The sequence below is a fragment of the Pseudarthrobacter sp. MDT3-1 genome (assembly GCF_054510755.1).
In genome coordinates this window covers 56,784-114,454 of sequence record NZ_JBTNDX010000011.1, presented here as the reverse complement: position 1 = coordinate 114,454, position 57,671 = coordinate 56,784, and the positions used below count along the sequence as shown (strand labels likewise).

Genomic DNA, 57,671 nt, shown 5'->3' with positions numbered 1-57,671 from the left:
CCGCCTCCGCCGCGGTGTGGGGCGCCAGGCTGACCGGCAGGAGGACTCCGGGTCCGTCTCCCTGAACCGTGACGGGGATGGTTGAGCCGTCATGGAGAACTGCCTCAACTGTTTCCGTGCCCATTGGCTGCCTCTTCCTCCGCGGTATTCACAGAGGGCATCCCCGTTCGTTGACACTCCTCTACGGCGGACGTGTACTTAAAATGGCGCCTGTGATTGCAGGGACAAATCACGAAGCGGCCCACGCTTCCGTGCGGCCGCCCTCAACACATGGAGGTCGAAATGGGACAGGCACGCGAGGTCATGGACCGCTTAACCACGGCCATGGCAGCAAAGGACAAGGAAACACTAGCGGGGTGCTACGCCGAGGACGCCGTGGCCTTTACTCCTGATGAAGGCGAGCTCACCGGGCGGGAGGGAATCACCAACTACCTCTTCCATTTCTGGGAAGCGCTGCCGGACGTCACGTATGAGTACGCCGATAAGCATGGGGCCGGGAATGTGGCTATCGATGAGGGTTTCGTCGCCGGAACCAACACCGGGCCGTTGAGCCTGCCTTCCGGCGAAACCCTGCCGGCCACGGGCAAACAGGTCAGGGTCAGAAGCTGCGACATCGCCAGGGTGGAGGGTGGCCAGATCACATCGCACCACTTCTACTTTGACCAGATGGACTTCCTGGGACAGCTCGGGCTGCTTCCGGAATTGTCCAAACACTGATCGGCGCCGGCCCTACTTGAGGATCTCGGCACGGCGCAGCCGGACGATGTCCTCCAGCACGTCGTTGGGGAGGGGATGCGCCGCCGTGAACCGGATGGTCCCTTTGGACAGGGAGTACCCTTCAAGCCGGCCGGCGACGGCGTCAATCACCGCCGGGGAAAACGGGAAGACGGAGAGGTGCTTGCCTGCCCGGACGACGCCCACGAGAGGCTTTCCCTCAAATTTCAGGGCCGGCATCCCGTAGCTCATCCCCTGCTCGGCCTCCGGCACAACGGCCCTTGCAACATCGATCACATGTTGCAGGCAGCCGCGGTCCGGCTCAGGAAGATCGGCCAAGGAATGTCAACGGAGCCCATGGCACCCATTCTATTCCTGAGCGTGACGCGCTATTCCTGAGCGTGGCGCGAGGGGCCGCACCTGCCTTCGCGGCAAGTGCGGCCCCTTCGTGCGCCAATCAGCCCTGCGGCTGGCTACTTGCGCTGGGAGATGTTGAGAATGTTCCCTTCGCTGTCCAGGAACCAGGCGGACTTCCCCCAGTCGTTATCCGCAACGCCGTTCTCCGTCTTCAGGCCGGGGAAATCGTAGTCTTCAAAGACGACCCCGCGGCCCCGCAGTTCCTCCATCTCGGCTTCGAGGTTGTCCGTTTCCCAGCCCATCTGGGTGTTCTTGGCCGTCCCGGCATTCTCCGTCTGGTAAATCAGGAAACCCGTTCCGTTGCCGCCGCTGTAAAACAGGCTGTCGTCCTCCATGGAATCGGACGGTTCCAGCCCCAGCTTGTCCCGATAGAAATCCTTCGCCCTGTTGATGTCCTTCGCAGCGAGAACAGCCATAATGGTTCGATCCTTGAGCATGATGATTTCCTTTGTGCCTTGCTTTCGCGTTGATGGCGATGCTCTCCCCCGGAGGCGGTTCCGGAACCCCGTTGTCCGGTGCCGCGTGGCCGCCCGTTACGCCAAGTGCCGGAGCGGCCACCTGGGACTCTCCTGCGCCGCGCCAGCCATCATCAGCGAGAGGATCCCCGAAGCCTATGTGGCCATTATGGAACTGAAAGGGCACTCGCGGATATAGGGGATTTCTACCGCTTCGAGCGTCCCTCCCGGAGGCCCCACGGATGCCGGGAACAAGTATGGCATCCGGGGCCGCTGTTGTTGCCGCACACTTAGCTAGTGCGTACTTTTGGTGTTGAAGAAGAATTCCTGATCGTTGATCCCTCCAACGGCAGTCCCCTGCCCCTGGCAGCAGACCTGCTGCGCCTCCAGGACCCGGGCGAACCGGCGGACCTTTCCACGCACCCGGCGCTCGCCGTCGAGCTTCACCAGGAACAGCTCGAAGTGATCACCCACCCGCACAGCACCCTGAGCGGACTCTCCGCCGAAATCCTGTCAGGCCGCGCCTACGCGGACTCGCTTGCCCGGAAAGTCGGCGCCAGAATCGCCGCGCTTGCCACGTCCCCGTTGGCAGTGACACCCCATTCCACCAGCAACCCCCGCTATGACGCGCTGCTGGAAAAGTTCGCCCTGACAGCCCGTGAGCAGCTGACCTGCGGATGCCACATCCATGTCTCCGTCGACTCCGATGAGGAAGGCGTCGCAATCCTGGACCGGATCAGGTCCTGGCTGCCGCCGCTGATGGCGTTAAGCTCCAATTCACCGTTCTGGGACGGCGCTGACAGCGGCTATGCAAGCTTCCGCACGCAGGCCTGGAATCGCTGGTCCTCGGCCGGGCCGACGGAAATCTTCGGCTCGGCGCAGGCCTACCACCAGCGCGTGGCGGACCTGGCTGCCACGGGCGTAGTCAACAACCCTGATTTTGACGCCCGCCTCTCCGCCCGCCACCCCACCGTGGAGATCCGGGTCTCCGATGTTTGCCTCGATCCCCGCGACACCGTCCTGATCGCCGCCCTGGTGCGGGGCCTGGTGGAGACCGCTGCCCGGGAATGGAAATCCGGCCAGGAGCCGGACATGGTTCCGGCCATCATCCTGCGCCAGGGGGCCTGGCTGGCCAGCCGGTGGGGAATCCAGGGCGAACTGCTCCACCCGCTGACCCACAAGCCGGAGTCCGCGCGCAATGTCATCGCCGCGCTCCACCACCATGTCCGCGACGCCTTGGTCGAGGCGGGCGATGCAGCCTACGTCGAGGAATCCCTGCACCGGATCTTCGCCAACGGAACCGGCGCCAGGCTGCAGCGGCAGGCCTACGCGCGCCACGGCCGGCTGGCAGACGTGGTGAGCGACGCCGTCGTGGTTACCCACCAGGAACCCGCCATCTACGAGCCGCTCACCCCGGTTAACCTGTCACTTCTGGTCCCCAACCAGGTGGTTTAGCCACCAGACCTGATCGAGCAACCCCGCGCGCCTGGGCCTCGCGTCGGATTCTGCTCAATCATCCACTCCCACCCTGTCGGCAGGGCTGGATTTCCGGGGCGGCCCGCATGCCGCCGTCGAATGATTGAGCAGAATCCGTCGGCCGCAAGTGGGCCGGGAACCGCGGGATAATGGAAGCATGAGCAATCAGGACCCGGATCCCTGGGCGGAATTCGACAGGCTCAAGCCCGCAGTCCCGGACCGTGTGGCCGGCTATCCCGGCGGCGAACCGGTGGGCTTTGGCTTCCGGACGGGTGTGCGCAGCGCCAAAGTGGCCCTCGGCTTCGCCGTGTACGCGCTGGCGCTGGGAACCATGCTGGTCCTCACCGGCGCGGTGGTCTTCATCGCGCAGGGGCAGTGGCTGCTGCTCGGGCTGATGGTGCTGATCGAGGCCGTCTTCGTCTATGGATTCATCCGGCTGGCACGCCAGGCGCGCGACCGCAGAGTCTCCGGCTAGTCGCCCCTCCGGTCAGGCGGGCTTCTGGGCAGGCTGCGGGGCAGGCTTCTGACCGGGCAGTACGGCTAGGACCGCGCGGCGCGGATAGCCCGGGCCCCAGCTGCGCCGGCGGCCAGGATCACCGGGACCAGGCACATCAGGGTGACCACTGTGTTGGGGCGAAACGCCGCGCGGCCGCCGACGGTCCGGTACACACCCAGCGGCAGCACCATTCCGCCGCCACCCCCGCCGGAGGCACCGTCACCGGCTTCGCCGCCTCCCCCGAACCCGAAGGACACCAGTGCAACCGGGATGATTTCTTCCCCGCCCACCTGGACGGCCGGGCCATAGGCCTTGGTGACGCCAATGTTTTTGAAGGTGTCCACGAAGGACGAAAAGGAATCAGACATGACTTCACCATAGGCGCGCGGCGCGGCGATCACCATGGGTGAGCGGCCGACGTCGGGCCTTCCCCAGCGAGCGGCGCATTGCCCGCGACCCCTGCCTGCAATACTTCGGGGATGTCTGCTCCTTCAGCCGCGTTCGCCGAGAACGCCATCCGCCAGCCCGTGCGCGCCCAACACCTGACGAGTCGTTCATCCTCACGGACCAGGACACCATCGCCAGCGTCCGTCGCGCGCACCGGGAGGCTTGCGAGGCATCGCGCGAGGCGACGTCGTTGTTGGAGCTCGACGACGTGCTGCGCGGCAACCGCCGCGGCCCGCTCCCGCTGCATTGGGTGTACCTGCATGTGCTGCGGGAGTTCGCCCAGCATTGCGGGCACGCCGATATTCTGCGCGAGCAGATCCTCAACGGCTGACGCCGGGCAAGCGCCGGCGTCAGCAGCGCCGGGTCAAGCCTTGTTGACCGTCGCGGCGGCCGAGAGGGCGGCCAGCCCGCGCTCGAAGTCGCCGCCGACCATCTTGTCCATGTTCACGATCATGGCGAAAATCTTCGCGAGCCCCTTGTTCTCGCCGGTCATCCGCCACGTGACCTGGGTCCCGCCGTCGGCCGGTGTGAACGTAAACGTGGTGGGATTCACAGCCTTGAACGGCTTTGTGAACTCAAGGCGGACCTTGATACTCCGGGGAGCATCCGACTCGACGATCTCCATGTTTCCGCTGCCTGCTTTGCGGTTGCCGCTCCAGGCATACTTGGCCCCCACACCGGCGTCACTGCCCGAATACGAGCGGTTGAGTTCCCGGTCCACGTTCTCCCAGGGCGACCATTTGGTCCACTCCAGGAAGCTGTTGACCAGCGGAAACACGTGTTCCGCAGGGGCAGGAATAAGGGCGCTGCGAGTGACTTCGTAAGTTGACATGCCGCAATCGTAGGTGGAGGGAGCCGATATTCAGCGAGTCCCGCATGTGGCGTTCACCAAGTGTTCCGGAACCCGATACCTGTCTTGCGTACTGTCGCAGGATCGACGGCCGGAGGTACGGCCGCATCAGTGAAAGAGGCATCGATGACCACCGGAATCCACCAGCCCACCCTCAGCCGGCGGGCCGCGCTGGCCGCCGCCGGAACCCTTGGCGCGCTGGGACTGACAGTGGCCGCAGCAGCCGGAAGCTACGCGGCACCGGGAGCGAAGGCACCCAAGCCCACCCTCGCATTCCGCCCAGACGGCGGCTTCAAAGTGATCCAGTTCAACGACACCCAGGACGACGAGCAAACGGACCGCCGCACCATCGAGCTCATGGACAAGACCCTGGACGCGGAGAAGCCGGACTTCGTGGTGATCAACGGCGATGTGATCAACGGCGGCTGCGACTCTGAGCTGGAGGTCAAGCAGGCACTCAACCACGTGGTCCAGCCCATGGAGCACCGGCAGATCCCCTGGGCCGTCACGTTCGGCAACCACGACGAAGATTCCGTGGCACGGACGGGCATGACCGAGGCCAAAATGCTGCAGTTTCTGCAGACCTACGAATTCAACATGAACGGCGACTCCACGCCGGGGCTCACCGGGACGTCGAACTCGCTGCTGCTCGTGCAGTCGGCCAAGTCCAAGGAGCCGGCCTTCGGCCTGTGGCTCATCGACACCGGCCGATATGCCCCGGACGCCATCAATGGACAGGACTTCGAAGGCTACCCCGACTGGGACTGGGTACGCATGGACCAGGTCACCTGGTACCGCAGCCTGTCCATCGCCACCGAGCAGAAGTACGGCAAGAAGGTCCCCTCCCTCATGTGGGGCCACATTGCGCTCCACGAGCACCGCAACATGTGGTTCGCCAGCCTCGACTCGCGGACGGACGCCGATCACACCCGGGCCCGCACGAAGCACAACATCGTCGGCGAACGGAACGAGGACGAGTGCCCCGGCCCCATCAACTCCGGCCTGTTCAGCGCCTTCCTGGAACGCGGGGATGTGCTCGGCTACTTTGTGGGCCACGATCACGTCAATACCTACGTGGGCAACTACTACGGGGTGCAGCTCGGCTACGCCCCCGGAACCGGATTCGGCGCCTATGGGCTCCCCGGCGCTGAACGGAATCGCCTGCGCGGCGCCCGGGTCTTTGAGCTGGATGAGAACCACCCCGGAATCTACAAGGACACCCGGCTGGTCTTCGCCAAGGACATGGGCATCGACCTGACGGCCAACGACCAGCCGATCGCTCCCCGGCCACTGGACCCGGCCCAGGCCTAGGGACGCTACCGTCGGCGAGGACTGGGTGCCGCTCCGTGTGGCTCCGGCGGGACTGGCGGGCGAGGGGGTGGGGCGGGCTATCCGGCTGTTGGCCGGTTTCTGCCGTCCCATCCCCTGTGCCGCAGGTTGCGGGTGGCCATCAGCGAGGCGCCGATGAACAGCACGCCCAGGACCACGGTGGCGACGCCCACGTAGAACCATCCACCCTGGCCGAAGATCATCAGCGCGACGCCCAGCAGGCACAGGCCTTTAGCGGTGATATCCAGGTACAGCTGCACCTTTGGCGAGTCCATACCTCCACGATAAGCCCGGCGGCGGCATCGCAACCCGTGCACTTTTCCTAGTCCGCAACGCCCGGCTCGGCTGAGCGCAGCCGGCAACTGACCGCTACGCCCGGGCCCGCGGAGCCAAGGCAGTGTTCAGGAACTCCAGGTGCGCCGGCGTGATGGCCACCGCGGCCGCCGCATAATCCGGGTGCTTGCGAAGGTACTTCTTGATGAAAGGGCAGACCGGGACGATGGCGCGGCCCTCGTCAACCGTTTCATTGAGCGCCACCTTGGCGAGCTTGCCCGCAAGTCCCTGGCCGCCGTATTCCTCATTGATCACCGTGTGGTAGAAAATCCGCTGCGGTGAGCCGCCGCCGTCGTACTCCTTGTACACGGCTTTACCAATGACGTTCCCGCCGGTCAGCACTTCGAAGCGCTGGCGCTCCGAGTTGTGGCGGATGGTGACATCGTGCACGGGATCTCCTCGGTTCGGCTTCCTGTACAGCCTAACCTCGGTACCCCCGCCCTTATTTCGTCTCCCGCTAACAGGCAAGGTTGAGCGCGTTCACGGCTGCTTCGGCCATCTCGAGCGACCGCCAGTCTTCGAAACCAACCGGGTCCGGGACGGGTTCACGGGCCACCGCCATGGCCACCTGCCGGGACCCGTCTGCGCTGATAAGCGCGAGTGCCGCGTATCCCCGCACCACGCCGATATGGCCGAAATAGTCATTGTTGGAGCACTCGTCGTACTGCCTGACGAGGCCAAGGCCGAACGTTTCGTACTTTAAATGATGCATCTCCTGCACGCTTTGGAGCGTCAGCAGCGTCCCTTTCTGCAGGGCAGCGAAATAGGTGTTGAGTTCCGGGATGGTGGAAATCATCCCGGTATCGGGGGAACCGTTGTGGAATGGAACTAGAGCCTTGTCCTCCAGCTCGCCGGTCTCCGTCCGGGTGTAGCCGTGGAGCATCCGCTGCGGGCCCGGCTCCTCCCCCGTCATCAGCGTGTCCTGCAGCGCCAAGGGCACCACGTTGTCGTCGTGAATGACCGCTCCGATGTCCTTGCCCCGCAGCTTCTCGACGAGGAGGGCTAACGCCGAATAATTCGTGGCGGAGTAGCTGTACAGGCTGCCCGATCCGCCGGTCCAAGGCATGCCCGCAACGAACGACACACGTTGTTCATGGGTGAAGGGCCCGTCACCTATATGGATGGGCGATACCCAATAGTCGGGCATACCGGACCGGTGGCTGAGGAGGCTGCGAATGGTGATGGGTCCAGGCGGCTTGATGATGTTCTCGAAGTCCGGCAGGTACTTCTGGATAGGGTCATCCAGCTGGACTTTTCCTTCCTCCACCAGCTTCATGACGGACACCGCCACCATGGTGGTGGTGATGTCGCCGATATGGGTCTGGTCGCTCAACTGCACGGGTTCCTGGGTTTCAAGGCTGCGGACGCCTTCGGCCGAGGACCATTCGCCCAGCCTTGACTTCAGCTGGATGATGACGGCCGTCGCTCCCCCTGCGCGCGTGTCCGCGCTGTACTTTTCCAGCACTCCCACAAAAGCCCGCGGCGCCGGGGCAGTGGCGGACGCCGTCGTCGTGGATTGAACAGTCGGGGACTGCTGATCTGGCGGATCCGGGGCGCTGGTGCAGCCTGCGAGCGAGGCCACCAGCGCGGCCGCTGCCACGGCGACCGCAAGGCCGGAGGAGCTGAAACAATGAACGGCTGCCTGCATCCCACGTCCCTTCACGGGGCCGGTCAGCAACTGAACTCCAAAGAGACCGCCAGCTGCCCCGGCACCTTCGATGTTCCTCAGGGCAAAACGGAGTGTCAAGGACGCTGCCGCAGCCCGGTGACGCAGCCGCCCAGGCCTTGTAGTGTCGTGGGCAATGGGCAAGGACTCCCCCTGCCGCCCACCAGCAGCGAACCGGCAACCTAGGAGCGAACATGACTGTTGACGAGAACGAAGCCCAGGTCCTGGACCAGTGGACCCAGCGACTGGCGCAGGCACTGCAGATCCTGGACCTGGAGGTGGATCAGGAACTCCTCCTTGATCTGGCCAGGAAGTCTGCCGGCTCGGTGATCCATGCGGCTGCACCGGTCACCACGTTCCTGGTGGGGTACGCCGCAGGGCTCGCCGCCGGCAACGGCAGCGCCGGATCCAAGGAAAAGTCGACGGCGGCAGTCACCCAGGCGGCCGACGTCGCCTTCCGGCTGTGCGAGGACGGGCACGACGGCGGCCCGGCGGCTGGGGGCTGGGCGGACACCGGTCAGTAGGGGGTTTCGACAGGCTCAACCACCGGCTACGGGCTCCAGCCTGACGATGACTGCCTTCGACGCCGGCGTCTGGCTGCCCTCGGCCACGCTGTCCAGCGGCACCAGCACGTTGGCCTCAGGGTAGTAGGCTGCCGCGCAGCCGGCCGCCGTGGGGTAGGAGACCACCCGGAAGTTCCGCAGCACCCGCTCCACGTTGTCCTGGTACACGCCGTGGATATCCACGTGCTGCCCGTCGCTGAGTCCCAGTTCGGCGAGGTCCCCAGGGCTGACAAACACCACTTCGCGGCCCTTCTTGATGCCCCGGTAGCGGTCGTTGTTGCCATAGATCGTGGTGTTGAACTGGTCGTGCGAGCGCATGCTCTGCAGGATCAGCGTTCCGGCCGGCCGCTCCATATGTTCGAGCTCGTTTACGGTGAGCATGGCCTTGCCCGTCGGGGTGGTGAACGTCCGCGAATCCCGTGGCCCGTTCGGGAGCACAAAACCGCCGTCCTGCCGGATCTTCCGGTTGTAGTCCTCGCAGCCGCTGACCACGTGCGAGATGTGGTCCCGGATGAGGTCGTAGTTCTTCTCGAACCCGGCCCAGTCCGCCTGCACGGAGTCACCCACCACTTTTTGGGCCAGCCTGCTGACGATGGCCACTTCGGACAGCAGGCCAGGCGCCACCGGCTCCACCGTCCCGTGTGAGGCATGCACGGCGCAGACCGTGTCCTCCACGGACACAAACTGCGGACCCGATTCCTGCATGTCAATCTCCGTGCGGCCCATCGTGGGCAGGATCAGCGCCTCGGCGCCGGTGACCGTGTGCGAGCGGTTGAGTTTGGTGGAAATCTGGACCGAGAGCTCGGTGTTCTCCATCGCCGCGAACGCCGCGTGGGTGTCCGAAATGGCTCCCACGAAGTTACCGCCCATGGCCACGAAAACCTTGATGCCGCCGTCGCGCATTTGCCTGATGGTTTCGACGGCGTCGACGCCGTGTTCGCGCGGCGGTTCAAAGCTGAATTCCTTGCCGAGGGCGTCCAAGAATGCCGGCGGCATCTGCTCCCAGATGCCCATGGTGCGGTCGCCCTGGACGTTGCTGTGGCCGCGGATGGGAGAGGCACCGGCGCCGGGCTTGCCGATATTGCCCCGGAGCAGCAGAAGGTTGATGATCTCCTTGATGGTGGCCACACCCTTCTTGTGCTGGGTGATGCCCATGGCCCAGGTGATGATCACCTTCTCCGCCCTGAGATAACGGTCTGCGAGTTCGTCGATATCCTCGGTCCGCAGGCCAGTGGCCGCCAGCACGGCAGCCTCGTCCAGCTGGGAAAGGTGCTCGCGAAGCTCCTCCAGACCTTGGCAGTGTTCGGCGAGGAACGCGTGGTCCAGCACCGTGCCCGGATTCGCAGCTTCGGCGTCCAGGACCCGCTTGGAGACGGCCTGGAGCAGGGCCATGTCCCCGCCGATGCGGACCTGCAGGAACTGGTCGGCGATCTCCGTGCCACGGCCAATGATCCCCTTGACCTTCTGCGGGTTCTTGTAGCGCATCAGGCCCGCTTCCGGCAGCGGATTCACGGCCACAATGCTGGCTCCCGCCTCCTTGGCTTCCTCCAAGGCGGTCAGCATCCGCGGGTGGTTGGTGCCCGGGTTCTGGCCCATCACGATGATCAGGTCCGCCTTGGCGAAGTCATCGTAGGAGATGGTGGCCTTGCCGATGCCGATGGTCTGGCCCATGGCCCAGCCAGAGGACTCGTGGCACATGTTGGAGCAGTCCGGCAGGTTGTTGGTCCCGTAGGCCCGGACAAACAGCTGGTAGAGGAACGCGGCCTCGTTGGAGGTCCGGCCGCTGGTGTAGAAGGCGGTCTGGTCCGGGCTCGACAGCCCTTTAAGCTTCTCGGCGACGATGGTGAACGCCTGCTCCCAGCTGACCGGCCGGTAGTGGTCCTCCCCCGCTGGCTTGTGGACAGGCTCGGTGAGGCGCCCCTGCATCCCCAGCCAGTACTCGGACCGCTGCCGCAGCTCACTGACCGGGTTCTCGGCCCAGAATTCGGAGCCGATCACCACCGGAGTGGCCTCCCAGGTGACAGCCTTGGCGCCGTTTTCGCAGAACTCGAACGTCTTGCGGTGCCCCGGGTCCGGCCACGCGCAGCTCATGCAGTCGAAACCGTCCTTCTGGTTCAGGGCAAGCAGGGTTTTCCCGGTCCTGACCAGGCCCATGTGCTGCACGGCCGGCTCCAACGAGTGGTAGACGCCCGGGACGCCGGCGGCCCACGTCTTGGGGTGGCCGCTGACCTCGATGTCAGCCTCGTTGGCCTCTTCTACGTGCGGGTTCTTGCGTGCCACGTTGCACTCTCCTTGGTTCAAGCTCACATCGGCAGCGCACCGGTTTTCAGCGCGGTGTGACGGTCCCAGTCCACCCTTATTGAGGGGGTCATCCAAGTCAAGCAGGACTAACGGCAAACGCCTAGGTAGGGTGGACTGATGGACGTCCCTCCCTTTGTCTGGACCCTGACCATCGCGGGAATTGTGGGCCTGCTGGCTTTCGATTTCTTCTTCCATGTCCGTAAGGCCCACACCCCCACCCTCAAGGAATCGGCCATCTGGTCCTCCATCTATGTGGGGATCGCCCTCCTCTTTGGCCTGGGCGTGCTGTTGTTCGGCGGCACCACTATGGGCACCGAGTACTTTGCCGGGTACATCACGGAGAAGGCACTGTCCGTGGACAACCTCTTTGTGTTCCTGATCATCATGGCCAGCTTCAAGGTCCCCCGTGCGGACCAGCAGAAGGTGCTGCTCTTCGGCATCGTGTTTTCGCTGATCGCCCGGACGGCGTTCATTTTCCTTGGCGCCGCTTTGATCAACAGCTTCGCGTGGGTGTTCTACATCTTCGGCCTGATCCTGCTGATCACCGCGGGGAACCTGCTCAAGCCGGACAATCACGACGACGACTCCGAAGGTTTGGTGGTCAGGCTCGCCAAAAAGTACCTCCCGGCGTCGGCCCATTACGATGGCGACAAACTCTTCACCCATGAGAACGGCAAGCGCGTCCTCACCCCGATGCTCCTGGTGATGGTTGCCATTGGCGGCACCGACATCCTGTTTGCACTGGACTCCATCCCCGCCATCTTCGGCCTCACGCAGAACGTCTTCATCGTCTTCACGGCCACCGCGTTCTCGCTCATGGGCCTGCGCCAGCTCTTCTTCCTGATCGACGGACTGCTGGACCGGCTGATCTTCCTTGCCTACGGTCTCGCCGCCATCCTCGGCTTCATCGGCGTCAAGCTCATCCTGCATGCCCTGCACGAGAACAACCTGCCGTTCATCAACGACGGCGAGCACGTCAACGTCATCGAAGTCAGCACCGGCGTGTCCCTGACCGTGATCCTGGGCGTCCTGGCGGTCACCGTCCTGGCCTCGATCTTCAGCCCCAAGGGCAAGGCCAAGAACGCGGTTTCCGGCGCCAAACGGCACGCCACCGAATACCTGGACCTCAACTACGAAACGGACATGGCGGAGCGGGACAAGCTCTTCGCCCGGATGGTCCGGGAGGAAGACCAGATCCGCAGCCTGCCGGAGAAGTACAAACGGCTTATCCGCAACGAAACCGAATTCATGGACCTCCTCCGCAAAGCCCACACCGAGCACGACGACGCGCAGGTGCGGGCAGCACAGGACTAGCCGGGGGCCTTATTGTCAGCCCCTCTTGCTAGATTCAAACAAGCGCCAGGGGAACTGCCCTCCGGCCAGGCACGTCAATGGGGAGGCCCCGTGTTTCTGCTCGATCCAGCCAGCGCTGATCCCGGTACTGTTGATCCGCGCCTCGCTGATCCCCGCCCCAGCGCGCCGCAGGACCTGGTGTTTTCCGCCAGCGATCTGGTGGCCGCCAGCGAATGTGAGTACCGCACGCTCCGCATCCTGGACGAGAAACTGGGCCGGTCCCCCAAGGCGCAGTTTCCCGACGACGAAATGCAGCGCCGTGCCGGGGCGCTCGGTGACAAGCACGAGGCCAAGGTCCTGGCCGGCCTGATCGCGCAGTACGGCGCTTGGGACGCCAGCCGCGGGGCCGGGGTGTACTCGATCGAGCGCGGGGAAAACACGCGCGGCGAGCTGCTGGCCAAGCACGCTGAAACGGAACTCGCGCTCCGCGCAGGGGCCGATGTCGTCTTTCAGGCAACTTTTTTCGACGGAGAATTCCTGGGCTACGCCGACTTCATCGTCAACGAGGCAGCCGGCACCGGCAATCCTGGACGCTACGAGGTGTGGGACACCAAGCTGGCACGGCACGCCAAGGTGGGCGCGCTCCTGCAGCTCGCCGCCTACGGCGACCAGCTCATCGGCATGGGTCTGGACCCATCGCCCCGGGTCACGCTGGTGCTGGGCGCCGTGCTGGACAGCGATTACGTCCGCAGCCACCACTCCCTGCCGGACCTGCTGCCGGTCTTCCGCGAGCGCCGCGACCGCTTCCGCACCCTGACCGCCGCCCACCGCGAGGCCGGTTCGGCGGTGCAGTGGCAACAGCCCGGCGTCGCGTTCTGCGGGCGGTGCAACTACTGCGCCGAGCAGGTCCAGTCCCACCGCGACCTCCTGATGGTGGGCGGCATGACCACCCTCCGGCGGAAGAAACTCATCGCCGATCACATCACCACCATCGACGCTCTGGCGGATCTCCCGCTCAGCAAGGCCACCGGCTCGGTGGCCCGGCTCCGCGACCAGGCCAGGATGCAGCTGGGCCGGGACCTTCCGGACGGTTCCCGCACCTTCGCCAAGGACGGCGAGGAGCACACCGTCACGTTCAAGGTGCTGCCGGAGAACGCCCTGGCGGCAATCCCGCGACCCAGCCCCGGAGACATCTTCTTCGACTTCGAGGGCGATCCCCTCTGGCAGGACCCCGCCACCAGCAAGTGGGGGCTGGAGTACCTGTTCGGCGTCATCGAGGCGCCTGTGTTTGACGATGACGCTGCTGACGCCCACGCCGCCGACGAGCCCGTGTTCCGGCCCTTCTGGGCGCATTCACGCAACGAGGAGCGGCAGGCCTTCCTTGACTTCCTCGGCTATGTCGACGAGCGCCGCGCCAGGTATCCGGACATGCACGTCTACCACTACGCCGCCTACGAGAAATCGGCGCTGCGGAACCTGTCCGTCACGCACCTCGCCGGCGAGGACATCGTGGACAACTGGCTCCGCGACGGCCTTCTTGTGGACCTCTATGCCACCGCCCGGCATTCGCTGCGGATCTCCGAGCCCTCCTACTCCATCAAGAAGCTCGAGCCCCTGTACATGGGCAGCAACCTCCGCTCCGGGGACGTCAAGGACGCCGGAGCGTCCGTGGTGGCGTATGCCGGTTACTGCGCCGCCCGGGACGACGGCGACGCCGCCACGGCCGCCCACATCCTGGCATCCATCTCCGACTACAACGAGTACGACTGCCTCTCCACCCTCCGCCTCCGCGACTGGCTGCTGGGTCTGCGCGGGACGTCTGCCTCACTCGCGGCGTCAACCGGAACAGCCGACGACGGCGGGCGGCCGGCGCCGTCGTCGTCCGCCGTTGCTGCCCCGCCACCAATTCCGGAACCCGAACCAACACCGGAGGAACGCCGCCTGCAGGCCTACCTGGCCGGCCTCCCGGACAACCGGCCGTGGACCAACGACGAACGGGCCATCGCCATGGTGGCGGCAGCTACCGGATACCACCGCCGCGAGCGCAAGCAGTTCTGGTGGGAACACTTCGACCGCACCGAGTCCGAGATCGACCACTGGTCTGAGGACCGCAACGTGTTTGTGGTGGATACCGCGGAAATACTGACCGACTGGGAGCTCGCAAAGCCCACGGCCCGGATGCGCACCCGCACGCTGAGGCTGACCGGAGTCATGAGCGAAGGGTCGGAGTTCAAACCCGGGAGCACCTGGTGCCGGCTCTACGATTCCCCGGTCCCTGATGGCCTGGATGATCCGCTGGGAACCCCCACGGGCCGCGGCTTCACCTTTGGCACGCTGGTGACCGCTGTGGAGGACCACCCGCGGGTGGCCGGCCAGACCATGATCACCATCGAAGAGCGGGAAACAGGAAAGGTCCCCGCCTACCCGCATATTCCGGTGGCGCTCACCGAGGACCAGCCCATCCGCACCGCCAGCATCGAAGCCGCCCTGGCCGAGCTGGCCCAGAGTGTCGGCGCCTCGGTCCCCGTCCTTCCGGAACACCCCGGCGTCGACATCCTGTGCAAGGTGCCGCCGCGCTTCCATTCGATGCCGGGTCCCGCCGCCGTCGGCAAGGACGCGGCCGATGCAGCGGACTACGTCACGGCGATCACCGCAACGCTGCTGGACCTCGATCATTCGTACCTTGCCGTGCAGGGCCCTCCCGGGACGGGCAAGACCTACGTCGGCTCGCATGTCATTGCCCGGCTGGTGGACCAGGGCTGGAAGATCGGGGTGGTGGGGCAGTCCCACGCAGTGGTGGAGAACATGCTGTGCACCGCGATCGAAACCGCCGGTGTGGATCCGGCGCGGGTGGCGAAGAAGCTGGCCGCCCCGCATCCCGTGCTGTGGCACCGCACGTCCGACGACGACGTCGCCGCGCTGCTCGCCTCCCCCGGCGGCTGCCTGGTGGGCGGCACCGCCTGGACCATGACAGGCAGGTCCGTCCCCGCTGGATCCTTGGACCTGCTGGTCATTGATGAGGCCGGCCAGTTCTCGCTGGCCAACACCCTGGCCGTGGCCCGCGCGGCCACGCGGCTCCTGCTCCTCGGTGACCCGCAGCAGCTGCCGCAGGTTACGCAGGGCTCGCACCCGGAGCCCGTGGACGAGTCCGCCCTGGGCTGGCTCGCTGCCGGGCACGCCACCCTCCCCGGCGAACTGGGCTACTTCCTGGCGGACAGTTGGCGCATGCACCCGGACCTGTGCCGGGCCGTGTCCGTCCTCAGCTACGACGGAAAACTCGAGGCTGCGCCTGCGGCATCCCTCCGCAGCCTCGCGGAACTGCCGGCCGGGGTGGAAACAGTCTTTGTGGACCACAGCGGGAACACCAAGTCCTCCGCCGAGGAAGCTGCCGAGGTGGTCAGTCAGGCCCAGCGGCACATCGGGCTGAAATGGCTTCCCGGCGACGACAAGCCGGCCAGGCCGCTGAACCCGGAAGACATCCTGGTGGTGGCCGCCTACAACGCCCAGGTCCAGCTGATCCGGCAGGCCCTGCACGACGCCGGGCTGCCGGGTGTCCGGGTGGGCACGGTGGACAAGTTCCAGGGCCAGGAGGCGCCGGTGGTCCTGGTGTCCATGGCCTGCTCCGCAGTTGCCGAGGCTCCCCGCGGGGCCGAATTCCTGCTGAACCGGAACCGGATCAACGTGGCAGTGTCGCGGGGCCAGTGGCGGGCCGTGATCATCCGCTCCCCCGAGCTCACGAATTACATGCCGGCCAAACCGGCGCTGCTTGAGGAACTTGGCGCTTTCATCGGCCTCAGCGCGGGTATCCACAGTGTTCTTACTCACAGCCGCGCAACACTCTGAGAAACCGTGTTCTCACCGCTGAATCAAGGTAAGTTCGTGGCGTGACCTCCCAGAGCAACAGGCTGCCTGTCGGCGCCCTGATAGTCCTTGCCGCCATCGGCTTCACCGCCATCACCACTGAACTCCTTCCCTCCGGTCTGCTGCCCCAGATCAGCGCCGACTTCCGGGTCTCCGAGGCGACCGCCGGGTACCTGACGGCCGGTTATGCGGCCATCATCGTGGTCACCGTGATCCCTTTATCGCTGCTGCTGTCGCGGGTCCCGCGCCACTACCTGCTCATCGCGCTGATCCTGTTCTTCGCGGCCAGCAACGCCTTGGTGGCCATCGTCTCCGATTTCGGCGCGGCCATGGGCTCACGCGTGGTGGGCGGCATCGCGCACGGCCTGCTGTGGTCTGCCATGGCCCCGTTTGTGACGCGGATCGTCCCCGCCCACAAAGTGGGCAAGGCACTGGCCATCGTGTTCAGCGGCAACAGCCTGGGACTGGCCATCGGCGCCCCGGTGGGCACCGCCCTGGGCAACATCGTCGGCTGGCGCGCGGCGTTCCTGGTCCTGGCCGCCTCCGGGGTGGTGCTGGCGCTCCTTGCCGTGTGGCTGCTTCCCCCAGTGCGGCGCATCCCCGATGCTCCGCACCCATCCATCCGCAAGGCGATCGGCCAGCCGGGAGTGAAGACTGTCGCCGTTGGCTGGCCGCTGATGCTTATGGCCCATTTCGCCTTGTTCACCTACATTGCGCCGTTCTTGCGCGAGGTTCGGCTGCCTGACTTCAGCATCCCGCTGTCCATCAGTGTTCTCGGTGTTGCCGGGCTGGTGGGCATCTGGATCGCTGGCATCACCGTGGATTCCCGGCCGCGACGCTGGCTCCTGATCACTGTCGCCGGCGTTGTAGTGTCCGTGGCCTTGCTCCCGCTGGTGGGAAGCGTCCTGCCGGCCTTGGCGCTGCCGGTCACGCTGGTCCTGATGTTGGTCTGGGGCACGGGCATCGGCGCGATGGGGATTTACAACCAGTCGGCCATCCTCCGGGCCGGTGGCGAGTATAGGGACGCCGCCAACGGGCTGACGGTGCTGACCATCCAGATCGGGATCATGATCGGCGCGATGTTCGGCGCCGCCGCCCTCACCATCGCGGGGCCGCTCCTGATCCCGACCGCCGCCGCAATCCCCGCCGTCGTCGCGTTTGTGCTGATCCTTGCCGGACGGCGGCACGCCTATCCGCCGGGGCCGAAAGAACGCCAGGCCACTTTGGCCGAAGCAACGTCCCCATAGTCTCCAGACGGCGCCGAAAGAACGTCACCAACTTCCACATAGCCCGCTCCCGCGCGGGCCTTCTCGGCGGAACCAGTCAGCGGGGCCCTCTCAGCGGGCCCTGAAATCCCGGAACGATCCGTCGGCCGCGGAGATTGACTCCTCCACGCGTTCCACCCGGCCGGGTGCGTTCTCCGACCTCAGCCAGTCCAGGAGCTTTTGGATCTGCTGCTCCGGCCCCTCAGCCACGATGGACACCGAGCCGTCGTCGAGGTTCCTCACCACACCCTTGAGGGCCAGTTCGTCGGCCTTGCCCATCGTCCAGAAACGGAATCCGACCCCCTGCACCACGCCAAAGACGCGGGCAGAGAGCCGGATATCGCCGTTATCCCGGCGCAGATTATCCCGGCCAGGGATGTCCCGGCCTGGGATGTCCCGGCTGGAGTCATCCCGTCGCCCGGAAAACCTCATGGCCGTCAGGACTGCTTAACCAGCGCAGCTTCGACGTTGATCTTGACCTTGTCGCTGACCAGCAGGCCGCCGGCTTCCAGGGCAGCATTCCAGGTCAGGCCAAACTCCTTGCGGCTGATTTCGCACTCCGCGGAGAATCCTGCGCGGGTGGCACCAAAGGGGTCCACGGCTACCCCGGTGAACTCGACCTCCAGCTCCACCGGCTTCGTGATTCCGCGGATGGTGAGATCGCCCGTGAGAGTGTAATCCTCGCCGTCGCCCTCCACCGAGGTGGCCCGGAACGTCATCTCGGGGTACTCCTCCACATCGAAGAAGTCCGCGCCCTTGACGTGTCCGTCGCGGTTGGCGTCGCCGGAATCGAAGCTGGCCGTTTTGACCGTGGCGTGAAGCGAAGCGTCGGCGAGGGATGCGCCAACGCGGGCTTCGGCCGAGGCGTCCGTGAAACGTCCCCGGACCTTGCTGATGCCCGCATGCCGGACAGTGAAGCCAATCTCGCTGTGCGACATGTCCAGCGTCCAGACGCCCGAGGTAAGGCCTGAAGGTAGGGTCACTTTTGCATCTCCTTTGTGGGAACAGTGCTGTGGAAACCGGCCAGGACGACCGGTTTCCACACTGCTTCACTCCGGAGTTTTTGTCCAGATACCGACCCAAAATCCGCCCCCAGATGCCGTTATCTGGACGAAAACTCAGCAGGCGGGGGCGGGTCCGGTCAGTTGATGGTGATGTCCCGCGTGCGGTGGTCGTAGCGGATGGTGACCGTGCCGCCGTCGTGGTGCAGTTCGTGGTTGGGGCCATCGAACGTGCCGAACGCGCCGTAGTTCTCGTCCCACGACCGGTTCAGGGCGATCTTGAAGGTGTACGAGCCGGCGGGCAGGTCGGCGCTGATCTTCCACAGCTGGTCCAGGGCATCGAGCGTCAGCTGGGCCTCGTCGTACTGCGGGGCCCAGTTTTCCGGCGCGCCCAGGATGGTGTTGAAGTCGCCGGCAACCGCAGCGGCCTCGGGCTGCGGGAAAGTCTCCACAGCAGGCGCTTCTGCCGTTACCTTGGTCCCAGCCTTAGCTACAGTTTTGGGCGCTGCCTTGCGCGAGCGGACGGCCTTGACCACGGGCTCTACGGCGTCCTCGATGGCGTCCTCAATGGCCTTCGCGGCCTTCCCGACAGCGTCGGCGGCCTTCTTAGCGGGCGTCCGCTTTGCCGGGGCCTTCTTGGCGGGAGCCGCCTTGACTGCCGGTGCCGGCGCCGGCGGAATGGCGACGTCGGCAGGAACCGGAGTGCCGGCGTCGAGCGCTGTGGCGAAGGAATCCGCATCGGGGAAGGCGACCGTGGCGCGCATGCCGTCATCGGTGATGGTCCAGCCGGAACGGCCCTTGACCAGCCAGCCGGCCTTCACCAGCTTGGCCGTGGCGGACGTGAGCGTCTTGTGTCCACGCGGAATGCCACCGCTGAGCAGCGTGGCCTCGTGATCACTGAACGGCACGCGGGCGGTGGCTTCCGCCAGAACCTCGCCGGCATTGAGTGAACCGCCGGACCATACGCCTTCCGTCAGGACGTGCAGCACGGTCTTGAGTCGGAGGTCGGTGTTATCTGCGATGGACTTGGCCATGATTCCCCTTGCGTAATGCGATCTGTCACTAGGCATCCTGCCAAGACCCTGTTAAATCGCGCGACTTGAATTGGTTAACTCTGCGTGTCGTGACCGACTATGACGCGGATTACAGCAGAACTGAGGCAGGAGTCTCGGCTACGGGGCTGTTTACTCAACCCTGGAGCGCAAATCCCGAGTATCGCCGGGCTCTTCCCGGACGCGCTCGGGCACTAGTGTAGCGAGCCGGAACCCCGCGGAGCTACCCGCCGTTCAGCTCGTCCAGAAGCTCCGCTTTGCGCTCCTCGGAGGCGAACGACGAATGGATGGAATTGGCCGCGAGCCGTGCCCTGTCGAAGTCCGAAAGGTCAAAAACGGCCTTCAGCTGGGAGAAGTTGTCGTCTACGTACCCACCGAAGTACGCCGGATCGTCGGAGTTCACGGAGACGTTGAGCCCGGCGGCGAGCATGGCCGGCAACGGATGGTCCGCCAGGGTGTCCACGGCACGCAGCCGCACGTTCGAGAGCGGGCAGACAGTCAGCGGAATCCGGTCCTCCACGAGCCGTTCCACCAGGTCGGGGTCCTCCATGCAGCGGATGCCGTGGTCAATCCGTTCCACTCCCAGGACGTCCAGCGCTTCGATAATGTACGACGGCGGCCCCTCCTCGCCTGCGTGCGCGGTCAGCCGCAGGCCCGCTTCGCGGGCTTTGGCGAACAGCCGCTCAAACTTGGCCGGCGGGTAGCCCACCTCGGCCGAGTCCAGGCCGATGGCCGCGATGGGGGCATTCATGGCCAGCAGTCCGTCCAGGACCTCCAGCGCGGATTCCTCGGACTGGTCCCGCAGGAATGCGGCAATCAGCAGGGTGGACATGCCGAAGTCCTCCTGGGAGGTGGCCAGCGCCGACGCCACCCCTTTGACGCAGGTTTCCAGGCTGACGCCGCGGGACAGGTGGGCCTGCGGATCCATCATGATCTCCGCGTGCCGGACCCCCGCGGCGGCGGCGCGGGCGAGGTAGGCGCGGGTCATATCGGCGAAGTCCCGCTCGGTCTGCAGCACCGCCATGTTGGCGTAGTACAGGTCCAGGAAGGACTGCAGGTCTGTGAACTCGTACAGTCCCCGGAGCTCCTCCAGGCCTGAGTACGGGAGGGTGATGCCGTTGCGTTCGGCCAGTTCGAGGATCAGCTCCGGCTGCAGTGTGCCCTCAATGTGCAGGTGCAGTTCCGCCAAAGGCACCAGCTGCGCCGCTTCGGTCTCGGGCAGATTCGTCTCCGAAGCTTCCGTCCCTGGAAGTTCCGTCTCAGGCATTTCCGTGCCTGGTCCCGTCTGTGGCAGCGGATCGGCGGCGGTGTCCCGGTTGTTGTCCATCGGGTCAGGATATCGCCCGCCGGCCGGTTCGCGGCTAGAGTCGGATCAATGCGGAACCCTAAACAGGCTGACGATCTTTCCCTTCCCACTCCCCGCCATCTGGCGGACGGCTTCGTCCGTGTCCGGGGCGCGCGGGAGAACAACCTGCGAAACGTGGACGTGGATGTACCCCGCGACTCCATCGTGGCTTTCACGGGGGTCTCCGGCTCGGGAAAGTCGTCACTGGCTTTCGGCACCATCTACGCCGAAGCGCAGCGCCGTTACTTCGAATCCGTGGCGCCGTACGCACGCCGCCTCATCCAGCAGGGCCATAATCCCAAGGTGGAGATGATCTCCGGGCTGCCGCCCGCCGTCGCCCTTCAACAGCGACGCGGCGCCCCCAGCAGCCGTTCCACCGTGGGCACCGTGACCACGCTCTCCAATTCGCTCCGCATGCTGTTTTCGCGGGCGGGCACCTACCCGGTCGGCGCCGGTCAGCTGGACTCCGACGCGTTTTCGCCGAATACAGCGGCCGGCGCCTGCACTGAATGCCACGGACTGGGGATCGCGCACACCGTCAGCGAGGAATCCCTGGTCCCGGACCCCGCGTTGACCATCCGGGAAGGTGCCATCGCGGCGTGGCCCGGCGCCTGGCAGGGCAAGAACCTCCGGGACATCCTCAGCCACCTGGGCTACGACGTGGACGTGCCCTGGCGGAAGCTGCCCAGGAAGCAGCGCGACTGGATTCTGTTCACGGACGAACAGCCCGTCGTGGAAGTCACGCCCGAGCGGGACCGCGTGGCCAAGCCGTACAAGGGCCGCTTCTGGAGCGCCAAAAGCTATGTCCTGCACACCCTGGCGGACTCCCAGAGCGCCGCCATGCGCGAGCGCGTCCTGGCGTTTATGGAGTCCGGCCCCTGCCCGCGCTGCAGCGGCACCGGACTCCGGCCCGAAGCCCTTGCGGTGTCCTTCGCCGGCCGGAACATAGCCGACCTCAATGCCGCACCGATGGCCGAGCTGGCCGAAATCATCCGCCCAACCGCCGGGCTCAAGGAAGCCGGAACCGCGTCACGCCGGCAGTCCTCCGGCGAGGAAAACGAGGTGGCCGTGGCCATCACCGCCGACCTCCTGCAGCGCATCACCGTTCTCCTGGATCTGGGCCTCGGATACCTGGCGCTGGGCCGTGCCACCCCCACCCTCTCCCCCGGCGAAATGCAGCGGCTCCGGATCGCCACCCAGCTCCGGTCCGGGCTGTTCGGCGTGATCTATGTGCTCGATGAACCGTCCGCCGGCCTCCACCCGGCCGACGCCGAACCGCTCCTGGCGGTACTGGACCAGCTCAAGGCCTCCGGTAACTCGGTGTTCGTGGTGGAACACAATATGGACGTGGTCCGCCGGGCCGACTGGCTGGTGGACGTAGGTCCCCGCGCCGGGGAAGGTGGCGGCGAGGTGCTCTACAGCGGTCCGGTTGCCGGGCTCGCGGCCATCGAGGAGTCGGTCACCCGGCCCTTCCTGTTCGACGACGGCGGGGCGCGCGGCGGCGGGTCCAGCGGGCCCGACGGCGGCGAGCCACCTCGTGCAGGCACAACGCCTCGTGCAGGCCAGGTCCGGGAGCCCGACGGATGGCTGGAGCTCGCGGGGATTAGCCGGCACAACCTCAAGGACCTGGATGCGCGGTTCCCGCTGGGCGTTCTGACGGCAGTGACAGGGGTGTCCGGCTCCGGCAAGTCCACCCTGGTGACGCATGTCCTCGGGGAAGTTGTGGGATCCGGGCTGAAGAATCACCAGGCTCCGCAGCTGGCCGAACCTGATGATGATGCGGGCCCGGCCACGGCGTTGTCTGTGGGACCGGTCAGTGGCGCGGAACGGATCGACAGGCTGGTCACGGTGGACCAGAAACCTATCGGGCGAACCCCCCGCTCCAACCTCGCCACCTACACAGGCCTGTTCGATGCGGTGCGCAAGGAATTCGCGGCCACGGAGCAGGCCAGGGCACGCGGGTTCGGCGCCGGGCGGTTCTCCTTCAACGTGGCCGGAGGCCGCTGCGAAACCTGCCAGGGCGAAGGCTTTGTGGCGGTTGAACTGCTCTTCCTCCCGGGCAGCTACGGGCCGTGCCCTGAGTGCGACGGGTCCCGCTACAACCCCGAGACCTTGGAGGTGACCTACCGGGGCAAGAATGTGGCGGAAGTGCTGCGCCTGACGGTGGATGCGGCCACCGGATTCCTGGCCGACATTCCGGCCGCGGCCCGCAGCCTGAAGAGCCTCGGGGATGTGGGCCTGGGCTACCTCCGGCTGGGCCAGCCCGCCACGGAGCTTTCCGGCGGCGAGGCCCAGCGCATCAAGCTGGCCACCGAGCTTCAGCGTGCCCAGCGGGGACATACCCTCTACCTCCTGGACGAGCCAACCACCGGGCTCCACCCCTCCGACGTTGAACTGCTGATGGCCCAGCTCCATGGCCTGGTGGACAGCGGCAACACCGTGGTGGTGGTGGAACACGAAATGGCCGTTGTGGCGGCGGCGGACTGGGTCATTGACCTGGGCCCCTCGGGCGGTGACGCCGGCGGCCGGATTGTCGCCGCCGGAACCGCCGCCGACGTCGCGGGTTCCACCGCCAGCCGCACCGCACCGTACCTGGCCGCGGCACTTCCCCAGCCGGTTACCAGCGGACCACCAGAAATCATCTCGGTTTGATAACGGACCGGCGATGTCCTAGCGTGAAATACAAGCCCGCCAAGCGGGCGACATGAATGCCCGGTGCTGCCTCCACCAGAACTGCCCGGCCGGCAGACACCGAAAATTGACCTCTATATCGTCAGGGGCGGGCAGTGGCGCAATAACCTCCGGGGACGGACCGAGCGCTGGTGGCCTTCAGGAGCATCACACCATGAACAACACCACCATTCGTACTGCCGCACGCCGTGGAGTAGCCGTCGCTGCCATTTCCGCAGCCGGCCTTGCACTCTCCGTCACCGCAGCAAACGCGGCCACCGACGGCACAACCTGGGATTCACTGGCGCAGTGTGAAAGCGGCGGGAACTGGGCCACAAATACCGGCAACGGCTACTCGGGCGGCCTGCAGTTCAGCGCCAGCACGTGGGCTGCCTACGGCGGAACCGGTTCCGCAGCCGACGCCAGCCGCGAGCAGCAGATCGCCGTGGCCGAACAGGTCCAGGCATCGCAGGGCTGGGGAGCGTGGCCGTCCTGCGCCGCGGAGCTTGGCCTGAGCGGCGGAGGGGGTACGACGGCGGTGGCTCCCCAGAGTGCACCGGTCCAGAGCGTGCCAGTCCAGGTGCCTGTGGAGAGCGTGCCAGCGGTGCCTGCCGCGACGGATGCCGTGACGGCTCCGCAGCACGCCGCGCCCGTGGAACTGAGTGGCGAGACCTACACGCTTGAGCCCGGCGACACCCTGAGCACCGTCGCCGACAAGCTTGGCGTTGAGGGCGGCTGGCAGAGCCTGGCGGACGCCAACCTTGACATAATTGCCAACCCGGACCTCGTGTTCTCCGGGCAGGTCCTCCAGCTTCCCGCCTAAAGCTTCAACACTTTCCGCGGGATCCGCCCCTTTCCCCAAGAACGACGGCCCACGGAAACAACAAAGGCCCGGCAGCAACACCCCCGGGAAACAACGACGCCGGAGCGCCCCTCGCTGGGGAGCTCCGGCGTCGTCCGTTGTTGTGTTCTGAATGGCCGGCAGGGACCTGATCTTCCTACCGTCCGCGATCCTTCGTGCTTAGGCTGCTGCCTTGACCGCGGCCGGAATCTCGCGGACGATGCGAACCTTCCACGCGGCGTCGTCGGTGGTATCCAGCAGTGCCACCGTGCCGTGGGCGAGGTTCAATGCCACACGCTTGGCCGCCAGCAGTTCAAGGTAGAGGTGCTCGTTCATGCGGCTGGGGGTGTCGATCATGTACTTCACGGCGTCGCGGACCTTGCGGTAGTTGGCGCTCTTCTCGCGGTGCAGGTGAAGTTCCAGCATCTGGCGCTGGCGCACTTTGGGCTCGTGCTTGTTGAGCAAGGAGACGGCAAGGTGCACACCGATCACCAACGCGAGGGAGACAGCGTAGATCCACCAGCCGCTGGACATCAGGAACAGGGGCAGGTTGCCGATCGCCACGAGCGCAATCACGATCCGCAGCGCGACGATCCGGCGAAGGGTCAGGGCCACTGAGGCCATGGCCGCACGAAAGCCGTGCTGCTCGTGGCGCGCCGCGGCCGGATCAAGGGTAAATTCATCAAGGACCAGGATGCCCTTGGCCTCCGGATCAAGCATCTGCCCAAACTTGGGCACAAACAGCTGCGTTGAACCGGCGGTCACTTCAGGTGAAATTGTCATGAGAGGGCTTCCGGGACGGTGGGGCGTTTCGGTGATCTTAGTGGTTAGCAGCTCCCGCTGTATGTATCGGTCCACTATGTGAAATATTCCGCCGCTCCGTCACGATCAAGGGGCCCTACCACCGGTTCCTCGCGTGTGGCGCCGGGCACTGCAATTGGAACATCCGCCGCATGCCGTCAGACTGAAGGGATGCAAACCTTCCTTCCGTATCCCGATTTCCGGCAGAGCGCCGCAGCACTGGACACCGCCAGGCTTGGCAAGCAGCGTGTCGAGGCGCTGCAGACCCTCCGGGCTCTGGTGATTCCCGAGTACGGCTGGCTGGACCACCCCGCCGTCCGCATGTGGATGGGCCACGTTCCGGCGCTCACCATGTACGGCCTGGCGATGGTGGACGAATGGACCAACCGCGGCCATGCAGACAACACGCGCGCCAACATCACCGAGTTCGCGCCCCAGGCCGCGCACCCGGACTACGCGGCCAAGATCCCGCTGCCGGAGTGGCTCGGAAACCCTGATTTCCACCTGAGCCACCGCGCGAAGCTGCTCCGCAAGGAACCAAAGTTCTACAAGGCTGTGTTCCCGGACGCCGATCTGGACCTGGACTTCATTTGGCCGGAGCCCAAGCACGAGTTCTATCCGGCAGAACCCGAGGGCGACATCCTCTGGATCCTCCGCGACCCGCACGCCGAGATCGATCCCCAGACGCTGGATACCGTGGCACTGCCGCCGATCCGCCGCGGCGGCGCTGTTGCGCCCTCCGCCGCTGAGGACGGCTACTCCCCCGTTTATGTCGACGACGGCTCCCGCCGCCCGTCCAAGCAGCCGCGCAAGCTGCCGCCCAAGCAGCTCGTGAAGAAGCCGACCCGGAAGCGCCAGGCGCAGGAGGAAGCGTTCGCCACCCTCCCCGGCAAGACGACTGTCGCGGTTTCGTTTGAGGACGGCAGCAAGTTCGCCGTTGGGCAGGTGCTGGGCCGTCCTATCACGCTCGCCGACGGCCGCTTCGGCCGCACCTTCAGCGTCACCGAGGTGATCGACCGGTCCGCGTTCGATTACCCGGCCCTCTTGCAGGACCCCCGGGTGTTCTTCCCGGTTCCCGCTCCCTGAGTCCGTGACCATCCTCCTGGCCGGCTGCGGCGATCTTGGCACCGAAGCGGGCCTGCGCTTCGCCGCGGCAGGTCATCGGGTGGTGGGCTGGCGTCGTTCGCCCGAAAAACTGCCCTCTGCGATCGAAGGCGTGGCGGCCGACCTTGGCTCTGCGGATCTGCCCGCTGTCCCGGCGGACACGGCCGCCGTCGTCGTGGCCGTTGCGGCTGACTCACCCACGGAAGCGGCCTACCGTGCCGCCTATGTGGACGGGCTGGCGCACGTTCTGGACGCCTTGAAACGCGACGGCGTGACGCCGCGCCGGGTGCTCTTTGTGTCCTCCACCGCTGTCTACGGCGACGCTGCCGGTGGCTGGGTTGATGAGAGTACGACGGCGGCACCTGGCGGTTTCTCCGGACGTGTCCTCCTCGAGGCGGAGGAACTCCTGGTGTCGCGGTTGCGCGGCACTGGTACTTCGCCCGTTGTGCTGCGGCTGGGCGGGATTTACGGTCCGGGCCGGACCCGGTTGATTGATCAGGTCCGTAACGGGACTGCCGTGATTCCCGACGAGCAGCGCTTTACCAACCGGATCCACCGGGACGACGCCGCTGCGGCGATAGTGCATTTGGCCACCATGGAAGCTATGCCTGCGCCGGTATATGTCGGCGTGGACAACTCTCCCGCTGAACTTGGGGACGTACTGCGGTTCCTGGCTTTGGAAATAGGGTATCCGGAACCGCCCGTCGGACCCGCCGGCGAGGCCCGCGGCGGCAACAAACGCTGCAGGAATACGCTGCTCCGCGGAACCGGGCTTGAGTTCACCTACCCGACGTTCCGGGAAGGTTACCGGGCAGTTCTGGCGCGCACCGCAGTCCGCCACCCCTAAGCCAGCCGCCTATCTGCCCACCATGGCGAGCCAACACCTGAGGCCGGGCGCGAGCGTACACTTGCGGCCCCTGCGGCGCCGGCCGCTGTCTGGGTGTTTGGGCGTCCTTCGGGGTGACCCACATAGGCAGCTAAGCTCACGGTCCTGGTCGGTCCCTCGCGGGAAGACGATGATGCTGCGCGTTTTCGGCGCGATCGCATCCAGCGTGGCCGGTTGACCCGTCAAAAAAGGGCAGGCACCGGACCTGTCAGTGTGCGGCTGGCTCGCGGCCGGGCAGGACCACCAGCGCATCGCCTACCGGCCGCTCGGCGGCCCCCGCATTGGACGGCGTATTCACCACTGCGCCGTTGACCACCATGGTGGTGGATCCGCCGCCGTCCAGATTGATCGCTTCAGTCAGCCCCAGGGACTTTGCCACCTGTGCGGACTCCTGGAGGCTGAGTCCCAGGGAACCAGTCTGCCGCCCGTCCACCGTCACCAGGACCAACCGCCCGGCAGCGTCCGTTCCGGCAATCGTTCTCGGGTTGCGTTTGTGCGCCCAGCCGTAAAACATCCCCGGGTTCCTGTCGTGCACCATGCCGTCGCGCCGCGCTGTCACTCCGATCTTGCCGTCCTCAATCAACGCGGGCCCACCGTTGAGCACGTGCGAGCCCGGACCTGCCTCGAATTCTTTCCCGTCCGCGGCAACCAGCTCTGACGTCAGCCCCAGGTGCGCCCCGGGCTTTGCCAGTTCCAGGAGCCTTTGGACGTCGGTCCCGATCGCTTGGATGCTGGCACCCCCGGCAGGAACGGAGGCGCCGCGGCTGCGGTTTACCGCGGTCACTGTGCCGGTGGCGTCCAGCACGACCTCCAGTCCTGGCCCCGCCGGTGTGGTTGCACCGAATTCCGGAGAAAATGAAACGATCTCGTCTGCGTCTGTGCACGTGACGTCGTGCAGCGGCTCACTGGTCACCACGTCATCCGGCGTCCCGCCGCAGTTGCGGATAAGCCCCGGCACGCGGTTGATACCGTCCAAGGGAAGGACGCTGCCGCCGTCGGACACCGTACCCTCCCAGCTGAGGCGTTCGACGCCGGCCCTCGCCTTTTTGCCGTCGACTACCAATGCCGGCCGGTCACCTACTGCCTCGCTCAGCATCTGCCCGGAGTAGACTCCGACCCCGGCAGGGTCGCCTTCCGCGCCGGCGGCAGGATCGAAAACAAAGAAGCCTCCGTTGACGGCGGCAACGGCTCCGGCGTCCGCCGCGAGCTGGCTGGTGGTCTCCCGCCGCTCAAGGTCGGGCCCGAACGTCGCAGCGATTTCGCCATCGAACTCCTTCGGGTCGATGGTCAGAACCTGAAGGTTCCACGGGCCCCGCGACTGGTCGGCACTGGCCGGATCCCCGTCCCAGCCGACGTACCAGGCCGACGCGGCGTAGCCGGCTGCCTTGACGCCGGCAATGGTGGCAGCAGCGTCCTCACGGCTGGCGAATTCCCCGACTCGAACCCGGAAGCCAAGCTCGCCGCCAGCATCGGCCAGCTGAGGCGAGACGACCCGTTCCACGCGCGCAGTGAAGCCCGCGGCGACCAACTCTGCAGCCACCCGTCGGGCAGTGGGCTCGCTGGACAAGGCGGAAGCGGAAACTTTGGGGTCCGACGACGGAATGGTGACCTCCGCCGTCCAGAACAGGGCGGTGGTTGCTGTTCCCCGCGAAATTGACGTCCTGGTCACGCCAGGCGCAACAGTGCTCACCGTGCGGCTTTCCGGCAGGTCCGGAGCGCCGAGGTCGAGTTTGGTTGCAGGCGCCACCTCCCCGAAGACCGGGATTGGCCCGGCCCCGCCGGTTGCCGCGCCGGCGACCGGCGGAGCCATCAGCGTCAAAGCAACCAACGCGCCCGCTGCCGTCAGCGACCCGCTTTTCTTCCGCGTAAACCCTGGAATCGTTGATTTCATACGGACTAACGTAGCGGCGCCGCAGGCCGGGCGCGGCCAAACTCCGGCCTGTTTCCACAGAGTTGGCGAGCTGTTCATCCACCGTCAGACAGCAACGCTCCGGCCACCGTAGCGGTGGCCGGAGCGTCCTGGTTCGCTCCCGGGTGTCAGCTCACCCGAACAGGGCGGCCACTCGGGTGAGGGTCTGGAACACGCCGTAGGCCAGCGGGATACCTACGATCGACCAGCCGACTGCAAGCTGTACTGAACTCATCTCAGGCCTCCATTGCGGGTACTTCGGACCGGACGCTGTCCGGGCGGGGTTCGTGGAACCGGGCGTCCACTGGTTTGATCATCAGGTTGGCCACGAAGCCGATCACGAGCAACCCGACCATGGTCAGAAGAGCAGGCTGGTACGAGGCCGCTGTGAGCTGGCCCGGCTTCCCCTGGGCGTCCAGGAAAGCATTCACGATCAGCGGCCCGGCAATGCCCGCAGCAGACCACGCAGTCAGGAGCCTGCCGTGGATGGCACCCACCTGGAACGTCCCGAACAGATCCCGCAGGTAGGCGGGCACGGTGGCGAAACCGCCGCCGTAGAAAGAGATGATCACGAAGGCAAGGATCACGTACAGGGCCGTGGTGGCCGAGCCGGCCAGTGCCAGCACGGTGTAAAGAACGGCGCCAACGCCGAGGTACACCATGTAGATACGCTTGCGGCCCGTGACATCGGACGTAGCTGACCAGGCGAACCTGCCCGCCATGTTGCCGATGGACAGCAGTCCCACAAAGCCGCTGGCGACGGCGGCACTCACCAGGGAGACGCCGTCGGACTGGCGGAAGAAGTCCTGGATCATCGGTGCTGCCTGCTCCAGGATGCCGATGCCCGCGGTCACGTTGCAGAACAGGGCGATCCAGACCAGCCAGAACTGCTTGGTCTTCACCGCATTCGCCGCCGAAACGTGCTCCGTGGTGACCAGCTTTGCCGCCTTGACCTTGGCAGGGTCGAAACCCGCGGGCGTCCAGCCATGGGCCGGAACCTTGATGGTGAAGGCACCAAAGAGCATGTAGGCGAGATAGACGACGCCGAGCGACAGGAAGAGCTTTCCGACGGCGTCGCCGCTGGCCACCCAGTCCTTCGCTCCGGAAGCGGGGTCGTACATTTTGAGCAGGGCGCTTGAGACCGGGCTGGCGATGAGCGCCCCGCCGCCGAAGCCCATGATGGCCATGCCGGTGGCCAGGCCCGGCCGGTCCGGAAACCATTTGATGAGCGTTGACACCGGCGAAATGTAGCCGATGCCGAGCCCGATGCCGCCAATGAAGCCGTAGCCCAGGTAGACGAGCCACAACTGGCCGCTGAAGATCCCCAATGATCCGACCAGGAAGCCGCTGGCCCAGAAGACAGCCGAGGTAAACATCGCCTTCCGGGGGCCGTGCTTGTCCACCCAGGTCCCCATGATCGCAGCGGACAGTCCCAGCATCACGATGGCGATGGAGAAGATCACCCCGATCTCGGTCAGGCTGGCATCAAAATGCTTGACCAGCGCTGTCTTGTACACGCTGGTTGCGTAGGCCTGCCCGATGCACAGGTGTACGGCCAGCGCCGCCGGCGGGATTAGCCAGCGGTTGAACCCCGGTGGGGCAATAGTGTGTTCACGATCCAGCCAGCCCATATTTTCTCCTCAATGTCCGCGGCAACGTCGGCCCGGTCCTCCGCAAATTATGGTGCACGTCACACCAGCATCACCACGCTTTGCGCCCAACGGTGGGATTGCCGCGGTAAGCGGTTCCAGCGCGGCACACCGGGCGCGCCACCATACCGCCCATTTCGTTTTCACCCCCATTACCGGCGAGTATGAAGCCATGAAACGTGGAGCTCCTGTCGATGACATCAACGAAGATGACCTGCTGGTCGGCAAACCCAAGAAGTCGGCCGCCGGGCTGAAGGCGGTCGAAGTTGCCCTTGAGCGCGGCTTCGCCCAGGCCGGCGTCACCCGGACCGTCCAGTCCCTGCTGCGGCTGAACCAGCGGAACGGAACGGACTGCCCCGGCTGCGCATGGCCGGAATCCCAGGGACTGCGGAAGCCCGCCGAATTCTGCGAAAACGGCGCGAAGGCCATCGCGGAGGAAAACACGCTCCGGACGGTCACCCCGGAGTTCTGGGCGGAACACTCCATCGCGGAGCTCTCGACCAAGACCGAATACTGGCTCGGCAACCAGGGCCGCATCACCCATCCCATGGTGGTCCGGAGCGGGGAAACCCACTACTCCCCCATCGCCTGGCAGGAAGCATTCGACCTCATCGGCGAGCACGTCCGGGCCAGCACCCCGGAGCGCACGGTCTTTTACACGTCCGGCCGGACCGCGAACGAGACGGCGTTCATGTACCAGCTGTTCGCCCGCTCCATCGGCACCAACAACCTGCCGGACTGCTCCAACATGTGCCACGAATCCTCCGGCACCGCCCTGAACCCGACCATCGGCATCGGCAAGGGCACCGTTTCCCTCGAGGACATCCACGAGGCCGAGCTGATCTTCGTCGTCGGGCAAAACCCCGGCACCAACCACCCCCGCATGCTGTCCGCCCTGGCTGACTGCAAGAGCAACGGAGGCAAGATCGTTGCCGTGAACCCGCTGCCGGAAGCGGGACTGTTCAACTTCAAGGACCCGCAGTCGGTCTCCGGAGTCATCGGCAACGGGTCCTCGCTTGCCGATGAGTTCCTGCAGATCAAGGTAGGCGGAGACCTTGCGCTGTTCCAGGCCCTGGGCCATCTTTTGCTTGAGGAGGAGGAACGCGTTCCCGGATCGGTGGTGGACCGCGCATTCATCGACGCAAATACAGCCGGGTTCGAGGCTTACCGTGCCGCCCGGCAGTGCATCGACTGGGAAGAGACCGAGAAGGCCACCGGACTTTCCCGCCTGCAGATCTCCACAGTGGCGCAGATGCTGGTTAATTCCAAAGCCACCATCATCTGCTGGGCGCTGGGTCTGACGCAGCAGCCGCATTCGGTGAACACCCTCAAGGAAATCATCAACCTGCTGCTGGTGCAGGGCAACTTCGGCAAGCCCGGCGCCGGCGCCTGCCCGGTCCGCGGCCACTCCAACGTTCAGGGCGACCGCACCATGGGAATCTGGGAGAAGCCCAAGGAATGGCTGCTCGCCGCCCTCGACCAGGAGTTCGGTATCACTTCCCCGCGGGGCCACGGCGTCGACTCAGTGGAAACCGTTGAGGCGTTCGAACGCGACGACGTCGATGTGTTCGTGTCCATGGGCGGAAACTTTGCGCTGGCCTGCTCGGACACCGAGATGCTGGAGGCTGCCATGCAGCGCGTCGGGCTGACTGTCCACATCTCCACCAAGCCCAACCGTTCGCATGTGGTTCATGGCCGGACGTCACTGATCCTGCCCACCTTGGGGCGGACAGACACCGATGACAAGCACCCGGGCGGCCGCCAGATCCTTTCCGTGGAGGATTCGATGTCCTGCGTCCACTCCACGCAGGGACGCCTGAAGCCGGTCTCAGACCACCTGCTCGCGGAACCCGTCATCGTGGCGCGCATGGCCCTGGCCACCCTGGGCGACGACCACGCCGTGGACTGGAAGGCGATGGCCGATGACTACGACGTTGTCCGCGACCACATTTCCCGTGTCCTGCCCGGCTTCGAGGACTTCAACAAGCGGCTCAGGACCAGGAACGGCTTCATCCTGCCCAACCCGCCCCGGGATACGCGGAGCTTCGCGACGGACATCGGCCAGGCGCGCTTCACGGTCAGCCCGCTGGAGTACCTGACCCCGCCCGAGGGGCACCTGATCCTGCAGACCATCCGCAGCCATGACCAGTACAACACCACCTTCTACGGGCTGGATGACCGTTACCGGGGCATCTCCAACGGCCGCCGGGTCATCCTGATCAACAAGGACGACGCTGCCGAGCTCGGTTTCCAGGACCGCGAACTGGTGGACGTCATCAGCACGTTCCAGGGCGAGGAGCGCCGCGCCGACAAGTTCCGGCTGGTGCACTACCCCACCCCGCGCGGGTGCGCCGCGGCCTACTTCCCGGAGGCAAACGCCCTCGTGCACCGCGGGCTCGTGGCTCGGGAGTCCAACACGCCCGGCTACAAAGCGATGACGGTCCGCTTCCTTCCGCATGAGGAGCACGCCAAGCAGCTGAGCTGACCGGGCTCCGCGCTGGAGGTTGGGGACTGGGGCGGCCGGCGGTAGCGCCGGCGGCCGCTCCGCCTGGCAGAACGGACCCGGAATCGCTAGGTGGCAACGCCCGCCTGACGCAGGGCTTCGGCCAGCGCGGTGTTCGGCGGGCTCGCCGTGGCTGCTGTTGGTGCCGACGCGACTTTGCGCCCGCTGGCCTCCGGGCGTGGCCCCCGGCTGGCCGAGCGTGCCGCAGCGTCATCGGCCGCTCGTGCCGGACGGCCTCCGGGCGCGGGCTGCCGCCCACCCGAAGGCGACGGCTCGTCGTCGAGCCTTAGCGTGAGCGAAATCCGTTTCCGCTCCGGATCGGCTTCCAGAACCTTCACGCGGACAACCTGCCCGGACTTCACCACCTCGCGGGGATCGGAGACAAAGCGGTTGGCCAGCGCCGACACATGAACCAGGCCGTCCTGGTGCACTCCCACGTCCACAAATGCGCCGAACGCGGCCACATTGGTGACGGTCCCCTCAAGCACCATGCCGGGCTTGAGGTCGGAGATCTTCTCGATGCCTTCGGAGAAGGTCGCCGCGGCAAAAGCGGGTCGGGGATCGCGGCCTGGTTTGTCCAACTCCGCCAGGATGTCCTGGACCGTGGGCAAACCAAACGTGCCGTCGACGAAAGCGCGTGGATCAAGTGACGACGCCGGCGCTGAGCCCGCGGCCACCAGGATTTTCCGGGCAATCGGATACGCCTCGGGGTGCACGCTCGATGCGTCCAGCGGCTCTGCTCCGCCGGTGATTCGCAGGAAGCCGGCGCACTGCTCAAACGCCTTCGCACCCAGGCGGGGCACCTTCTTGAGCTCGCTGCGCTTGGCAAACGGCCCGTGTTCGTTTCGGTACGCCACAATGTTTTCGCTCAGCAAAGGTCCGACGCCGGCCACCCGGCTCAGCAGCGCGGGCGAAGCAGTGTTCACGTCAACGCCAACCGCGTTCACGCAGTCCTCGACCACAGCATCCAGGCTGCGTTCCAGCTTCGATGCCGTGACGTCGTGCTGGTACTGCCCCACGCCGATGGACTTGGGATCGATCTTCACGAGTTCGGCCAGCGGATCCTGAAGCCGCCGCGCAATGGATACGGCACCGCGCAGGGAAACATCCATGCCCGGCAGCTCCGCCGAGGCCAGCGCCGAAGCGGAGTACACCGACGCCCCGGCCTCGGAAACCACCAGTTTCTGCGGTTTCGTCTCCGCGGCCGGCAGCAGCTTGATCAGTTCCGCGGCAAGCTTGTCCGTCTCCCGGGACGCGGTTCCGTTGCCGATGGCCACCAGCTCCACGTTGTGCTTCCGGGCCAGCCGCACCAAGGTGGCGAGGGCCTCGTCCCACTTCCGGGCAGGAGCGTGCGGGTACACGGTGTCGGTGGCAACCACCTTGCCAGTCCCATCCACAACGGCAACTTTCACGCCGGTCCGCAGCCCCGGGTCCAGCCCAAGAGTGGCGCGGTTTCCGGCGGGTGCGGCCAGGAGGACGTCGCGAAGGTTGGCGGCGAACACCCGGACAGCCTCGTCTTCTGCGTCTGTGAACAGCCGTCCGCGGAGGTCGGCGGTCAGCCGGGCCAGCACACGCGAGCGCCAGGCAATCTGCGCGGTCTGGATCAGCCACGAATCGGCGGGACGGCCGCGGTCGGCGACCCCGAGGCACTTGGCCACAGCGGATTCGTAACGGGAACGCGCGGCGGCCAGGGCGTCGTCGTCGTTCGGATCCGCCTCGGCGAGATCCAGCTCCAGAACGCCGTCCTTCTCACCGCGCAACAGCGCAAGCACGCGGTGCGAGGGCATCCCGGTGGGCGCCTGGGCGAACTCAAAGTAATCGGCGAACTTCTGCCCGTCGGACTCCTTGCCCTTCTTCACCCGCGACACCATCCGCCCCTGCGTCCACAGCCGCTCGCGCAGGGTTGCGGCGAGGTCCGGATCCTGCGCAACCCTCTCGACGAGGATGGAACGGGCGCCGGCGAGCGCGGCGGCCGCGTCATCAATGGAGTGTTCGGCGTTCAGGTACCTGGCAGCCTCGCGTTCCGGGTCCAGGTCGGGCCGCTTCAGCAGCGCATCGGCGAGCGGCTCCAACCCGGCTTCACGGGCGATCTGGGCCTTGGTGCGGCGCTTGGACTTGAACGGAAGGTAGATGTCCTCCAGCCGGGACTTGGTGTCCGCGGCGAGGATCGCTGCCTGCAGCTCGGGGGTCAGCTGCCCCTGCGCGGCAATCGCTTCGAGGATAGTACGACGGCGGTCCTCAAGTTCGCGGAGGTAGCGCAGGCGCTCGTCGAGCTCGCGCAGCTGCGTGTCATCCAGCGTCCCGGTGGCTTCCTTGCGGTACCGGGCGATGAACGGAACGGTGGACCCGCCGTCGAGCAGGTCCACTGCAGCCTTGACCTGCCAGGTCTTCACGCCAAGCTCGGCGGCGATCTGGGCGTGGATGGCGCTGTCCGGAGTTGGGGCAGACATGGGGGCGGACGGGACGTGCGGGAGTTGGGTCACCTGAACATTTTGCCCTACGGGCCTGGTGGTCTCCAGCGGCGCCCGGCCGGGCAACCGGCCGGGGTATTCCGCTCCGGGCCGTGAAGTGCTGTAGTTGATATGCCGTCACAGGCAATCACTTCGAGGAAGAGGGCCACCATGCGTGAACTGCTCATCGTCTTTCAGGAAGGATTCGACGAGGCCAACATCACCGTCATGGTCAACGGCAAGGAGGTCCGCCGCGACATGGGCGTGTCCACCAACCCGCTGCTGGGAGAAGCCTACGAAACGTCCGTGGAGCTGCCCGCGAAAGGGGCGCAGGTGGGAGTGGAAGTCACCAACCGCGGCCTGAAAGCCATTACCAAAGTCAGCGGAAAGCCCAAAAGCCTGCTCGTGTCCATCGAGGACGACAAGCTGGTGATGCGCGAAGGAACGGGCCGGGAAGCATACCTTTAGCTATTTCCCTAGCGATAATCCATTCACTGGAGTATTCTTATGTCTACCGCTCAGCGCTTGTGAACCTGGGCGGGCCAACGTTGAAAGATGAGCCAAAACAGCCGTCGGATGGCTATTTGGCGCGCGCTGCCGGGACAGCACACCGAGCAGCCAACGACGGCGGCACCCAAGCCGGGTGCCGCCGTCGTCGTTTAATCTCTGGCCGAGGCCAGCAGTGACCGCTAAGCCGAATACGCGGGGTAGTCCGTGTAGCCTACGGAGCCGTCTGCATAAAACGTGGACGGGTCCGGTTCGTTCAGCGGAAGGCTTTCCTTCCAGCGACGTGCGAGGTCCGGGTTGGCAATGGCGGGGCGCCCCACCACCACCGCATCTGCATGGCCGTCGGCCACCAAGGCGGTTGCTTCCTCCCGAGTGGTCATGGTGCCGAAGCCGGAGTTCACCAAAAACGTGCCGTTGAAGCGCGCCCTAAGATCCTGGACCAGCTCACTCGTGGGCTCGTGGTGCAGGATGCTGACGTAGGCGAGGTTGAGCGGGGCAATGCTGTCCACCAGCACCTCGTAGGTGGCGCGGACATCGGCCGCATCCGTTTCGGCGATGCCCTGGACGCTGTGCTCCGGCGAGATGCGGATGCCCACGCGGCTCGAACCCACCGCGGCCACCGCGGCGTTGACCGTTTCGATCACAAAGCGGGCCCGGTTCTCCGGCGAGCCGCCGTAGCTGTCGTCGCGGACATTGGAGTTCGGGGCAAGGAATTCGTGGAGAAGGTAGCCGTTGGCCGAGTGCAGCTCCACGCCGTCGAATCCCGCTTCAATGGCGTTAATCGAACCGGTGACGATTTCCTGCATCACGACGGGCAGCTCACCGATGGTCAGCGCGTGCGGGACGGGATACGGCTGCTTGCCGGACGGGGTGCGGACCTCGCCCTCGATGGCGACGGCGCTCGGACCCACGATGGTATGGCCGCCGGTGATGTCCGCATGGGAAACCCGTCCGCCGTGCATGATCTGGGCGAAGATCCGGCCGCCTTCAGCGTGCACCGCGTCGGTGACCTTCTTCCAGGCGGCAATCTGCTCCGCGGTGAAGAGACCGGGCTGACCCGGATATGAGCGTCCGGCGGGGCTCGGGTAGATGCCTTCGCTGACGATGAGTCCCAAGGATGCCCGCTGCCGGTAGTGCTCCACAACCACGGGACCCGGAACACCGTCCTCGCCTGAGCGGAGACGGGTCAGCGGTGCCATTACCAGGCGGTTGGGCAGTTCAAGCTCGCCAAGAGTCAAGGGGGAAAACAGCATGCGCAGTTCCTTTCGAGGTGAATTGGTACTGCTGTGCCCAACTGCGCGGCGCGTGCAAGTATTCCGATGGAGGCGGGGATCACTCTCTGCGGGGGCTACCGGGGCGATGCGACGCCGGGGCAACCTTGTCCCTGCGGGTTCTGGTTGCAGTCGTCGGCGTAGTTCCGGGTGATGGACCGCCAGACGCTGATGGACTGAGGCGGCGCGCTGAACTGGCCCTGGCCCGGTATGGGCAGCGGTGGTCCGTTGTTCACGGAATACGTGCCTTGGAAGGACGTGGTGAGGACGACTTGGAAGTCGCCGGTGTCTACGTAGACGTGACTCGTTCGGGTCTTCTCACCCCAGCGATCCTGTGGCAGCGGCCCGCCCATGGAAGCTTGCGGGCCGAAGACCGTTCCGTCGCCGTAATTCCAGGTGTACTGAACCGGAGTGGCGACCACATGCACCTGCTGCCCCAGCATCGTCACGTCAAACTGTTGCTCGGACGCGTCTGCGTAGAAATTGGTTTCGGCCCCGCGGAGCGTGTTGGGGCTGGGCTGCGCGACGACCGTTCCTGCGCTGATGGGCAGGCTCTCGAACTGCTGCTGGATCTGGGCGGCTATTCGCGGCAGGAGGTCCTCGGGCCGAGCATCGTAGAGACAAGTTGGCCCCGAATGAATTGCCCAGACGGCTCCAGGAACGCCTCTCGGCATGGAATACCAGATGACCGGGATCCCGTCTTCGCCGTCCGGCCCGTTCGTGCACTCAACCTGATCACGTAAGCACACAGAATCGAAGTCGCCCCCGCCAAGGTGGCACTGGAGTTCGTACTTGTAGTTGTTGGGATCCAAAATTGGGGCCCCGGGTGCTTGCTGAACAAAGTCGTTGGCCTCGGCGTCCCACACATAACCTCCGACTCCGGCTGAGTCCGGTGTCCAAGCGCCATCAAATTCTGGATCGTCACTACCGGCACCATGAGCCGGTGATACAAAGAGCGTTACGAGCAGCCCCGCGGCAAGTAACATTCCGCGATATCCAAGCGGTCGACGGGTAGACATTGTTATCCAACGATGCTTCCGACTTCGTCCAGCCGCCACGAATCGGAGCTGTACGAAAGGATCAGCAAGTTGCCTTGATCCGCACCTTGTGGGTCCGTATGCGCAACCGTCCCATCTGCGCGGACGTATGACAGTGGAATCTGATGCACTTGGACGGATACCTTGTATTTCCCAGCTTCATCCCGGGAGAACGTTGTATCTACCGCGGGGGTGCTGATCTGCCCTCCGACCAACCACCTGCCTTCGGAATGCCAAGCTCTTATCGCCTCCGCAGACTTTTGGCATGGCGCGCATGTTTGAGGTGTCAGGCTTTCATGAAGTGAAAGCTCCCCTGTCTCATAGGAATAGCTAAGGACCTCGAACCAGTAGCGGGCGAACGCGATGGCCCCCTCTTTCGTCTCCGTCTTCGCAACTTCCGGAAGCACCGGCACCGGCACGTTCTGAGCGCGGCCGCTAGCCGAGGCGGGCACATAAGCAGGAGTCGCCGTCGGGGTTGGCGTTGCGCTTGGGCTTGCCGTCGAAGTCGGAGACGCCGACGAGGTGCCCCCAGGATCGCCACCCGAGTTGCAACCGGTCAAAAGCAAAACAGACGCGGCAACAGCAGCAACAAGGTACAGGCGCGAACGCCGCGAAGTAGTGGAAATGATGTGCGATGTCATGGGCAGCTAATCCCCCGATAGTTTCAAGACGCCTCGCTTCGAACAATGACCTTAAGGGTAGCCCAGGACACATTTGAGCGATGAAAGTTATCCACAGCCACCCGCCCTCGGTTCTACCACCGCGTAGGACCAATAAAAAGTCACACGGATAATCGCCCTCCCAGCCCCTTGTAAACCGGATTCCCACGCGCAACCCCTAGAATTCTTCTACCGAACGTAGAAGAATAGGATTCATGATGTTTACGCACGCAGATGGCCACCCCGTTCTGGAGCTCGACGACGAGCAGTCCTGGAAACTCCTGGAAGCTACCCACCACGGCCGGCTGGTGGTTTCCGTTGCCGGCGAACCGGATATATTCCCCGTCAACTACCTCACCTCGGACCGGAAAATCTACCTCCGCACCGCACCGGGCAACAAGCTGGCGCAGCTCACCATCAACTCCGGGGTGCTACTTGAAACGGACGGCATCCTCTCGGACGAAGCCTGGTCCGTGGTCCTGCGGGGAACGGCGCGCGTCCTGACCAACTCAGCAGAGCTCGCCGTCGTCGAAGCGCTCGGCCTGAAATCTTGGGTGCCGACGCTGAAGGATTTCTACGTGGAGATCGTGCCCACATCCGTCAGCGGCCGCCATTTCGAGCTGGGCGACCAGCCGGAGCACGAAATCTAGGAGCCCGTAGGCTGGAATCATGGCGGACAGGCTCACTCCCGAGCGGCGCAGCTGGAACATGTCCCGCATCAGGGGCAAGAACACCAAGCCGGAACTGCTGGTGCGCCGCCTCCTCCATGCCAAAGGCTACCGCTACCGCTTGCACGGCACCGCCGGCAAAAGCCGCCTGCCCGGCCGCCCGGACCTGGTATTCGCCGGCCGGCGAAAGGTCATCTTCATCAACGGCTGCTTCTGGCACTTCCACGACTGCCGCGTAGGCCAGCACGCGCCCAAGGCGAATGCCGCCTTCTGGGAGGCCAAGCGCACACGCACCAAAATCCGCGACGCCGACCAGCGCCAACAGTTAATGGCCGCCGGCTGGGAGGTGCTCACCGTGTGGGAGTGCGAGTTGAAGGACGGCTCCGCCCTCGAAGCCCACCTGGTGGAGTTCCTCGGCGCCAGCAAATAGCCCGGCAAGCCGGCGGCAGGCAAGAAACGCCAGCCGGAACTTGAGTCAAACTTGAGCCTTTGCCGCCTCCCGAATTGATCGGCGCCCGCAAAGATGAACTCCTATGAAAAACCCGCAGTCTCCTCAGGAATCCCGCAGTCCTATTCCCGAACGGCTGCATCCCCAAGTAACAGATTTACTCTGAAAGTGGACACAAAACCAAGTCATATCCCGCTATTGGGGGCGGCAGGCACGAGCGGAAGGGACGGAAATGGCACCATCCGATGACGCAGGGCGCCCCTTAGTAGATCCCTCCGTACTTGACCGGCTGCGGGTCGAACTCGACGAGGACGAGGGCTACTGCAGCGTCTTCGTAGGGAACTTCATCGACTACCTGCCGTTCCGGATCGGCAAGCTGCGGCTGGCCTTGACCACCGGAGACCTGGATGGGGCCGTGGACGCGATCCTTAGCCTCAAGACATCGAGCCAAATGGTGGGCGCGGAACGACTGGCGGGCCTGGCCATGGACCTTGAACGTTCAATCCGGGAAGAGTCACCGAGTGCGGAACCTTCCGTTGCACTGCCGCAGCTTGCCGTCAACTACCTCCGGCCCATCAACCAGTGCAGCCGCCAGACCCTGCACAGGCTCCAGGCTCAGCGCCCGCCAGGCGCCAACCGGTAGCCCACGCCGCGGACCGTCTGCAGCCAGCGCGGTTGCTGCGGTGAATCACCGAGTTTCTTCCGAAGGTTGCCCATGTGCACCTCCACGGAACGTTCGTCCGCCTCGCTGATGTAACTTCCGACGTCGTAATCCTCGTCCCGGAGCCGACGCACCAAATCCGATTTGGTCCGGACCGTCCGTCCCGCCTCGAGCAGGGCATACAGGAGTTCGAACTCGGTCCGGGTCAGGTTGAGCTCCTGGCCGTCCACGCTGACCGACCGTGAGGCGTAACTCAGATCCAGTCCGTTGTGGCTGTAGTGACCGTTTCCGCTGTCACTAACGGCGTCCGCCGGGCGTTCAGAAACGGGAGCGCTCTCCCCCGCGTCCGGAACCGACCTGGGCCGGCGCATCATCGCCGCTATGCGCGCGCGGAGTTCGCGGGGGCGGAAGGGCTTGGTGAGGTAGTCGTCTGCACCGGATTCGAGACCAATCAAAGTATCCAGTTCTTCAGCCCGCGCCGTGAGCATCACGATGTAGGCATCTGAAAACTCACGGATCTGGCGGGATACCTCGAACCCGTCGATATCCGGCAGCCCCAAATCAAGCGTTATAACGTCAGGATTCAAGATTCTCGCAGCCTTAACCCCTTCGGAGCCGCTGCCGGCCACGGTGACGTCAAAACCCGCCTGAGTCAGGACCGTGCGTACCAATTCCCGGATATCCTGATCATCTTCGATGACCAGACCCACTCGTGCTTCGCTCATACCAGCCCCCTCAGCCAGCTTGACAACGTGAGAAGTATAGCCCGCTGCCGATATCCTGCTGGTATGCATTCCCCTATCCTCCCACTTCAGACCGACGTTCATGAGTGAACCTGTAACGTGGGCCGCGGATCGCCTCAGGTTTTTCCGGCGGCCCTTCCATGAATACCGTCTGACTGACAGGGTTGCCCTCAGCCAGACGCCCCTTTTCATAACCACACTGCTGGCCGCGGTCCTCGTTTCGGCGTTTTTTCCCGGAAGCATGGACAACCCGCTGTTCGTGGTGTTCCTCTTTTCCCAACTTGCCATTATGGTGCTGTGCTACGTGGTGCCATGGGACCGCCTGCCGCACACCACGTTCCTGGTGATCCCGTTGCTGGACTTCATCTCCATTGCGGTGGGCCGTGAAGGAAGCCAGGAAAGCCTCACGGGAATCAGCCTGCTCGCGGTCTTCCCCGTGATCTGGCTCTGCGCCTCCGGATACTACGTCCGCGTGTCACTGTGGCTGTCCTTCATCATGCCGTTGGCGATCATCTGGACGCCACTTTTTATGCGTGGGGACGTCTCCGGACCGAACCTGGCCCGTTCGCTGCTGCTTCCTGTGATGATGCTGGGGATCGGAGTATCTGTCACCATGCTGACGCTCAGCCTGAGACGTCAGCAGCGGATCCTGGAGGAGAAAGACAAGCAGCTCCAGGCCAGCCTGCTCAGCACCAGGCGGCAGGAAGCCTTGCTCAACTCCGTTCTTGACACGGTGCACCTGGGCGTCCTCGCCGTCGACGCAGACGGGCACGACATCCTGATGAACCGGAAGCAGCGCGCCAACCACGAACTGGCCCGCCCGAAGGACATCGACGATCCGAACGAGTCCCAGCTGCTGGTCTTCGCCGCAGACCGTACCACCCCTGTCCCTGTGGCAGACCGCCCGGTGCGCAGGGCTGTCCAGGGCGAGACGTTCACGGACTACCTGGTCTGGCTGGGCGCAGGCAAAGAGCAGCGGGCCATCACCACCAGCGCCCGGGCCATGACGGACCCGGACGGGACGTTCGCGGGCTCGGTGATCGTCTTCAGTGATGTGACGGACCTGGTGGACGCCCTGGCCGCCAAGGACGATTTCGTCGCCAGCGTGTCCCACGAATTCAGGACTCCCCTGACCTCCATCCTGGGTTACGTGGAACTTCTCCTGGAGGACGATCCCGGCAACGACCAACTGGAGCCGCTGAACATCATCAAGCGCAATTCAGAAAGGCTTCTCACCTTGGTGTCGGACCTCCTCGCCACCAGGAACGGGCAACTGATCGTGACCCCGCACGCCGTCGACGTCGCTGAACTGGTGCGCGCCAGCGTGTCCGCCGCGATGCCCCGGGCTGACGCCTCCCGCGTGGCGTTGAAAGCCGAAACACCAGCCAAGCTGGAGGCCCATGTGGACGGCCCCCGCATCTCCCAGGTGCTGGATAACCTGGTCTCCAATGCGATCAAGTACTCGCCCGACGGCGGCAATGTGCTGGTGTCCTTGGAGCACGACGACGGCCACCTCGCCTGCCGGGTCAGCGATACGGGCATGGGCATGAGCGCCAACGACCAGGCCCAGGTGTTCGCCAAGTTTTTCCGGACCAGCAACGTCCGCCGGACAGCCATTCCCGGCGTGGGGCTGGGCCTCCCCATCAGCAAGGCCATCGTGGAGGCCCACGGCGGAACCATCCAGGTAGAAAGCAAACTGGGCCAGGGCACCACATTCACGTTCCGGGTGCCGGTCTAGCCTCCCGCGCGGGCAGTCCGGACCACTTCGCCCCAGGACTGCCGCGCCAGGTCCGCCACAGCTGCCAGGATGTCCGACGGCGGCAGCGACAGATCCAGCGGAAACTCAACAATGTCGATGTCAGTGTTAAGGATCCGCCGCAGTTTCATCTCGCCCGCCCCTGCATAGACCAGCCAGGCGGTGGGCACACCCAGGGCGGTGCAGTGGGCAAGCATCTGGTAGTGGTCGGCGGTCAGTGACGCGCCAAGGTCAGCGGCGGCCTTGTACTTCGCGTTGTAGGCCACCACGGGGCGTCCGCCCAGCAGATGCACGGCGTCCGGGCGAACAGACAGCCTGTCGGAATCGTGGACAGCCTCGCTGAGGAGCGCGTTGTACTTCAGCCGCATCTCCCCCGGATACGCCGCCATCGCCTCGCGGAGCGCCGTGCCCACAAAATCCTCGAACACGTGGGCCATGTCCACCACAAACGACGCAGTCTGCTGCTTCCCCTCCCCAGCCTCCGCGGAGGCATTCTTCAGGATCAGCTCCGCGAGGCGCAGCACTGACTGGTAGCGGACGTTCATCCTGCTGGGGGTCCACGGCGGCAGGGGCGCGCCGGCTGGAAGGCGGGTGACGGCGTCGAGCTTTCCCTTCAGCTGCCGCAGGCGGCTCAGCACCTCCGGCCGGACGCGTGGAACCTGTCCCATCCGCTCCAGCGCGGCCCGCAGGATCCGGTTTTCGGCGATGTCCTCAGTGAATTCGTCATAGGACACTTCCAGCGGCACCAGCATGCCGGGGCGCCGTGAGATCTGGTCGGAAATCCGGATGCGGCCCTTGACCGTGCGGAGGGACTCGTCAACGGTGAGGTAGCCCTGCAAGACTCCTCGTCCAAGCGCGCGCTCCGCCATTTGGGCAAGGGATTCGGCCAGCGCGCTCCAGAGTTCGCGGTCCTCGGCAGCCGCCACGGAATCGGCCCGGAAGCCCTGATTACCGGCATAGCTGAGGAGGAACAGGAGCCGGCTCAGCCCCAGCCGGTCCTTGGGGCGCACATCCAGCTGTAGCGTGGCCGTGCGGACCGACCCCACCTTGCCCGCGGGCTCGATCCGGTACAAGCCCATGCCCATCGGGGACGCCTTGGCCAGCCCGCTGGCGTTCACGAAGGCCGCGCTGGCGGCATCCAGGCGTTCCACGGTGCCTTTGGACAGCTCGTCGAGGACCAGATGGCGCGCTGCCGGTGCACGGCCGCGCTGCGCTGCACCGCCTAACGCTGCGCCGCCGTGGGCCGGAGTGTGGGTTGGCTTAGCTGGTAACAAGGCGTCCCAGCAGCTGCTCCAGCCCGAACCGCTCCTCCAGCTGCGCCCGGGTCAGCTGGCCGTGGTAGTGCTCCTCCAGCAGCGGCATCAGCTCGTATTTCCAGATCCGGCGAAGCCCGGCCGGCGTCTGGGCGGCCGTCTTCATAAAGTACGACGGGCCGATCATCAGGTCCCGGTCCCACTCGTCGATGGCGGCGTTCAGCGCATCCAGCAGCAGCGCCGGTGTGGTGTCCAGGTCCCGCACCTGCAGGAACCGCAGCAGCGACCCCTTCACGGGCTCCGTCTGCGGGTGCAGCTCGATGAACGCGAACCGGCGTCGGATGGCGGCGTCCATCATGGCGATGGACCGGTCCGCGGTGTTCATGGTGCCGATGATGTACAGGTTGTCCGGCAGCGTAAACGGCTCGTTGGGGCTGTATTGCAGGTAGATCCGGTCATCGCGGTATTCCAGCAGGAAGTACAGCTCGCCGAATACCTTGGCCAGGTTGGCGCGGTTCATCTCGTCAATGATCAGGAAATAGGGCTTCTTTTCGTTCCCAGGCTTGGCGGCTTCCTCGGCCAGCCGGCGCAGCGGCCCCGCCACGAGCTTGAAGGACACCTGGCCCTCGTCCGTCTTGTCCGGCCGGTAGCCCTCGAAAAAGTCCTCATACGCGTACGACGGGTGGAACTGCACCAGCTTCACCCGCTCGTCCGTGCTGTCCTGGGCCAGCTCCGCCGCGAGATGCTTGGCCAGGTACGTCTTGCCCGTTCCGGGCGGCCCGTACAGGACCAGCTGGCGGTTCTCCTCCAGCAGTTCCGCGATCTCCTGCAGCGGCTCCAGGTCCATGTGCAGCGAATCCGCGAAGTCGCGGCTGAGCGGGCGGAAGCCCTCCTGCACAGGGGGCACGACGGCGGCAGGTGCGTCGGCGTCGTCGTCCTCCGGTTCCGCCTCGGCCGGCACGAGCGCCTGGAGCGCCTGCACCACCCTGGTGACGTCGACAACGATCCCCGAGGTGGCCAGCTGGCGCTGGACGTGGCGGGGCAGGTCCGCGGTGGCGTGGCCGTCGTCGTCCAGCCAGCGCACCTTGCGCCGCAGCCGGCGGTTGTCGTCGTTGTGCTCGGGTTCGCCCAGCACCACGCCCAGCCGCACGGTGCCGGCGTGCTGGAACAGAACAAGGTCGCCCGGCTTCATGACCGTGAGGAAGGCAAACACCGCCGTTTTGGTGTCCTCCCGCTCGACGTAGCCGAGATGCTTGTAGTCCTCGTCCACGGCGTGCTGCACCAGCCCCGCGGTCACGCCGGGGTCCAGGTGGCGGAGATGTTCGACGTCGAGCGTCACCTTCTCCTCGTCCTGCCACGCAGTGAGGAGGTCAGCGTTATCGCTGTGGGTACGCAGGAGCCACGCGCGTCGGCCGGGGTCCCCCACTTTGCGCCACTGGCTGACCAGCTGGCGGGCGTACCAGTCGATGCGCTGGCCCGCCTGTTCATCCAGGTGCAGGCGGATGCGGTTAATGTCCGCGGTGATTTCCTCGTCGGAATCGCCCTTGGCCCCGCCCACCAGCGAGGCGAAGGCGTCGCGGATTTCCTGCCGCTCCACGTCCGCCACTACCGGCTCGAAGTAGCTGGGCCAGGCAAGGTACTCGATGCTGCGGCGGATGGCGGGCTGGTCCGCCGGGGTGCCCGCGGCGAGCTCGTGGAACTTCAGCGGGTCCTTCAGCGCCTTCGCGATGGCCACCGGAACCTGCTGGTCCACATGCTGCACAAACCGGCAGAGCCACTTCAGGTGGTCCCAGATGGTCCAGTTGAATTCGGCGGTGCGGTCCCTGATCACGCCGTGGTCCGTCATGCCCTTGTAGAGTTCCTCGGGCAGCTCCAGCGGTGGCTCCAACCAGGACGCAGCCTCCGCCACCCGGGCGCGCTTGACCTTCAGCGACTTGACCTCGTGCGCCAGGGGCAGTGACTGCAGGAAGAGCAGCTCCACGGCCAGCTGCTTGGCCTCCCGGGAGGCGTCCTCGAGGTTCTGCCGGAGGTTGGTCATCATGGGCGCCTTGGCGTCCGCGGCTCCCCGGTCCAGGCGCTCCAGCAGCTCCGCCGCAGCCTCCGCTGTCCAGGTCAGGGTGTTCCCGTCCAGGGCCGACGGCTTGCCCTGCAGGCCCGGTCCCAGCACGAACCAGGCCGCGTCCTCGATCTCCTTTGAGACACCGAGGGCGCGGTGCATGGCAGTCTTAGGATTTGGGGTCATGGATTCAAATTTACAGGCTCAAACTGGATGCCTGCTCCGAAGACCCTGGCGGTGTGCAGATCCGAGGCCTGCTATTTGACTGCCCCGAGTCCGGCTCCGGGCCGCTTGCGCCCCAGGATGAAGTAGCCCATCGGCCCGATGAAATTGATCAGTGCGGCCACCCGCCAGGCTGCCTTCGGCCCGTTGATTTGCGCCGCCGGACGCTTGGAGATGTCGCGCTGGGCGGCCAGCATCAGCGCCACCTGCCCTATCCCGATGACCACGAATCCCGCCCGTGCCGCCGGTGACATCTCTTTCCAGGTCTTTTTGTTTTTCTTGGCCATGGTCAACGCTCCTTATTGGGTATTTCCAGTTTCCGGTGTGCGCCGTGCCTGCGCAACGGGTGTGCAGGCACGGCGCCGTGCGGTTCAAAACGTGAACGGCTCAAACGGTGAACGGGGCCAGCCGCTCCTTCTGCTCCGGCGTCAGGCGCAGGACGCGGCCGGAGGCCTCGTCCACAAACGCCAGATGGCTGCTGGCCCGGACGCACTCCTCCCGGGTGACCGGGTCCTGCACCACGTAGTGGATGTCGAAACTGGCGCCCTTCACCGCGCCGATCCACACCTGGACCACTGCCGGGACATTGCGGTATTCCAACGTCCTGACGTAGCGGATCTTGTGGTCCACCACCAGCGCCAGAGTTCCCTCCGGAACGTCGTTGAAGAGCGACACTTCCGGTTCGATGCCGGGCAGGCCGGCACCCCGGGGAGGCCCGAACGCTGCGATCCGGGCCTCCTCGAGCATCCTGACAATCTGGACGTTGTTGATGTGCCCATAGGCGTCCATATCGCCCCAGCGCATCGGGACCAGGACCTCGATGCGCCGGGCGGCTCCGGTTCCCAGCGCGCTCAGCTGTGGACCGCCGTCGAATCGTCCACAACGGTTTCCTCAACATCGGAACCGGCGAACTGGGACATGTACAGCCGGTAGTAGGCACCCTCAGCCGCCAGCAGCGTCTTGTGGTTGCCCTGCTCCACGATCTTGCCGTTCTCCATCACCAGGATGGTGTCGGCGTCGCGGATCGTGGAGAGCCGGTGGGCGATCACAAAGCTGGTGCGGTCCGTCCGCAGCGCCGCCATGGCCTTCTGGACCAGCAGCTCGGTGCGTGTATCCACGGAGCTGGTGGCCTCGTCCAGGATGAGCAGCGACGGGTTGGCCACAAATGCGCGGGCGATGGTGATCAGCTGCTTCTCACCGGCGCTGACGTTGTTGCCTTCTTCATCAATCACGGTGTCGTAGCCCTCCGGCAGGGCGCGCACAAAGCGGTCCACGAAGGTGGCCTTGGCGGCTGCCATGACCTGCTCCTCGGTGGCGTCCAGGTTGCCGTACCGGATGTTGTCGTAAATGGACCCGCCAAACAGCCACGCATCCTGGAGCACCATGCCCACCTTGGACCGCAGCTCGGACCGGCTCAGGTGCGTGACATCCACGCCGTCCAGGGTGATGGACCCGGAGTTGAGCTCGTAGAAGCGCATCACGAGGTTCACCAGGGTGGTTTTGCCGGCCCCCGTGGGACCCACGATTGCCACGGTGTGCCCGGGTTCTGCCGTGAAGGACAGGTTTGCGATCAGCGGCTTGTCCTCGGTGTAGCTGAACGTGACATCCTTGAACTCCACATGCCCGTCGGTCTTGGCCGGCAGGTGCTCGGTGGCGGTCTCGGAGTCCTGCTCATCGGCGTCGAGGAATTCAAAGACCCGCTCCGAGGACGCGACGCCGGACTGCAGCATGTTGGCCATGCCGGCCATCTGGCCCAGCGGCTGCGTGAACTCGCGCGAGTACTGGATGAACGCCGTGGCGTCGCCCAGGGACATCGAGCCCGAGGCCACCCGGAGGCCACCCACGACGGCGATGCCCACATAGCTGAGGTAAGAAACGAACTGCATGACGGGGAAGATCATGCCGGAGACGAACTGGGCTCCGAAGCTGGCCTTGTAGAGGGCCTCATTCCGCTCTTCGAAGCGTTCCAGCATGTCAGCGTCACGGCCGAAGACCCGCACAAGATCGTGCCCGGAGAAGGACTCCTCGATCTGGCCGTTCAGCTCGCCCGTGTTCTTCCACTGGGCGGCAAAGAGCTTCTGGCTGCGCGAGCCGATCAGGCCGGCAGCCACACCGGACAGCGGCAACGCCACGAGGGCGATGAGAGCAAGCTGCCAGGAGACGATGAACATCATGATGACGATGCCGATCACTGTCAGCAGCGAGCTGATCAGCTGCGCGAAGGCCTGCTGCAGCGCCTGCTGGACGTTGTCGACGTCGTTCGTCACTCGGGAGAGGACGTCGCCGCGCTGGCGGGTGTCGAAGTAGTTCAGCGGGAGCCGGTTCAGCTTCTTTTCGGTGTCGTCCCGGAGCCGGCGGATCACCTTCATGACGATGCGGTTCAGCACGTAGCCCTGCAGCCAGAGGAAGATGTTGGCCACAAAGTACATCAGCAGCACGATGGCGATCAGGACTGAGAGTTTCTGGAAGTTGATCCCGGTGCCGGGAACCAGCTCCATCCGCGACACCATGTCCGCGAAGTTGTCCTGCCCCTGCTGGCGCAGGCCTTCCACGAACTCGTCCTTGCTGGCGCCCGCGGGGAGCTGCTTGCCAACCACGCCGCCGAAGATGACGTCCATGGCCTGGCCCAGGATCTTGGGGGCGATGACATTCAGGACCACAGAGACCACCACCAGGGCCACCACGGCGTAAATGCCCACAGCCTCAGGCTTCAGGAGCCCCAGCAGGCGCTTCGCCGAGGGCCAGAAGTGCTCGGCCTTCTTGGCGGGCATGCCGCCGAACATGTCGCCGTCGGCCTCGGAGGGCTTGTATTCCTCCTCGAAGAAATCGTCGTCCTCCAGGAGGTCTTCCGGAGTTACGGAATCCGGGTTCGTTTCGGTGGTCGAGCCTGTCGTTTCGGTGGTCGAGCCTGTCGAGACGTTCTTGGCGGCGCTCATGCCATTTCCTCCACGCTCAGCTGGGATTCAACAATTTCCTGGTAGGTGGGTGAGGTTTCCAGGAGTTCCTCATGCGTTCCGCGGTCCACGATCCGGCCGTTGTCCAGGACCAGGATCTGGTCTGCGTCGGTGATGGTGGAGATCCGCTGGGCCACGATGATCACTGTGGCGTCGGCGGTGGTCTGTTTCAGCGCGGCGCGGAGCCTGGCATCGGTTGCGACGTCCAGCGCCGAGAACGAATCGTCAAAGAGGTAGACCTTGGGTTTTGTGATCAACGCCCGGGCGATGCAGAGCCGCTGCCGCTGGCCGCCGGAGACGTTGGTGCCGCCCTGCGCGATGCGGGCGTTCAGTCCGTTCTTCTTCTCGCGGACAAAGCCCTCGCCCTGGGCGATCTGCAGCGCGTCCCAGAGTTCCTGGTCCGTGGCCTCGGTCTTGCCGAAGCGCAGGTTGTGCTCGATGGTGCCCGAGAAGAGGTACGGCCGCTGCGGTACCAGGGCCACGCGCTTGGTGATCTCGGCACGGTCCAGGTTGCTGACGGAGACGCCGTCCAGGAGGACTTCGCCCTCGGCGATGTCGTACAGGCGCGGCAGCAGGGCCAGCAGCGAGGTCTTGCCTGCACCGGTGGAACCGATGATGGCAACGGTCTCGCCCGGCTTGGCGGTGAAGCTGATGTTGCTCAGCACCGGCGTCTCGGCACCGGGGTAGGCAAAGGTGACGTTCCGGTATTCCACTACCCCGGCCAGCGTGGCGGGAGTCTCAGGACGTTCGGGATCGTGGATGGAGGGTTCGACGTCGAGCACTTCACCGATGCGGTCCGCGCAGACGGAGGCGCGCGGGATCATCATGGCCATAAACGTGCCCATCATGACGGCGATCAGGATCTGGAGCAGGTACTGCAGGAAGGCGGTCAGGGCGCCCACCTGCATTTCGCCCGAATCCACGCGCTGGCCGCCGAACCACAGCACCGCGGCCGTGGACAGGTGCAGGATCATGCCGATGGCCGGGAACATCAGGACAAACAGGGCCCCGATTTTCAGGGAGACGTCGGTCAGGTCCTTGTTGGCAACGCCGAAACGCTCGGTTTCATATGGTTCGCGGACAAATGCGCGGACTACGCGGATGCCAATGATCTGCTCGCGAAGGACCGCGTTGATGCGGTCGATCTTCTTCTGCATGGAACGGAACAGGGGCATGAGCCGGACCACCAGGTAGCCCACCACCACGATCAGCACGGGCACGGAGACCCAGACCAGCCACGACAGGCTGATGTCCTCGCGCAGCGCCATGATGATGCCGCCGATGCACATGATGGGGGTGGCCACCATGAAGTTCAGTCCCATCAGCACGAGCATCTGGACCTGCTGGACGTCGTTGGTGCCGCGGGTGATGAGGGTGGGGGCGCCGAACGTGTTCACGTCCTTGGCTGAGAAACTGGTGACCTTGCGGAACACCCCGCGGCGCAGATCGCGGCCCACGGCCATGGCCGTTTTGGAGCCGTAGTAAACGCCGGCGATGGCGGTGCCCACCTGGACAATGGCCACCAGCAGCATCACGGACCCGGTCCGCCAAATGAAATCCGTGTCCCCGCGGGAAACGCCTTCGTCGATGATCTGGGCGTTGAGGCTGGGAAGGTAGAGCGCTGCGATGGTGGACGCCAGCTGGAACACAACGACGGCCACGATGTATGGCATGTACGGTTTGGAGTAGCGCCGTATGAGGGTGAGGAGCATGCCCGTGAATCCTTAGGAAGAGAGCGCGAAACGATGAGGATAAGTGGTAACAGACGGGGCTGACATTTCTCAGCCTACCCACTCTACGAAATCCGTTGCCCGGGCGAAACATCTACGGTAAATATCATCCGATCGGCGTACTCCCCCACACGTTCCTCCCCACTCACCTGCGCGAACGGACACTTGCGGCCGGATCCGTGGGGCCTCAAGTGTCCGTTCGCGCGTCTGTCAGCGGTCGCGCGTCGGTCAGCGGTTCGCGGATGCGAGTTCCGGCGTCGTGCTTTCAGCGTCTGCGCCTGCGTCGGCGCCGACGCCCGTCCCCGCCCCTGACTGGGCCTCCGGCTGGATGTCAACGGTGCGCCGCAGCGGGCGCTCCTTGATGAACAGGACCGAGATCAGGGCTACCACCGCAACGCCGGCGGAGATCAGGAAGGCCTCGGCGGTGGCGTCGCCGTAAGCGGCGCGCATGATCTCGCGGACCGGTGCGGGCATGTCAACGAGGTCCATGCTGGCTCCGGCCGACCCGCCCGCCACCGGGATGCCGGCCGCTGCCAGGCCCTGCGTGGCGAGTTCGCTGACCCGGCTGCTGAGGACGGCGCCGAGCACGGACACACCGATTGCGCCGCCCACCGAACGGAAGAAGGCAACAGACGCGCTGGCCGAGCCGATATCTGACGCCCGGACCGTGTTCTGCACTGCCAGGACCAGGTTCTGCATCAGCATGCCGAGGCCCACGCCCAGGATGGCCGTGAAGATCCCGGCCTGCCACAGTTCGGTGGTGTGGTCCATGGTGCCGGCCAGGCCGAGGCCGCCGATCAGCAGGGTGGACCCGCCGATCAGGTAGCCCTTCCACTTTCCGGTGCGGCTGATGAGCAGACCGGAAACGACGGAGCCGGTCAGGTTGCCGGCGATCATCGGCAGCGTCAGGAGCCCGGCTTCGGTAGGCGTGGCGCCGCGGGCCACCTGGAAGTACTGGCCCAGGAAGGTTGTTGAACCGAACATCGCGATGCCCACGGCCACTGAAGCGATGATGGCCAAAGCGGTGGTGCGTTCGGAGATGATCTTCAGCGGGATGATGGGCTGCTCCACCTTGGATTCCACCAGCACCAGCAGGGCCAACAAAACCACACCGCCGCCCACCATGGCGGCCGACTGCCAGGAGACCCAGTCGTAGTAGGCGGGGTTGCCGGCGAAGGAAACCCCGATCAGGAGCAGGCTGACACCCGAGGTCAGCAGGATGGAGCCAAGCCAGTCGATCTTGACGTGGCGCTTGATGCGCTCGATTTTCGAGGGTGATCTGGAGCAGGATCAGCGCAACGACGGCGAGCGGCACGCAGACGAAGAAGGTCCAGCGCCAGCCCAGCGGGCTGTCCACGATGAATCCGCCCAGCAGCGGGCCGCCGGCAGTGCCTACCGCCATCACGGCGCCCATGTAGCCGGAGTATTTGCCGCGGTCCCGCGGCGGGATCATGGTGCCGATGATGGCCTGCGCCAGCGCGGTGAGCCCGCCCATGGCAACACCCTGGATAACGCGGGCGGTGAGCAGCAGCGGGATGGTCTCGGAGAGTCCGGCCATGACGGAGCCGGCCACAAAGATGACAATGCTCAGCTGGACCAGGAGCTTCTTGTTGAAGAGGTCGGACAGCTTGCCCCAGATGGGGGTGGTGACGGCGTTGGCCAGCAGGGCGGCGGTGATCACCCAGGCGAAGTCGGTCTGGGTGCCGTGCAGATCGGACATGATGGTGGGCAACGCGTTGGCAACGATGGTGCTGCTGAGGATGGCGGTGAAGAACGCCGCGAGGAGCCCGGTCAGGGCTTCCATGATCTGGCGGTGCGTCATAGCCAAGGGCGGTGCGGCGGGTTGGCTCGACATATCAGTGCTCCTGGAGGTTCTGGGGTGCGGCGGCTGGTGCCGCGGTTGAAGGTGCCGGGAGTGCATGTGCCCGGGCTGAATGCTTGAGGGACTCCGAGAGTTTTGTCAGGATCAGTGCCGTGTCTTCGGCATCCTCCTGGCTCCAATCGCTGAGGTACTCCTGCAGCGTGGCCGTGCGGCGCTCTTCGATCTTCCGGAGCTTGTCAGCGCCGGCCGGCGACAGGGCAACCAACTGGGCGCGGCCGTCGTCGGGATCCTGCCGCCGGATGACGTAACCCAGCTCTTAAAGCGCGAGAGGACACTTGGGGCCCTTTGGAATGGGGCCTCAAGTGTCCTCTCGCGCTGTGGTGGAGCGGGGGCTGTGGTAGAGCAGGGGCTGTGGTGGAGCGGGTGCTTTGGTGCTGGGTGTTCAGTCGTCCAGGTGGGTGGGGCCGAACATTTTGAGCAGTGTTTCGACGACGACGACGTTGGGTCCGTCCGCCGCGAAGCCCGCCTTGAGCGCGTCCCCGACGTCCTCGGGGGCCACCCGTGTGGCCGGCACACCGAATGCTTCGGCGAGCTTGACGAAGTCGGGGCGCGCAAGCTCGGTGGCCGTGGCCTTCCCGAACGCGCCCACCATGTATTCACGCAGGATGCCGTAGCCGCCGTCGTCCACGATCAGCCAGGTGACCGGGATGTTGTGCTGCTTGGCGGTGGCGAGTTCGGAAATGGAGTACATGGATGAACCGTCACCGGACACGGCGAGGACCCGGCCGGGCTTGCCGACTGTTTCCAGCCCGACGGCGCCGCCGATGGCTGCCGGGAAGCCGTAGCCCAGGCCACCGGCACCCTGGGCCGAGTGGAACTGGCCCTGCCGGGCATCCCAGCAGCTCCAGCCCCAGTACGCGGAAATGGTCATGTCCCAGAAGGTCTGCATGTCCGCGGGGACGGCTTCGCGGATGTCGGCCATGAACTTCAGCTCTTTGCCCAGGTCCTGGGATTCCAGCCGTGCCTTGACCTTGGCGAGCGAGTCCTTCACCAGGTCCTCCGGGGCGGTCCCGTGCCAGCTGCGGATGGTGTCGACGGGCGCAATCAGGGCCTCGTCGAGGGCGGCGAGGGCCTGGCCGGCGTCGGCACGGATACCCAGACCGGGGCTGTTCGATTCGAGGACGCGCGGCTCAGCGTCGATCTGGATGATGCGGCCGCGGGGCGCGAACGTGAAGTAGTTGGACGTGACTTCACCGAGGGACGAGCCGATGACAATCAGGACGTCGGCATCTTCCAGGAGGTCCGTCATATGCCGGTCCTCGATCCAGGACTGCAGAGAAAGCTCATGGGTCCACGGGAACGCGCCGTTGCCGCCAGGAGTGCAGATGACCGGCGCCCGCAGCTTTTCGGCAATCGAGAGCAGCGATTTTTCGGCCCGGCCCCGCCGGGTACCTCCACCGGCGATGATGGCGGGACGTTCCGCCGTCGACAGCCATTTCACTGCTTCCCGGACCAGCTCCACGCGCGGCGGGTTGTCCGCTGCTTCGGCGAGCGCGTCCTCCACCGGGGGCACCATGATGGGATCCAGCAGCACGTTCTGCGGGATTTCCAGCCAGACCGGGCCCTGCGGCGAGGAGATGGCTTCGGTCCAGGCATCCTGGATGGCCGACGGAATGCCGGACGCGTGCTGGATCAGGCGCTGGCTCTTGGTGACGTTCGCGGCCGAGGCCTTCTGGTCATCGAGCTGGTGCAGCATGCCCTTGCGGCGGGCGCCTAGTCCTTCGAGCGGGATCTGGCTGGCCACCACCACCATGGGCACACCCGTGGCGTAGGCCTCCTGCAGGCCGGCCAGGGACGTCAGTGCACCGGGTCCGGTGGACAGGAACAGCACGCCCACTTCGCCGGTGGCGCGGGAGTACCCGTCCGCGGCGAAGGCGCTGTTGTTCTCCACGCGGGAGGACACGAAGTGCAGGTTGCCGCGGCCCATGGCGTCAAACAGGCCGAGCGCGTGCTGGCCCGGGATGCCGAAGACGGTCTTGGCGCCGAGCGCTTCAAGGGTTTCGACGACGAGGTCCCCGCCGTTGCGCTGGCTGGTCCCCTTGGTAGGTGCTGCTGTGCCCGGATCGAAATCAATCATGGTGGCTATTCCTTGGTTCCGGCGGCGAAACCGGCAGGTTGGCGGGCTTCTTGGCCGAGAGCTTGGGCGGCGTAGCCGTTGGCGGTCCCGAACCGGTCACCTTCAACAGCATTGTCCGCCATCAGGGTGATCAGTTCATAGGCCACATGGCTGGCTGCCACGCCGGTGATTTCGGCGTGGTCGTATGCAGGAGCAACCTCGACGACGTCGGCGCCCACCAGGTTCATGCCGCGGAAGCCCCGGATGATCTCCAGGAGTTCGCGGCTGGTGATCCCGCCGGCCTCGGGGGTTCCGGTGCCCGGCGCGTGTGCGGGGTCCAGGACGTCGATGTCCACGGAGATGTAGAGCGGGCGGTTGCCGATCCGGTCGCGGACCTTGGCAACGGTCTCCAGGACGCCCTGGTAGTAGACGTCCGCGGAGGTGACGATGCCGAACCCGAAGCGATGGTCGTCGTCGAGATCCTTTTTGCCGTAGAGCGGGCCGCGAGTGCCGATGTGGCTGATCGCTTCCGTGTCCAGGATGCCTTCCTCAACGGCCCGGCGGAACGGGGTGCCGTGGGTGTATTCGGCGCCGAAGTAGGTGTCCCAGGTGTCCAAGTGGGCGTCAAAGTGCAGCATGGCAATGGGTCCGCCAGCCCGCTCGGCAGCCGCGCGGAGCAGCGGCAGGGCGATGGTGTGGTCCCCGCCGAGCGTCACCAGCTTGCTGCCGGCCGCGGTGAGGTCCAGGGCATTCTGCTGGATGGTTTCGATGGCTTCGTTGATGTTGAACGGGTTGACCGCCATGTCGCCGGCGTCGGCCACCTGGATGTTTTCGAATGGGCTGACGTCCCAGGCCGGGTTGTAGGGCCGGAGCAGGCGGCTCGCTTCCCGGATGTGGTTGGACCCGAAACGGGCGCCGGGGCGGTACGAAACACCCGAGTCGAAGGGCACTCCCACCACCGTCACGTCAGCCTTGGCCACCTGGTCCAGGCGCGGCAGGCGGGCGTAGGTTGCAGCGCCGGCATAGCGCGGGATACGGGATGAATCGATGGGGCCAAGGTTGCCGTTGGCTTCGATGCGCAGCTCTTTCAAGATGAGCCTCTCCTTCGAGGATTGATCGGCGGGTGTGACAGCCATCATAGCCTGAAGTTTCCTTATGCGCATCAGTTGTTTACAAGAACGCCGTCCGGGCGGGGCCTCGCGGACCGTTCCCGCCTGGGTTAATGGTCCGGCGGTCCGTCCGGTGTTTTCCGGACGGACCACCGGTGGGCTAGAGGCCTGCGCCGGTGCGGTTCCACCCGCGTGCGGAGTCGCCGGGAGCTTCCCAGCCGTCGTCGGTCACGATCAATGTGTCCTCGAGCTTGATGAATCCGGACTCGTGGTCCTCGAACCACGACTCGATGGAGAGGACCATGCCGGACTTCAACGGATCATTCGCATGCGCCCCGAAATAGGGAACGGGTCCGGTTGAGGTCAGCCGGGGAACTTCGTGGGTGATCAGGCCCATTCCATGGGCGACGAATTTCATGTTGGCACCATCAGGCAGCTTCGAGATCGTGTCGAGCGCTGTAACGAAGATGTCGCCGCCGCGTTTGCCTGCAGCGACAGCGGTCCGTGCCTCCTGCTGCACGGTTTCGATCTGTGCCAGCAGATCGGTCTGTCGCGCGGTGGGCTCGGTGTCAATTGCCATCCTGGACAGATCGCCGATGTATCCCTCGTACATGCCCCCGGAATCGATCGACAGGCTGGTGCCTGAGCGCCACACATCGGAGGACGGGGACCGGTTCATGGATCCTCCGCCGAGAGTCACCAGGGCGTATTCGTAGAACAGGCCTCTCCTGGTCTGCTCGAGGCGGAAGATCTCGGCGATGTCGTGTTTGGTCATTCCGGGTTGGACCAGGCCGAACGAGGCCTGCATTGAATCGATGATGCCATGGGACGCGATACGGACCAGCTCAAGTTCTCTCTCGGACTTGACCCCGCGAAGGGATTCCAGAACCGGATGGACCTCCACGAATGTCGCTGCGGGAAGGAGCTCGCGCAGGGTGTCGAGGGCGTCCGCGGGGATGAATGACTTCTCAACCCCAATTGT

50 protein-coding genes and 1 pseudogene (1 of these 51 only partly in view) are annotated in these 57,671 nt (G+C 65.3%); 19 read left to right on the top strand and 32 right to left on the bottom strand.

Going from position 1 to position 57,671, the window contains the following annotated elements; genetic code table 11:
* The first annotated feature begins 282 nt into the window (after positions 1-282).
* Positions 283-717, top strand: a complete 435-nt coding sequence (locus ACX80X_RS10840) for a nuclear transport factor 2 family protein (protein ID WP_252608821.1) — start codon at positions 283-285, stop codon at positions 715-717.
* A gap of 12 nt (positions 718-729) precedes the next feature.
* Here the strand turns inward: ACX80X_RS10840 and ACX80X_RS10835 are convergent, their stop codons facing one another.
* Both ACX80X_RS10835 and ACX80X_RS10830 read right to left on the bottom strand, forming a co-directional pair.
* On the bottom strand, positions 730-1,011 hold the full coding sequence (locus ACX80X_RS10835) for an iron chaperone (RefSeq protein ID WP_252608824.1): 282 nt from the start codon (positions 1,009-1,011) through the stop codon (positions 730-732).
* 176 nt (positions 1,012-1,187) lie between these two features.
* Positions 1,188-1,568: a VOC family protein gene (locus tag ACX80X_RS10830; protein ID WP_248762184.1), complete on the bottom strand. Its 381-nt coding sequence runs from the start codon at positions 1,566-1,568 to the stop codon at positions 1,188-1,190.
* Positions 1,569-1,883: 315 nt separating this feature from the next.
* On the opposite strand from ACX80X_RS10830, the gene ACX80X_RS10825 reads away from it, so the two are divergent.
* Both ACX80X_RS10825 and ACX80X_RS10820 read left to right on the top strand, forming a co-directional pair.
* Positions 1,884-3,041, top strand: coding sequence for a glutamate--cysteine ligase (locus ACX80X_RS10825; protein ID WP_459311962.1), 1,158 nt, complete (start codon positions 1,884-1,886; stop codon positions 3,039-3,041).
* Between the two features lie 178 nt (positions 3,042-3,219).
* On the top strand, positions 3,220-3,537 hold the full coding sequence (locus ACX80X_RS10820; RefSeq protein ID WP_141139649.1) for a hypothetical protein: 318 nt from the start codon (positions 3,220-3,222) through the stop codon (positions 3,535-3,537).
* A 65-nt stretch (positions 3,538-3,602) separates the two neighbouring features.
* On the opposite strand, the gene ACX80X_RS10815 is transcribed toward ACX80X_RS10820, so the two are convergent.
* Positions 3,603-3,926, bottom strand: a complete 324-nt coding sequence (locus tag ACX80X_RS10815) for a hypothetical protein (RefSeq protein WP_104062533.1) — start codon at positions 3,924-3,926, stop codon at positions 3,603-3,605.
* A 38-nt stretch (positions 3,927-3,964) separates the two neighbouring features.
* On the opposite strand from ACX80X_RS10815, the gene ACX80X_RS10810 reads away from it, so the two are divergent.
* A complete protein-coding gene (locus ACX80X_RS10810) occupies positions 3,965-4,336 on the top strand; it encodes a mycothiol transferase (RefSeq protein WP_308216164.1) in 372 nt (123 codons plus the stop codon).
* A gap of 33 nt (positions 4,337-4,369) precedes the next feature.
* On the opposite strand, the gene ACX80X_RS10805 is transcribed toward ACX80X_RS10810, so the two are convergent.
* Positions 4,370-4,837 carry an SRPBCC family protein gene (locus tag ACX80X_RS10805; protein WP_252599339.1) on the bottom strand — a complete coding sequence of 156 codons (468 nt, stop codon included), beginning with the start codon at positions 4,835-4,837 and terminating at the stop codon, positions 4,370-4,372.
* Between the two features lie 144 nt (positions 4,838-4,981).
* Between ACX80X_RS10805 and ACX80X_RS10800 the strand changes: the two genes are divergently transcribed.
* Positions 4,982-6,166: a metallophosphoesterase family protein gene (locus tag ACX80X_RS10800; protein ID WP_252608831.1), complete on the top strand. Its 1,185-nt coding sequence runs from the start codon at positions 4,982-4,984 to the stop codon at positions 6,164-6,166.
* A gap of 77 nt (positions 6,167-6,243) precedes the next feature.
* On the opposite strand, the gene ACX80X_RS10795 is transcribed toward ACX80X_RS10800, so the two are convergent.
* From ACX80X_RS10795 to ACX80X_RS10785, 3 genes are all read right to left on the bottom strand, one after another.
* The gene (locus ACX80X_RS10795) at positions 6,244-6,459 is read right to left on the bottom strand and encodes a hypothetical protein (RefSeq protein ID WP_104062412.1); all 216 of its coding nucleotides are present in this window, start codon (positions 6,457-6,459) and stop codon (positions 6,244-6,246) included.
* A 94-nt stretch (positions 6,460-6,553) separates the two neighbouring features.
* The gene (locus ACX80X_RS10790) at positions 6,554-6,907 is read right to left on the bottom strand and encodes a GNAT family N-acetyltransferase (RefSeq protein WP_459311959.1); all 354 of its coding nucleotides are present in this window, start codon (positions 6,905-6,907) and stop codon (positions 6,554-6,556) included.
* A 67-nt stretch (positions 6,908-6,974) separates the two neighbouring features.
* Positions 6,975-8,165, bottom strand: a complete 1,191-nt coding sequence (locus ACX80X_RS10785) for a serine hydrolase domain-containing protein (protein ID WP_459311957.1) — start codon at positions 8,163-8,165, stop codon at positions 6,975-6,977.
* A 212-nt stretch (positions 8,166-8,377) separates the two neighbouring features.
* On the opposite strand from ACX80X_RS10785, the gene ACX80X_RS10780 reads away from it, so the two are divergent.
* Positions 8,378-8,707: a DUF6457 domain-containing protein gene (locus ACX80X_RS10780; RefSeq protein ID WP_248762200.1), complete on the top strand. Its 330-nt coding sequence runs from the start codon at positions 8,378-8,380 to the stop codon at positions 8,705-8,707.
* A gap of 15 nt (positions 8,708-8,722) precedes the next feature.
* Here the strand turns inward: ACX80X_RS10780 and ACX80X_RS10775 are convergent, their stop codons facing one another.
* Positions 8,723-11,026: an FdhF/YdeP family oxidoreductase gene (locus tag ACX80X_RS10775; RefSeq protein ID WP_459311955.1), complete on the bottom strand. Its 2,304-nt coding sequence runs from the start codon at positions 11,024-11,026 to the stop codon at positions 8,723-8,725.
* Between the two features lie 138 nt (positions 11,027-11,164).
* On the opposite strand from ACX80X_RS10775, the gene ACX80X_RS10770 reads away from it, so the two are divergent.
* The 3 genes from ACX80X_RS10770 (at position 11,165) to ACX80X_RS10760 (ending at position 17,448) form a co-directional block, all read left to right on the top strand.
* The gene (locus tag ACX80X_RS10770; RefSeq protein ID WP_252599359.1) at positions 11,165-12,361 is read left to right on the top strand and encodes a TerC family protein; all 1,197 of its coding nucleotides are present in this window, start codon (positions 11,165-11,167) and stop codon (positions 12,359-12,361) included.
* 90 nt (positions 12,362-12,451) lie between these two features.
* Positions 12,452-16,183, top strand: a complete 3,732-nt coding sequence (locus ACX80X_RS10765) for a TM0106 family RecB-like putative nuclease (RefSeq protein ID WP_459311953.1) — start codon at positions 12,452-12,454, stop codon at positions 16,181-16,183.
* A gap of 41 nt (positions 16,184-16,224) precedes the next feature.
* Entirely contained in the window at positions 16,225-17,448 is a 1,224-nt protein-coding gene (locus ACX80X_RS10760; RefSeq protein ID WP_252599360.1) for an MFS transporter, read from the top strand.
* Between the two features lie 90 nt (positions 17,449-17,538).
* Here ACX80X_RS10760 and ACX80X_RS10755 read toward each other — a convergent pair whose 3' ends face one another.
* From ACX80X_RS10755 to ACX80X_RS10740, 4 genes are all read right to left on the bottom strand, one after another.
* Complete coding sequence (locus ACX80X_RS10755; protein WP_374209875.1) at positions 17,539-17,844, bottom strand: acylphosphatase; 306 nt, start codon at positions 17,842-17,844, stop codon at positions 17,539-17,541.
* A gap of 59 nt (positions 17,845-17,903) precedes the next feature.
* Complete coding sequence (locus ACX80X_RS10750; protein ID WP_248762204.1) at positions 17,904-18,449, bottom strand: YceI family protein; 546 nt, start codon at positions 18,447-18,449, stop codon at positions 17,904-17,906.
* A gap of 158 nt (positions 18,450-18,607) precedes the next feature.
* Positions 18,608-19,501, bottom strand: a complete 894-nt coding sequence (locus tag ACX80X_RS10745) for a pullulanase X25 domain-containing protein (RefSeq protein ID WP_252599363.1) — start codon at positions 19,499-19,501, stop codon at positions 18,608-18,610.
* 241 nt (positions 19,502-19,742) lie between these two features.
* Entirely contained in the window at positions 19,743-20,786 is a 1,044-nt protein-coding gene (locus ACX80X_RS10740) for an adenosine deaminase (protein WP_374209876.1), read from the bottom strand.
* Positions 20,787-20,894: 108 nt separating this feature from the next.
* Between ACX80X_RS10740 and ACX80X_RS10735 the strand changes: the two genes are divergently transcribed.
* Together ACX80X_RS10735 and ACX80X_RS10730 are read left to right on the top strand one after the other, a co-directional pair.
* Positions 20,895-23,516 (top strand): excinuclease ABC subunit UvrA, encoded by a 2,622-nt coding sequence (locus tag ACX80X_RS10735; protein WP_252599367.1) that lies wholly within the window; start codon positions 20,895-20,897, stop codon positions 23,514-23,516.
* A gap of 193 nt (positions 23,517-23,709) precedes the next feature.
* Complete coding sequence (locus ACX80X_RS10730; protein WP_252599368.1) at positions 23,710-24,357, top strand: LysM peptidoglycan-binding domain-containing protein; 648 nt, start codon at positions 23,710-23,712, stop codon at positions 24,355-24,357.
* A gap of 198 nt (positions 24,358-24,555) precedes the next feature.
* Here ACX80X_RS10730 and ACX80X_RS10725 read toward each other — a convergent pair whose 3' ends face one another.
* Positions 24,556-25,158 (bottom strand): hypothetical protein, encoded by a 603-nt coding sequence (locus ACX80X_RS10725; RefSeq protein WP_252599370.1) that lies wholly within the window; start codon positions 25,156-25,158, stop codon positions 24,556-24,558.
* A 189-nt stretch (positions 25,159-25,347) separates the two neighbouring features.
* On the opposite strand from ACX80X_RS10725, the gene ACX80X_RS10720 reads away from it, so the two are divergent.
* Positions 25,348-26,262 carry an MSMEG_6728 family protein gene (locus tag ACX80X_RS10720; protein ID WP_252599372.1) on the top strand — a complete coding sequence of 305 codons (915 nt, stop codon included), beginning with the start codon at positions 25,348-25,350 and terminating at the stop codon, positions 26,260-26,262.
* A 4-nt stretch (positions 26,263-26,266) separates the two neighbouring features.
* Positions 26,267-27,127: an SDR family oxidoreductase gene (locus ACX80X_RS10715; protein WP_252599374.1), complete on the top strand. Its 861-nt coding sequence runs from the start codon at positions 26,267-26,269 to the stop codon at positions 27,125-27,127.
* 247 nt (positions 27,128-27,374) lie between these two features.
* Here the strand turns inward: ACX80X_RS10715 and ACX80X_RS10710 are convergent, their stop codons facing one another.
* From ACX80X_RS10710 to ACX80X_RS10700, 3 genes are all read right to left on the bottom strand, one after another.
* On the bottom strand, positions 27,375-29,057 hold the full coding sequence (locus tag ACX80X_RS10710) for a phosphodiester glycosidase family protein (RefSeq protein WP_459311949.1): 1,683 nt from the start codon (positions 29,055-29,057) through the stop codon (positions 27,375-27,377).
* Between the two features lie 151 nt (positions 29,058-29,208).
* Positions 29,209-29,310, bottom strand: a complete 102-nt coding sequence (locus ACX80X_RS10705) for an MFS transporter small subunit (protein ID WP_445260433.1) — start codon at positions 29,308-29,310, stop codon at positions 29,209-29,211.
* 1 nt (position 29,311) lies between these two features.
* Positions 29,312-30,706, bottom strand: coding sequence for an OFA family MFS transporter (locus tag ACX80X_RS10700; RefSeq protein WP_252599377.1), 1,395 nt, complete (start codon positions 30,704-30,706; stop codon positions 29,312-29,314).
* A gap of 190 nt (positions 30,707-30,896) precedes the next feature.
* Between ACX80X_RS10700 and ACX80X_RS10695 the strand changes: the two genes are divergently transcribed.
* Positions 30,897-33,209: an FdhF/YdeP family oxidoreductase gene (locus tag ACX80X_RS10695; RefSeq protein WP_252599379.1), complete on the top strand. Its 2,313-nt coding sequence runs from the start codon at positions 30,897-30,899 to the stop codon at positions 33,207-33,209.
* Positions 33,210-33,295: 86 nt separating this feature from the next.
* On the opposite strand, the gene ACX80X_RS10690 is transcribed toward ACX80X_RS10695, so the two are convergent.
* Positions 33,296-35,710, bottom strand: a complete 2,415-nt coding sequence (locus ACX80X_RS10690; RefSeq protein WP_459311947.1) for a Tex family protein — start codon at positions 35,708-35,710, stop codon at positions 33,296-33,298.
* Positions 35,711-35,848: 138 nt separating this feature from the next.
* Between ACX80X_RS10690 and ACX80X_RS10685 the strand changes: the two genes are divergently transcribed.
* Positions 35,849-36,145, top strand: a complete 297-nt coding sequence (locus ACX80X_RS10685) for a hypothetical protein (RefSeq protein WP_056346782.1) — start codon at positions 35,849-35,851, stop codon at positions 36,143-36,145.
* Between the two features lie 221 nt (positions 36,146-36,366).
* Here ACX80X_RS10685 and ACX80X_RS10680 read toward each other — a convergent pair whose 3' ends face one another.
* The 3 genes from ACX80X_RS10680 to ACX80X_RS10670 form a co-directional block, all read right to left on the bottom strand.
* Positions 36,367-37,437 (bottom strand): alkene reductase, encoded by a 1,071-nt coding sequence (locus ACX80X_RS10680; RefSeq protein WP_459311945.1) that lies wholly within the window; start codon positions 37,435-37,437, stop codon positions 36,367-36,369.
* A 95-nt stretch (positions 37,438-37,532) separates the two neighbouring features.
* Positions 37,533-38,267, bottom strand: coding sequence for a PKD domain-containing protein (locus ACX80X_RS10675; protein WP_252608867.1), 735 nt, complete (start codon positions 38,265-38,267; stop codon positions 37,533-37,535).
* Between the two features lie 209 nt (positions 38,268-38,476).
* Positions 38,477-39,133 carry a DUF6318 family protein gene (locus tag ACX80X_RS10670; protein WP_459311943.1) on the bottom strand — a complete coding sequence of 219 codons (657 nt, stop codon included), beginning with the start codon at positions 39,131-39,133 and terminating at the stop codon, positions 38,477-38,479.
* A gap of 233 nt (positions 39,134-39,366) precedes the next feature.
* On the opposite strand from ACX80X_RS10670, the gene ACX80X_RS10665 reads away from it, so the two are divergent.
* From ACX80X_RS10665 to ACX80X_RS10655, 3 genes are all read left to right on the top strand, one after another.
* A complete protein-coding gene (locus ACX80X_RS10665) occupies positions 39,367-39,801 on the top strand; it encodes a pyridoxamine 5'-phosphate oxidase family protein (protein WP_252608870.1) in 435 nt (144 codons plus the stop codon).
* A 19-nt stretch (positions 39,802-39,820) separates the two neighbouring features.
* Positions 39,821-40,249, top strand: a complete 429-nt coding sequence (locus ACX80X_RS10660; protein ID WP_252608873.1) for a very short patch repair endonuclease — start codon at positions 39,821-39,823, stop codon at positions 40,247-40,249.
* A gap of 250 nt (positions 40,250-40,499) precedes the next feature.
* Complete coding sequence (locus tag ACX80X_RS10655; RefSeq protein ID WP_252608876.1) at positions 40,500-40,910, top strand: Hpt domain-containing protein; 411 nt, start codon at positions 40,500-40,502, stop codon at positions 40,908-40,910.
* Here the strand turns inward: ACX80X_RS10655 and ACX80X_RS10650 are convergent.
* On the bottom strand, positions 40,883-41,653 hold the full coding sequence (locus ACX80X_RS10650; RefSeq protein ID WP_252608879.1) for a response regulator transcription factor: 771 nt from the start codon (positions 41,651-41,653) through the stop codon (positions 40,883-40,885). The two genes, ACX80X_RS10655 and ACX80X_RS10650, sit on opposite strands and share 28 nt — an antisense overlap.
* Before the next feature lie 100 nt (positions 41,654-41,753).
* Here ACX80X_RS10650 and ACX80X_RS10645 point away from each other — a divergent pair, with 100 nt between their 5' ends.
* The gene (locus ACX80X_RS10645) at positions 41,754-43,409 is read left to right on the top strand and encodes an ATP-binding protein (protein WP_459311940.1); all 1,656 of its coding nucleotides are present in this window, start codon (positions 41,754-41,756) and stop codon (positions 43,407-43,409) included.
* Here the strand turns inward: ACX80X_RS10645 and ACX80X_RS10640 are convergent.
* The 11 genes and pseudogenes from ACX80X_RS10640 to ACX80X_RS10590 form a co-directional block, all read right to left on the bottom strand.
* Positions 43,406-44,608, bottom strand: a complete 1,203-nt coding sequence (locus ACX80X_RS10640; RefSeq protein WP_459311991.1) for a 5-methylcytosine restriction system specificity protein McrC — start codon at positions 44,606-44,608, stop codon at positions 43,406-43,408. The genes ACX80X_RS10645 and ACX80X_RS10640 overlap by 4 nt on opposite strands.
* A 79-nt stretch (positions 44,609-44,687) precedes the next feature.
* Positions 44,688-46,922 carry an McrB family protein gene (locus ACX80X_RS10635; protein ID WP_459311938.1) on the bottom strand — a complete coding sequence of 745 codons (2,235 nt, stop codon included), beginning with the start codon at positions 46,920-46,922 and terminating at the stop codon, positions 44,688-44,690.
* A 71-nt stretch (positions 46,923-46,993) separates the two neighbouring features.
* On the bottom strand, positions 46,994-47,245 hold the full coding sequence (locus ACX80X_RS10630) for a PLDc N-terminal domain-containing protein (protein WP_141139620.1): 252 nt from the start codon (positions 47,243-47,245) through the stop codon (positions 46,994-46,996).
* 100 nt (positions 47,246-47,345) lie between these two features.
* On the bottom strand, positions 47,346-47,762 hold the full coding sequence (locus ACX80X_RS10625; RefSeq protein WP_056346767.1) for an acyl-CoA thioesterase: 417 nt from the start codon (positions 47,760-47,762) through the stop codon (positions 47,346-47,348).
* A gap of 47 nt (positions 47,763-47,809) precedes the next feature.
* Entirely contained in the window at positions 47,810-49,894 is a 2,085-nt protein-coding gene (locus ACX80X_RS10620; protein WP_374210084.1) for an ABC transporter ATP-binding protein, read from the bottom strand.
* Positions 49,891-51,624, bottom strand: coding sequence for an ABC transporter ATP-binding protein (locus tag ACX80X_RS10615; RefSeq protein WP_058929912.1), 1,734 nt, complete (start codon positions 51,622-51,624; stop codon positions 49,891-49,893). Before ACX80X_RS10615 ends, ACX80X_RS10620 begins: the two co-directional genes overlap by 4 nt.
* A gap of 246 nt (positions 51,625-51,870) precedes the next feature.
* Positions 51,871-53,464, bottom strand: a pseudogene (locus ACX80X_RS10610) (MFS transporter).
* A 34-nt stretch (positions 53,465-53,498) separates the two neighbouring features.
* Complete coding sequence (locus tag ACX80X_RS10605; RefSeq protein ID WP_252599390.1) at positions 53,499-53,729, bottom strand: hypothetical protein; 231 nt, start codon at positions 53,727-53,729, stop codon at positions 53,499-53,501.
* 177 nt (positions 53,730-53,906) lie between these two features.
* Entirely contained in the window at positions 53,907-55,601 is a 1,695-nt protein-coding gene (locus tag ACX80X_RS10600; protein WP_252599391.1) for a thiamine pyrophosphate-binding protein, read from the bottom strand.
* Between the two features lie 5 nt (positions 55,602-55,606).
* Positions 55,607-56,671 carry an agmatinase gene (gene speB, locus ACX80X_RS10595; protein WP_056347317.1) on the bottom strand — a complete coding sequence of 355 codons (1,065 nt, stop codon included), beginning with the start codon at positions 56,669-56,671 and terminating at the stop codon, positions 55,607-55,609.
* Positions 56,672-56,849: 178 nt separating this feature from the next.
* Positions 56,850-57,671 carry the 3' portion of a M24 family metallopeptidase gene (locus ACX80X_RS10590; protein WP_252599392.1) on the bottom strand. It continues 351 nt past the right edge of the window, so only the last 822 of its 1,173 coding nucleotides appear in the window; its start codon lies beyond the right edge, outside the window; the stop codon is at positions 56,850-56,852.

Excerpts from the sequence above, each read along its gene's own strand:
- ACX80X_RS10840 (WP_252608821.1), top strand. The coding sequence starts at position 283 with ATGGGACAGGCACGCGAGGTCATGGACCGCTTAACCACGGCCATGGCA.
- ACX80X_RS10830 (WP_248762184.1), bottom strand. The coding sequence starts at position 1,568 with ATGCTCAAGGATCGAACCATTATGGCTGTTCTCGCTGCGAAGGACATC.
- ACX80X_RS10820 (WP_141139649.1), top strand. The coding sequence starts at position 3,220 with ATGAGCAATCAGGACCCGGATCCCTGGGCGGAATTCGACAGGCTCAAG.
- ACX80X_RS10815 (WP_104062533.1), bottom strand. The coding sequence starts at position 3,926 with ATGTCTGATTCCTTTTCGTCCTTCGTGGACACCTTCAAAAACATTGGC.
- ACX80X_RS10805 (WP_252599339.1), bottom strand. The coding sequence starts at position 4,837 with ATGTCAACTTACGAAGTCACTCGCAGCGCCCTTATTCCTGCCCCTGCG.
- ACX80X_RS10800 (WP_252608831.1), top strand. The coding sequence starts at position 4,982 with ATGACCACCGGAATCCACCAGCCCACCCTCAGCCGGCGGGCCGCGCTG.
- ACX80X_RS10795 (WP_104062412.1), bottom strand. The coding sequence starts at position 6,459 with ATGGACTCGCCAAAGGTGCAGCTGTACCTGGATATCACCGCTAAAGGC.
- ACX80X_RS10785 (WP_459311957.1), bottom strand. The coding sequence starts at position 8,165 with ATGCAGGCAGCCGTTCATTGTTTCAGCTCCTCCGGCCTTGCGGTCGCC.
- ACX80X_RS10780 (WP_248762200.1), top strand. The coding sequence starts at position 8,378 with ATGACTGTTGACGAGAACGAAGCCCAGGTCCTGGACCAGTGGACCCAG.
- ACX80X_RS10770 (WP_252599359.1), top strand. The coding sequence starts at position 11,165 with ATGGACGTCCCTCCCTTTGTCTGGACCCTGACCATCGCGGGAATTGTG.
- ACX80X_RS10745 (WP_252599363.1), bottom strand. The coding sequence starts at position 19,501 with ATGGCCAAGTCCATCGCAGATAACACCGACCTCCGACTCAAGACCGTG.
- ACX80X_RS10740 (WP_374209876.1), bottom strand. The coding sequence starts at position 20,786 with ATGCCTGAGACGGAACTTCCAGGGACGGAAGCTTCGGAGACGAATCTG.
- ACX80X_RS10735 (WP_252599367.1), top strand. The coding sequence starts at position 20,895 with ATGCGGAACCCTAAACAGGCTGACGATCTTTCCCTTCCCACTCCCCGC.
- ACX80X_RS10730 (WP_252599368.1), top strand. The coding sequence starts at position 23,710 with ATGAACAACACCACCATTCGTACTGCCGCACGCCGTGGAGTAGCCGTC.
- ACX80X_RS10725 (WP_252599370.1), bottom strand. The coding sequence starts at position 25,158 with ATGACAATTTCACCTGAAGTGACCGCCGGTTCAACGCAGCTGTTTGTG.
- ACX80X_RS10720 (WP_252599372.1), top strand. The coding sequence starts at position 25,348 with ATGCAAACCTTCCTTCCGTATCCCGATTTCCGGCAGAGCGCCGCAGCA.
- ACX80X_RS10710 (WP_459311949.1), bottom strand. The coding sequence starts at position 29,057 with ATGAAATCAACGATTCCAGGGTTTACGCGGAAGAAAAGCGGGTCGCTG.
- ACX80X_RS10705 (WP_445260433.1), bottom strand. The coding sequence starts at position 29,310 with ATGAGTTCAGTACAGCTTGCAGTCGGCTGGTCGATCGTAGGTATCCCG.
- ACX80X_RS10700 (WP_252599377.1), bottom strand. The coding sequence starts at position 30,706 with ATGGGCTGGCTGGATCGTGAACACACTATTGCCCCACCGGGGTTCAAC.
- ACX80X_RS10695 (WP_252599379.1), top strand. The coding sequence starts at position 30,897 with ATGAAACGTGGAGCTCCTGTCGATGACATCAACGAAGATGACCTGCTG.
- ACX80X_RS10685 (WP_056346782.1), top strand. The coding sequence starts at position 35,849 with ATGCGTGAACTGCTCATCGTCTTTCAGGAAGGATTCGACGAGGCCAAC.
- ACX80X_RS10680 (WP_459311945.1), bottom strand. The coding sequence starts at position 37,437 with ATGCTGTTTTCCCCCTTGACTCTTGGCGAGCTTGAACTGCCCAACCGC.
- ACX80X_RS10670 (WP_459311943.1), bottom strand. The coding sequence starts at position 39,133 with ATGACATCGCACATCATTTCCACTACTTCGCGGCGTTCGCGCCTGTAC.
- ACX80X_RS10665 (WP_252608870.1), top strand. The coding sequence starts at position 39,367 with ATGATGTTTACGCACGCAGATGGCCACCCCGTTCTGGAGCTCGACGAC.
- ACX80X_RS10660 (WP_252608873.1), top strand. The coding sequence starts at position 39,821 with ATGGCGGACAGGCTCACTCCCGAGCGGCGCAGCTGGAACATGTCCCGC.
- ACX80X_RS10655 (WP_252608876.1), top strand. The coding sequence starts at position 40,500 with ATGGCACCATCCGATGACGCAGGGCGCCCCTTAGTAGATCCCTCCGTA.
- ACX80X_RS10650 (WP_252608879.1), bottom strand. The coding sequence starts at position 41,653 with ATGAGCGAAGCACGAGTGGGTCTGGTCATCGAAGATGATCAGGATATC.
- ACX80X_RS10645 (WP_459311940.1), top strand. The coding sequence starts at position 41,754 with ATGAGTGAACCTGTAACGTGGGCCGCGGATCGCCTCAGGTTTTTCCGG.
- ACX80X_RS10635 (WP_459311938.1), bottom strand. The coding sequence starts at position 46,922 with ATGACCCCAAATCCTAAGACTGCCATGCACCGCGCCCTCGGTGTCTCA.
- ACX80X_RS10630 (WP_141139620.1), bottom strand. The coding sequence starts at position 47,245 with ATGGCCAAGAAAAACAAAAAGACCTGGAAAGAGATGTCACCGGCGGCA.
- ACX80X_RS10625 (WP_056346767.1), bottom strand. The coding sequence starts at position 47,762 with ATGCGCTGGGGCGATATGGACGCCTATGGGCACATCAACAACGTCCAG.
- ACX80X_RS10620 (WP_374210084.1), bottom strand. The coding sequence starts at position 49,894 with ATGAGCGCCGCCAAGAACGTCTCGACAGGCTCGACCACCGAAACGACA.
- ACX80X_RS10615 (WP_058929912.1), bottom strand. The coding sequence starts at position 51,624 with ATGCTCCTCACCCTCATACGGCGCTACTCCAAACCGTACATGCCATAC.
- ACX80X_RS10600 (WP_252599391.1), bottom strand. The coding sequence starts at position 55,601 with ATGATTGATTTCGATCCGGGCACAGCAGCACCTACCAAGGGGACCAGC.